Genomic DNA, 55903 nt, shown 5'->3' on the forward strand with positions numbered 1-55903 from the left:
CCGTCCTTCTTCTTCCCGTCTTTTTTCTTCTTCTCCGGCCCGGGGAAAGCGAAGGCAGGCAACCCGCCGAACTCCTTCATGTGGTCGCCGATGCTCATATGTCGCCCAGTCCCTTTCGGCCGTTCTCGTGATCTATCCCGTGGTTTCTACCAAGCCGCACCGACAACGGCAGCGCCGGGGATGGATCACGGCGCGGGTTGTCGGTGTGGCGCGCTACCGTCTCGGCACGGCTCGGATCTCGGGCCGCGACGGGAGGAAATCATGTATCGGCAGGGTGATGTTCTGATCATGCCGTTGAACGAGAGCGCGGTACCGGATTCGGCCGCCCACGCGCCCTCGGTGGCCAGGGACGCCAGGGGCAGGCTGGTGCTCGCGCTGGGGGAGGTCACCGGCCACGCGCACGCGGTTCAAGGGCCGGGCAGGTTGATTCGCGAAGCGGGGGCGACGGGGCCGATGCTGCTGCATCTGCCCGAGGGCGGCCGGGTCGTCCACGAGGAACACGCCGCCATCGGATTGCCGAAGGGCTGGTATCGGGTGGTGCGCCAGCGCGAGTACGTGCCCGGTTCGGTGCGCATCGTCGCGGACTGAGAACACACGAGAAAACGTCGAAAGATATTCGGGAAGTACGGAATTGAGCGAGTTCGTGACAAAGCGGGACGAGTGGCGGTCGGTGGCATCGGCGACCGGCCCCGGTGATCGAAAAGTGACCGAGGACGCGGTGCGCGCGGCCTACCGGCAGGCAGGGCTCGCCGAGCCCGAGCGCATCGCCTGGGCGCGGTCGCCGTTGGAAGCGGTGCGGATGTTGCGGACCGACGGCGCGCTGGGGGAGACGGGCGCCTGCGTGCGCGAGGCCGTGCGCAACGGTCCGTGGGCGGCCGAGCGCGCGCGGTCGCACGCCGAACTCGGCCCGATCGGATTCGGTGAGCACTGGCAGGCGACCGGTGCGGATCTCTGGGAGTTGACCAGTACCGTCGTCGACCGCATCCGGACCGGCGTCATCGAGGAGGTGGCGTCGAAACCCAAGAAGCGGAACAAGATTCGACTGCTGCTGCTCGACGCCGCGCTGGGGCAGTTCGACGCCGCGTGGCTGTCCGCGTTCGGCACCGAATCCGGACAACCGCTGGCCCCGCTCGCCGCCATCGCCCGCGAGGCCGGTCTGTGGTGGCCCTACGAGAAGGTCGCGCTGATCAGCGAACGCCCGACCGAACTGCACCGCGACGAAGCCGGACGCCTGGACCGCGGAGACGGGCCCGCCCTCGCCTACGCCGACGGATTCGGGCTGTACGCGTGGCGCGGTATGCCGGTGCCCGCCGAATTCCTCGACGGATTGAGCGGTTTGACCGCCGAGAAGATCCGCCAGGAGGAGAACGCCGAGCTGCGCCGGGTGATGCTGGAGTACTACGGCTACGACCGCTACCTGGACGAATCGGGCGCCAAGCCGATCCACAGGGACGAGACCGGCGTGCTGTGGCGTATCGAACTCGACGGTGACGAGGATGTCGCGATGGTCGAGGTCGTCAACTCCACCCCCGAACCCGACGGCACCAATCGCACCTACTGGCTGCGGGTTCCGCCGGACACGGAAACCGCGCGCGAGGGCGTCGCCTGGACCTTCGGCGTCAGCGCGCAGGACTACGAACCGCTGAAGCAGACCTGAGCGGTTCGGGGCACGGTGTCAGCCGAGGACGCCGCCGAACAGGCCGCCGCTCTGACCCGCCTGCTGACCGCCGCCGGTGCCGCCGATGAGACCGCCCGGCGGCAGTTCGGACGGCTGAACGATCACGAATCCGCGACCGGAGAACGACAGCGTGATGCCCTCGCCGGTGCTGCGGCCCATGAGACGGCCGAGGCCGAAGGAGTCGTTGCGTTTGATCCCGGTCTGCAAACTCGACGACCAGGCCACGGCCGCCTGCGGATCGGCGTAGGTCGGCTGGTCGACATTGAGCACCACCGGGGTGCCGTGGGTGGTGATGGCGATCCGGCCGCGTCCGGTGAACACACAGTTGAAAAGACCCGCGTTACTGGCGTATCCGGCCGCGCCCTGCACGCGCTTGACGTCGTAGCGCAGGCTCGAATCGAAGGCGAGGACGTTCGCGCCGTTGATGGTGAGCCCGTCGCTGCCGTCCAGATCGATGGTGTGCACGTCGGAGGCATTGCTGGCGACGAACAGGTCACCGCGTCCGGTGACCTTCATCAACGGCACGCCCTCGCCGGTGAGCCGCTGCTGGATCGCACGGCCGATACCGCCGGAGCCGAGCGCCTGGAAGTTGAGATCGCCCTGGTAGGCGACCATCGATCCGGCACGCGCCATGGTCTCGCCGTTGACGGCGACCTTGATCATCTTGCCGCCCTGCTTCTGGATGCCGACGCCGGTGGCCTCGGCGAAGCTCGGGTTGAACAGATCGCTCTGCATCGGCAGTGCTCCTTGCTGCGGTGCTGACATCGGGGGCGGCGCGGCGGGCGTCGGGTAGCCCGACGCCGGGGGGTAGGAACCGGCCGGAGGTGAATAAGGCGGTGCCGCTGGCGGATACGGTGGTTGCCTCGGTGGTTGTGAGTAGGCGGACTGCGGTGGCGCGGATGTGGGGGCGGGTGGTGCGGGTTCGGCATCGATATCCACGCCGAATGCTGTCGCGATACCGGCGAGCCCGTTGTCGTAGCCCTGCCCCACCGCGCGCACCTTCCACGCGCCCGCGCGACGATAGATCTCCACGCACACCACGGCGGTCTCGGTGCTCAGGCCCGTCATCGGGAAGGTCAGCGTGCCCGCGTCCGATCCGATGGTGGCGAGCAGGGAATTCGCGCCCGCGAAGGTGCGGGGACCGCTTCCGTCCAGACTCGCGGTGACCACGACGCGCTCCACATCGGCGGGCAGCGCGCTGGTCCGCACGTCGACGACATCCCCCGCGCCCTGCCCGTGCCGGTAGGTGACCCCGGGCCCGGTGGGTTGGTTGAAGAAGACGAAATCGGCGTCGGAGCGTACCTTCCCGTTCGACCCGAGCAGCAGCGCCGAGACATCGACGGGCGCCGAGCAGTTGACGGTGATCGTCAGCCGATCGGCGGGCGCGGGACGGTTCTCGCCCCGGGCCAGCGCGGTCATCGCGCGGCCCGCTTCACGATAGGTCCGAATGACACGCGGCTCACGGCCTCAAGTGTGTCCCGACTTCGGCGCGCGCGCCACTGTTCCCAGTGGTTCGGCGCGTGTGGCACGGCGACCCGTCCGTCCGGGCGGTGGCGTCGGGCGACCCGTCACATCCGCTCCGGCGCGTCGATGCCGAGTAGTCCGAGTCCCTGTTCGAGGGTGCGCGCGGTGAGAGAGCACAGCGCGAGCCGGTTACCGCGCACCGCTTCCGGCGAGGTGAGGACCGGGCACCGGTCGTAGAAGGCGGTGAAGGCGCGGGCGAGGTCGTAGAGGTACCCGCACAGCCGGTGCGGTTCGAGTGTCGCGCCGACCTCGGCCAGAACCGTGGCGTAGCCGTCCAGTTCGAGGGCGAGCGATCGTTCGGCGGGCTCCGGGCAGACGGTGGGATCGACCTCGTGCCGCTCGTTCGCCGCCTTGCGCAGGATGGAGCGGATGCGGGCATGGGCGTATTGCAGATAGACGGAGGTATTGCCGTTCAGCGCGACCATCCGCGCCGGGTCGAAGGTGTAGTCCTTGATCCGTGAGGTGGACAGGTCGGCGTATTTGACCGCGCCGATCCCGGCCTGTTCGGCGATCCGGCGCACCGTCGTCGCGGGCAGTTCGGGATTCTTGCCCGTGACGATCGCCTCGGCGTGCGCGACCGCGTCGTCGAGCAGGTCGAGCAGCCGGACGGTGCCGCCCGCGCGGGTTTTGAACGGCCGTCCGTCGGGTCCGAGTACGGTGCCGTAGGCGATATGTTCGGCCTCGATATCGTCGGTGAGCCAGCCCGCCCGGCGCGCGGCCTCGAAGATCAGCCGGAAGTGCAGCGCCTGCCGCGAATCGGTCACGTAGAGCAACCGCCGCGCGCCGAGTTCGTCGATCCGTTGCCGCAGCGCGGCGAGATCGGTGGTGTCGTAGCCGTATCCGCCGTCGCTCTTGCGGACCATGAGCGGTACCGGCCGATCGTCGGGGCCGCGGACCTCCTCGGACAGGATGACGAGCGCGCCCTCGCTGTCCACCGCGATACCGGCCGCGACCAGGGCTTCGACGGTGTCGGCGAGTACCGGGGCGTAACTGGATTCGCCGACCGAGTCCTGCGGGGTGAGCAGTACGCCGAGCCGTGCGTAGACCACGGCGAAGGCCCGTTCGGATTCGGCGACGATCTCCCGCCACCGCTCCCGCGTCCCGGCATCACCGGATTGCAGCGCGACGACCCGCGCGCGGGCGCGCTCGGCGAACGCGGCGTCGGCGTCGAATTCCGCCCGTGCCCGCTTGTAGAGGCCGTCCAACGCCGACACCGATTCGGTGTCGCCCGACACCTCGCCGTGGCGCCACCGCGCGTCGGGATGTTCGGTGAGGTACTGGATGAGCATCCCGAATTGGGTTCCCCAGTCCCCGAGGTGATTGCGCCGGATCACCGTCGCCCCGAGGAAGTCGAGCACCCGGACCAGACAGTCGCCGATGATCGTGGTCCGCAGATGGCCGACGTGCATCTCCTTGGCGATATTCGGCCCGGAATAGTCGACGACCGTGCGCCGCCGGTCTTCCGACGCGGCGACGCCGAGGCGCGGGTCGTCCAGTCGCGCGGTGATCTGGCCCCACACCGCACGGTCGGTGACCGAGAGATTCAGGAAACCCGGTCCCGATGCCGTCGCACCCGACAACAGTTCTGTCGCCTCGAGTTCGGCCGCCAGCGCGGCGGCGATATCGGGTGAACTCAGCCCCGTCCGCCGGGTCAGCGCCATCGCGGCGCCGGACTGGAAATCGGCGTGCGCGGAACGTCGCACCATCGCGTCGGCGTCGGACACATCGGGCCGCAGACGGCCGATCGCGGTGGTGACGGCGCTGCTCACCCGGTCGTTGAGCGAGCGCACCCCGGACTGGTCCACCATTGACTGGTCCACCACTGGTCCCTCCTCGGTCGGAGCGGCCAGTATTCCAGTCGGGTGCGAGCCGGAGCCGGCGAATTCCGGTCCGTCAGACCGGGGTGATCGGCAGGCGCAGAGCGGCGGGGGCCGCCACCGGCACCACCGGATTCTTCGGGGCGACGGGCGCGACGCGGCGATAGGGCGCGCCGAGTGTCGGGCGCGGATCCTCCTCACCCTTGTTGGGCCACAGCGACATCGCGCGCTCGGACTGGGCGGTGATGGTGAGTGACGGATTGACGCCGAGATTGGCCGAGATGGTCGAACCGTCCACGACGTGCAGCCCCTCGTATCCGTAGAGCCGCTGATAGGGATCGACCACACCGGTGACCGGTGAATCGCCGATCGGGCAGCCGCCGATGAAATGCCCGGTGATCGGAATGTTCACCATCTCGGTCCAGCTGCCCTGCGGGATACCGTCGATCTTCTCCGCGACCCGGCGGGTGACCTCGTTGCCGACCGGGATCCAGGCGGGCGGCGGCGTGCCGTTGCCGTGCCTGGTGGTCATGCGCCTGCCGAAGAGGCCGCGTTTGTTGTAGGTGACGATCGAATTGTCGATGTTCTGCATGACGAGCAGGCCGATCATCCGCTCGGACCAGTGCGAGGGATTGTGCAATGTCGTCAGATCGCGTCGCTGCCGCCACAATTCGCGCGCGCCGAGCACCCAGCGCCGTTTGCCCTCCTGCCCGTCGACCAGCACGGTGGTGAGCAGTCCCATGAAATTGCTGCCCTTGCCGTAGCGGACCGGTTCGACGTGGGTGTGCGGGTCGGGATGGATCGACGACGTGATCGCGACGCCCCTGGTGAAATCGGAATCCTTGCCGCGCGCCCGCGCCGCGAGTACGGCCTCGGAATTGGTGCGCGACAGTTCGCCGAGCCGATCGGAGATATTCGGCAGGTGCCCGCGATCCTTGAGATTGTGCAGCAGCTGCTGGGTGCCGAGCGCGGCGGCCGAGAACACCACCTGGTCGGCGGTGAAGGTGGTGCGCTGTTTGCGGATCCAGCGTCCGGTGCGGACGGTGTCGACGGCGTATCCGCCCTCCGGGCGCGGGCGCACGGTGACCGCGGTGGTCAGCGGATGGACGGTGGCGCCCGCCTGTTCGGCCAGGTAGAGATAATTCTTCACCAGCGTGTTCTTGGCACCGTGACGGCAACCGGTCATACATTCCCCGCAGTGGGTGCAGGTGGAACGCTGTGGTCCGGCGCCGCCGAAATAGGGGTCGGCGACCGATTCGCCCGGCCGCGCGTCCTTGTCGGCGAACAGAACGCCGACCGGGGTGCGCCGGTAGGTGTCGGCGATACCCATATCCTTCGCGACCTCGAGCAGCACCCGATCCGACGGGGTGGTCGCCGGATTGGTCGTGACGCCGAGCATGCGGGTGGCCTGGTCGTAATGCGAGGCCAGTTCGTCACGCCAGTCGGTGATGTGGGCCCACTGCTTGTCCTGGTAGAAGGTCTCCGGCGGTTCGTAGAGGGTATTGGCGTAGACAAGCGAGCCACCGCCGACGCCGGTGCCGCTCATGACGAAGGTGTCCTTGAGCAGGGTCAGCCGCTGGATGCCGAAACATCCGAGTCTGGGCGCCCAGAGATACTCGCGCAGGTGCCAGGAGTTCTTGGCGAATTCGTGGTCGGCGTAGCGACGGCCGGTTTCCAGCACGCCGACCCGGTAACCCTTCTCGGTGAGACGCAGCGCCGTGACGCTGCCGCCGAACCCGGAACCGATCACCAGCACGTCGTAGTGGTGGGACTTGCCGCTCATAACCGTCCTTTGCCGAAGTGTCGGGTGCCTACTGTTCCCGAGATCCGGTGACGCGCGGGAGAGATCCGGGGACATCCGATCCACATTTCCGGCCAGATCGGCGGCGGATCACCTACCCGGCACCAGGTAGAAATGCGGATGCCCGGCCGCGCGGGCGCTGTCACCATGGGGAGATGGGGAGCGTTCTGATGACAGGTGACCTGCACGGCAATACCGGCCACGCGCTGGCGCTGTTGCGCGTCGCGGCGCGCCAGGAATGCGATCGGCTCTTCGTGCTGGGGGATTTCGGGGCGTGGGAACACATCGCGGCGGGGCGTCGCTATTTCGACGTGGTGAACCGGGCCGCGCGCAAATGCCGCGTGCAGGTGTATTTCCTCGACGGCAATCACGACAAATCCTCGCTGCTGCACCGGATGTACGGCGCCGAACCGGACGACGAGGGCTTCCTGGTGTGCCGCAAGAACATCCGCTACGCGCCGCGCGGATTGCGCTGGACCTGGGAAGGCACCCGTTTCGCCGCGTTCGGCGGCGCCTACTCCGTCGACAAGCAGTGGCGGCTCGCGCACGAGGCCTCGCAGGAGCGCACGGCCCGACGCCGCAGGCAGTTCGGCTCCGCGCGTCATCCGGTGACCGCGGAGACACTGTGGTTCCCGGAGGAGGAGATGACCGACGACGAATGCGATGCCCTGCTCGCGGACGACAGCCCGGTCGATGTCCTGCTCACCCACGACAAGCCGCGCGGCTCCGATCCGGACTGGAACCGCAAGAACCTGCCGGAATGCCTGCCCAATCAGGATCGGATCCAGCGCGTGGTGCGCACGTTGCGCCCCGATCTGCTGCTGCACGGCCATCTGCACTACCGCTATACCGACAGCGTCGACCGCGGCGACGGCGCGACGACGCGGGTCGAAGGACTCGGCGCCGATCCCGAGGGATCGGCGTTACCCGACTACCGCAGCGCCGATTCCTGGCTGGTGCTGCCGCTGCCGTACGCGGCGGAGACGGCGGCTCACGACCTGGCGGTCTGATCCGGCGCCATCTCGGTTGTGCTGCCGCGCCTTGTTTCTCGCCGATCGGTTTGCGACGGCCGTGATGGGAAACCCGGCGCGTAGCAGCGTTCGGGCGTTCGGTCCGAACCGCACAGCCGAGGTCGTGACGCCATGAGAACCGAAGAGACGTGGGAGATCCCCCCGCTCGACGACGCACCCGATATCGCGCGCCCGAGGGTGACGGGAACCGGTGCGGCACTCGCCGATCCCCGCCACTGGCCCGGAATCGGCGTAGCCGTCACCGGACTCGCCTTCGCGGTGCTGGCCGCGGTGTTCCTCACGGCGGGTTACCCGGGCCTGGCGATCGTCGGCGCCGTCATCGCGGGAGCGGCGTTGATCGGCGGGACGGTCCTGCTGGTCCTGGAGCGCCGACGCCGCACCGATCAGGGGGAGGCCGGGATCGTGCCCCGGCTCGGCCTCGGCGGGACTCAGTAGGCGCGGCAGGTATCGCGCGCGACGTTCTTGGTGGCGTTGAACTTGTCGATGGCCACGTTGAGCGTCGCGATGTCCACCCGCTGTTCCAGGGTGCCCGCCAGTGCGTTGGTGTCGTCTCGGTAGGCCCGCAACTTCTCGGCGACGTCGGGCAGTACCTCCCGTGTCACCGAGCGATCGACATTCTGCGCGTTGCCGCGCAACGCGGTGACCGCGCTGGTGGCCTTGGCGTCGGTGTCGGGTGCGCTGCTGTTGCTGGCGTCGATGTAGGCGTTGAAACTACTGACCGAACTCTCGTTCGCGGAGAAGAAGGTGTCGCAGGCCGCCTCGGTCGCCGTCTGCGCGGCGGCGGCCCGGGAGGAGGAAGCGGAGATGGAGGAGGCCGTCATATCGGATCGGTAGGCGGCCAGATCGGTCTGGTTCACCTCGGCGGTTCCGGTCACCAACGTGGAACACGCACCCAGGAAGAAGATGCCGATAACGGTGGCGGCAGCTGCGGCGGCAAGGCCCGCTCGTTCCAGTTGTCGCATGTCGGTTTCGCCTCTCTCCCCTCGGGCGTCCGGTTCCGCGAGGGTTGCGTATCGTACCGGACCACTCGACGGTACTTGCTCCACCGGGTGCACGTCAGCCGTGCGTGCCCAGATCGAGACCATCGATTTTCCGGGGGCGGAGACCGATCAGGGCGGGGGTACCGCCCGTTTGTCGGAGAAGGACGAAAGCGACGATTCCGGCGTCGGCGCGCGCGGGGGCGGGCTATCGCGTGGCGATATCGATGACGAGCCGGGTCGGGTTGGCGAGTGTGCTGACCGAGAACCCGGGTCTGGCGGCGTTCACGCCGATGAACGACTGCGTGGTGCCCTCGAAGACGACGGTCCGGTACACCCCGGCGATACCGGGAGTGCCGGGGGCGGTCGCCGGATCCGGGCCCTCGTAGGGGGTCACGCCACTGTCGAACGGATAGGCCGAACCGGTGATCTGTACTTCCAGTATCGATCGGCCCGCGACGTCGATCTGGTTTCCGCTCCCGTCCTGCACGGCGCGATCGGTGTATTGCACGATCCATCCCGGACTGCCGGTGCCGCCGAGGTCGTAGACGACGCGATCGAATCCCGGCTGCGAGCCGATGCGGATACCGGTCACGGTGAGGCCGGCGCCGGAGGACGGTTCGCCGCGTTTGGGTTGCGCGTCGGCGGGTGCTGGCGCCGGTACGTCGGCGAAAGTGCCGGTCGTACCGGCGGTGCTGGACACATTCGACGGGGGGCGGGTGGTGTCGCCGTCGTCACAGCCCGTGAGCAGGGCCGCCGTCACCGCGATCGTCGACACAATCGTGTTACGCATGTGACTGATGTTACTGAGTGAATGCTGCGTGGCGGCGGAAACGGGCCGGACTGTGCCGCATGGATGTTCGCGCGCGGACTTCCGGCGGGATGTGGGCCGTGGACGACGACGCGAAAACCACTGCGGAAAAAGTTAGCTGAAATGATGCTGTATACCGGTATTCCCGCGTTTCCGGTGCCGGGAAGCGGTTGCGCCCGAGGCTGAGAACCCGTGTGGGGCGGGGGTGGAACGCGATCGGGTGCCGGGTCTCGCGCCGGATCGTCCGTCGCGAATTCGGTCCGTGCTCGCCGGGGTCGGTAATCCGTCTGCCGGTCAGTGCCTTTCGTGTGTCGAGGCCGCCGACCGCCTCGGTCGGAGCCCCGTCCTTGCAGCGGTACGCACACTCGTAAGGACAGCTGATTAGTCGGTGTGACCAGTACGTACGCGTACCGGACCCGGACTCGGGAGCCGAACGTGCCCGTGGCGCAGGTCGAGTCGCGGTCGATGAACGACCCGCGCGGTCGAGGTCGGAATGGATTCGGGCATTTCGGGACTCGCGGAGGCGATGTCGAGCCGGATCGCCACGCCGGACGTGGGCCGTGAAGTCGCGGCATGTCGGCACGAAATACACTGTGCTGGTGGAATTCACGGTCATCGTCTCGAATCGTGGGATGCGGGGGAGAAGAAATATCGGCCCAAACGCGACTATTCGGCAACGATCTAGCACACTTGACGGTGTGGGAGATCTCGAGGACGTGCTAGCCCGATTACGCCGCTATCCGGATGTGGAGGCGCAGAACCTCTATGCCGTCGATGCGGCGGATCGGCTGATCCTCGACGTCGCCGCCGAGGCCATCGGCTCTTCCGGTAGCGGGAAGGTAGCGATTATCGGGGACAGCTACGGCGCGCTCACGCTCGGGGTGGTCGTCGGACACGATCTGCGCGGTATTCGCGTCCACCAGGATCTACTGACCGGTGAACTCGCCCTGGCCAACAACGCCCGCGCCCTCGGTCTCGCCGATCGATACGCGGCCTATCCCCTCGGCGAGCAGTTGCTCGGCGGTGTCGAGGTGGTGCTGCTGCGCCTGCCGCGCGCGCTGGCTGGACTCGCCGAGATCGCCGACGCCATCGCGCGCTACGCCGATCCCTCGGTGACGGTGGTCGCCGGCGGTCGTGACAAGTACCTGACGAAGTCGATGAACGATATGCTGGCCCAGTCCTTTTCGGAGGTCAGAGCGAGCCGGGGGCGGCAGAAGTCGCGCACGCTGCTCGTCACGGGGCCGAAGCCGGTGGGGGAGCCGCGATTCCCGGTGCAGGACCGGCTGGAGGATTTCGACATCGACGTGGTCGCGCACGGTGCGGCCTTCTCCGGGCCGCGCCTGGATATCGGCACCCGATTCCTGCTCGAACACCTGAAGTGGATGAAGCCGGACGCCCGCGACGCCATCGACCTCGGCTGCGGTACCGGCATCATGGCGGTCGCGCTCGCCAAGGCACGCCCGGCCCTGCGGGTGGTCGGCACCGACCAGTCCGCGGCCGCGGTGGCCTCGGCCCGGGCGACCGTCGCCGCCAACGACATGGTCGACCGGGTGACCGTGGTCCGCGACGACGCGATGTCGTCGGCCGCGGACAACAGCGCCGATCTGGTCGTGTGCAATCCTCCTTTCCATGTCGGCGCCGCCGTGCACACCGGTTCGGCGATCAAGATGTTCACCGAGACCGGCCGCGTCCTGCGGCCCGGCGGCGAACTCTGGGCGGTGTACAACTCGCATCTGAACTACCGGGGTGTGGTGGAACGTATCGTCGGTTCCACCGACGTCGTCGGCCGGAATCGGAAGTTCACGGTGACGCGGTCGGTCCGTGGTCTCCACGATGTGCAACAGCGGTAGAGTCCGAATTGTCCGCCTCATCGATCGGCCGAGGAACTCGTTGGGGATGACAGACGTTGGAACAAGCAGTTGGATATCGAGTATTCGGCTCGACAGACAGCGGCAACGACTCCAGAAAGGCATCCGCGGTGCGCACCTCCAGCAATCCGGTTTTCCGTAATTTGCCCCGCCAAGAAGGCGTTGGCGGTGGGTACGCCAACTTCGGGTCCGGGGTGGCGGGTGCCGGCCAGATCGGCAACCAGTACGGCCAGCAGCCCTACCAGCAGCAGCCCTACCAGCAGGCCCCGGCCACCCGGTCGATGACGATCGATGATGTCGTCACCAAGACCGGCATCACCCTGGGTGTGCTGATCGTCTCGGCGATCGTCTCCTACGGGCTCACCAACGCGAACACCTCGCTCGCCCCGCTGTTCGTCATCGTCGGCGGCCTGGTCGGCCTGGTACTCGTGCTGATCGCCACGTTCGCGAACAAGATGGACAACCCCGCCCTCGTCCTGTCCTACGCGGTCGCCGAGGGCCTGTTCCTCGGTGCGCTGTCGTTCATGTTCACCGATGTCGAATTCGGCGGCGTCGGCGGTAGCGCGCTGATCGGCCAGGCCGTCCTCGGCACCTTCGGTGTCTTCGCGGGCATGCTCGTGGTCTACAAGACCGGCGCGATCCGGGTCACCCCGCGTTTCACCCGGATGATCGTCGGCGCGCTGATCGGCGTCGTCGTGCTCGCTCTCGGCAACCTGATCGCGAGCTTCTTCATCTCCGGCGGTCTCGGACTGCGTGACGGCGGCACGCTCGCCATCATCTTCAGCCTGGTCTGCATCGCCATCGCCGCGTTCAGCTTCCTGCTCGACTTCGACGCCGCCGACCAGCTGATCCGCGCGCAGGCGCCGGAGAAGGCGGCTTGGGGCGTCGCTCTCGGCCTGACCGTCACCCTGGTCTGGCTCTACGTCGAGATCCTGCGACTGCTGAGCTACTTCAACAACGACTAGTTCCGAGCGGCTCCGGCCGCACGGATACGAGAAGGGCGGTCGCCGACGCGGCCGCCCTTTCGCGTGTGCTGGATCAGGCGGCAATACCGAGCGCCGCGGCGACCGCGACCGGTACCAGGTACAGCAGCGGGAACGGGACGTGCCCGTAGGCCCGCGCCCGCACGATGGTGACGATCGCGCCGAGGAAGTAGGCGACGATGCCGATCGCGGCGGCAAGCCCGATCACCGGCACCCACAGCCCCACGATCAAGCCGAGCGCGCCCGCGCCCTTCACCAGCCCGAGCGGGGTCCACCACGATTCGGGAACGCCGTATTCGACCAGCGGGCCGACCACGAACTCGGCGCGCCGCAACAGCGACAACGCCGAGAAGCCGACCCAGGCGGCGGCGAGAACGGTGACGATGACGTAGGCGGCGTGCATGGCGGTCTCCCGGGTGCGTACGAATAGTTCGTTCGCTCGGTAGACGAGGCCCGACCGCGATATGTGACATCCGACGCCGCGCCCACACCGTGGCGAGGTGATCGGCCGGGTCGGTGGCAGGGTGCACAGGTCCGTCGGTCGACTGCCCCCACGGCCGGGCCGAGGTCGGCAAGCGTCATCGAGCCCGTCGCCGCGTGGTGGAGGGCATCGAGACGGTCGAGTTTCCGTCCCGTGCCTCAACGACGAACGGCTCCCTATCGCGGGGATAGGGAGCCGTCCGGACGGGTTCACCGTGACCGCCACCTGTGCGGTGGCGGCGCGGGTATCAGCTCAAGCGCTCGATGACCAGCGCCATGCCCTGGCCGCCGCCGACGCACATGGTCTCCACGCCGAACTGCTTGTCGTGGGTCTGGAGGTTGTTGATCAGGGTGGTGGCGATGCGCGCGCCGGTCATGCCGAACGGGTGGCCGAGGGCGATGGCGCCGCCGGAGACGTTCAGCTTGTCCTCGTCGATCTTCAGTTCGCGCGCGGAGCCGAGTACCTGCACCGCGAACGCCTCGTTGATCTCGAACAGGTCGATATCGTCGACCGTCTTGCCCGCCAGCGCGAGGGCGTTCTTGACGGCCTCGATCGGGCCGAGGCCCATGATCTCCGGCGACAGGCCGGAGACGCCGGTGGAGACGATGCGGGCCAGCGGGGTCAGACCGAGTTCGGCGGCCTTGGTGTCGCTTATGATGACCAGCGCCGCGGCGCCGTCGTTGAGCGGACAGCAGTTACCGGCGGTGACGGTGCCATCGGGACGGAACACCGGCTTCAGCTGGCTGACCGCCTCGTAGGTGACACCGGCGCGCGGGCCGTCGTCGGTGGACACCACGGTGCCGTCGGGCAGCGTGACCGGGGTGATCTCACGTTCGAAGAAGCCGGCCTTGATGGCCGCCTCGGCGCGGTTCTGCGAGCGAACGCCCCAGCGGTCCTGGTCCTCGCGGGTGATGCCGGTGAAGCTGGCGACGTTCTCCGCGGTCTGGCCCATGGCGATGTAGGGGTCGGGGAGCAGGCCGTCCTCGCGCGGGTCGTGCCAGATGCCCGCGCCGCCCTTGGCGGTTTCGGCGGTCCTGGCCTGAGCTTCGTCGAACACCGGGTTCTTGGTGTTCGGCCAGCCGTCGGCGGAGCCGTTCTTGTAGCGCGAGACAGTTTCCACACCCGCGGAGATGAAGATATGGCCCTCGCCCGCCTTGATCGCGTGGAACGCCATCCGGGTGGTCTGCAACGAGGACGCGCAGTAGCGCTGCACGGTGGTGCCGGGCACGGTGTCGTAGCCGAGCTGGACGGCGACGTTGCGGGCGATGCCGAAGCCCTGCTCGCCCGCGGGCGAGCCACAGCCGAGGATCAGGTCGTCGATCTGGGTCGGATCGAGCGCGGGCACCTTGTCCAAGGCCGCGCGAATGATCTGGGCGGTGAGATCATCGGGCCGGATGTCGACCAGCGAACCCTTCATGGCGCGGCCGATGGGGGAGCGAGCGGTCGAAACGATAACTGCCTCGGGCATGAGGGCTCCTTTGTGCTTCTGCTCAGTTTTGTACTGGCGACTCTATGTGTACCAAATTAGCCGAGCGGCGCACCCGCCACCCCGGAGATTCGACGAGTCCGCGCAGCCGCGCGGTGATGCCACGTCGTTCGGCCGAACGGGCCTGCGGTGACTCCGCCCGTCGCTGCGCGAGTGCCGTCACCAGGACCGGCAGAATATGCGCCGCCGCCAACGCGTAACCGTCGGCGGAGGGGTGGAAGCCGTCGGCGGCGAAGAGCCGGTCCGGCGAAGTGAGGAATTGCGGACCGAGGTCGCCCATCGGCACCGGGTGGGCCCCGGCGTCGGCGCTGACCCCGAATTGCGCCTTCGCCAGCCGCACGCTCCAGTTGTGCACGATGGTGCGCAGCGGCTGCGGTATCGCGGCGACGGTGCCCAGATCCGGGCAGGTGCCGACGACCACGACCGCGCCCGCGTCGTGCAACCTGCGCACCGCGGCGCCGAGCCGATGCGCCGAGGCGGAGATCGAATGCTTCTTGGTGACGTCGTTCGCGCCGACGAAGATCACCGCGGCGTCCGGCGGCGGACCCGCGACGAACATCGCGTCGACCTGACCGGACAGGCCCTTGGAGGTGGCGCCGCAGATCGCCTTGGTGCTGAGCCTGATACTCATCCCCGTGGCCTCGGCCAAACCGCGCGCGATCCGCACGCCGGGCACTTCCTCGCAGTTCGCGCATCCGAGCCCGGCCGCGGTGGAATCGCCGAAGATCATCAGGTGCACGTCGACCGGCTTACCCGGCCGCCAGGGCTCGGGTGACTCGCAGCCCGCGGTGTAGACACCGTCGGCCTCCGGCGGTTTGGAGGTGTCGCGTCCGATGATCCCGCGCGCCGCGCCCGCCTGTGCCATGAGAAGTCGATACGCGGCCCACGACGCGGTGCCCGCGCTGGATCCGGCCAGCACGGTGGCCATACCCGTCACCGCGGCGGTACGCCTGCTCATCCGAGGTGCCACGACTACGAATAGTAGTGGCTCCGCGCACGGCGACGTCGATCCCGCTTCCGCCGCCGGTCACCCGGGCGCGTACCGGATGGGTCGCCGCCGCCGGGCTCGCCCAGGTCGTCGGGGTGCACCGGCGACCGCGAACTCCCTGGCGATCTCAGCCGGGGACGGTGAAGGTGGCCTTGGCCGGAACGTTCGCGGAATCGGTGGTGATCGCGACCTCGACCCGGCCGGGGCCGGTGTCCTGGAACAGCGCGTACAGGATGCTGCCGTAGATACCGGTCACCACGTTGTTCTCGTATACGCCGATCGCGCCGGTGTCGAGATTGCGCCACGCCACGAAGGCGCGCACCTCGCACAGCGGGGCGAACGGGTAGAGGCCGGGGCCGACGCCGGAGACCGGGGTCGCCCGCATGTTGAGGATGGCCCGGCCCGGCCAGTCGGCGCTGGTATCGGCCCAGGTCTCGATACTCGTCCAGCACAGACCGCCGTGCGCGAGCGTCGGCACCTGGGGGAACGGGACTGTCGCCGCACTGGCCTGCGCGCCGGATCCGACGACCGCGGCCGTGGCCGCGCACACCAGAACGGTGGCGGCTCGGACGATGTTGGGCTGCCTCATATTTCCCGATCCTAGGCCCGAGGGCCGTGTCCGGGTGCGACTCGCCCCGCACCGATTTCGCCCCGCCGTGCCGGAATTCACAATGCGCCTCCCGAGCCCGCGCGCACTGGGCCGTCGCGACGTCGGGAACCCGCGTAGAGGGCCGTCGATGCGAGCACCGCGCGGCTTTCTGCAACGATGGAGCTATGCGCATCGCGGATCACGTCGTGGACCTCATCGGCAACACGCCCCTGGTCCGGTTGAACTCTGTCGTCGGACCGAACGCCGGGCTGGTGGCCGCCAAGATCGAATACCTCAATCCTGGCGGAAGTTCCAAGGACCGGATCGCGGTGAAGATGATCGAGGCGGCCGAGAAGTCGGGCGAACTCGGTCCCGGCGGCACGATCGTCGAACCGACCTCGGGCAATACCGGTGTCGGACTGGCCCTGGTCGCGCAGCAGCGCGGCTACAAATGTGTATTCGTCTGCCCGGACAAGGTCTCCGAGGACAAGCGCAATGTGCTGCGTGCCTACGGCGCCGAGGTCGTCGTCTGCCCGACCGCCGTGCCGCCGGATCACCCGGACAGCTACTACAGCGTTTCCGATCGGCTGGTCCGCGAGATCGACGGCGCCTGGAAGCCGGACCAGTACTCCAATCCCGGCGGCCCGGACAGCCACTACGAAACCACCGGCCCGGAGATCTGGCGCGACACCGAGGGAAAGATCACCCACTTCGTCGCCGGTGTCGGCACCGGCGGCACCATCACCGGCACCGGTCGATACCTCAAGGAGGTGTCGGGCGGCACGGTGAAGATCATCGGCGCGGATCCGGAGGGGTCGGTGTATTCCGGCGGCACCGGCAGGCCGTACCTGGTCGAAGGCGTCGGCGAGGATTTCTGGCCCTCGGCCTACGATCCGGCGATCCCCGACGAGATCATCGCGGTGTCGGACGCCGATTCGTTCGACATGACCCGGCGGCTGGCCCGCGAGGAGGGACTGCTCGTCGGCGGTTCCTGCGGTATGGCGGTCGTCGCCGCCATCGAGGTGGCCCGTCGTGATCCCGACGCCGTCGTGGTCGTGCTGCTGCCCGACGGCGGCCGCGGCTACCTGTCCAAGATCTTCAACGACGAGTGGATGAGTTCCTACGGCTTCCTGCGCACCCGGCTCGACGGCAGCATCGCCGAGCCGCTGGTCGGCGATGTCCTGCGCGGAAAGTCCGGCGCGCTGCCCGATCTGGTGCACACGCACCCGTCGGAAACCCTGCGCGACGCCATCGAGATCCTGCGCGAATACGGTGTCTCGCAGATGCCGGTGGTCGGCGCCGAACCGCCGGTGATGGCGGGCGAGGTCGCGGGCAGCGTCACCGAACGGGATCTGCTGTCGGCGGTATTCGAAGGCCGTGCGCACCTGACGGATTCGGTGGCCGAACACATGAGCCCCTCGTTCCCGTTGATCGGATCCGGCGAACCCATCTCCGCCGCCACCAAGGCACTGTCCGACACCGACGCGCTGATGGTGGTCGAGGACGGCAAACCGGTCGGCGTCATCACCCGCCACGACCTGCTCGGCTTCCTCAGCACCGGTTCCATCGGCCGCTGAAAGTCTCGACGCCCACCCCGTCCGGCTATCCGATCGCGGGCTGACGGAGTGCTGTCCGCGATAGGTGCGAAAACTGTTGTGCGTTCGTCGTCCCGGCTGAAATTCGCGGCCCTGGATGCGGCGCTGAACCAATATTCGCGACGCGCCAGCAAATAATTCGCAAACTCGCTGTTTCGGAGACGACCCGGGGTATAACCGGCTCGGGAACAGCCACGGCACCGGCCCTGGCGTATCGGGTAGCGAAGGGACGGGCCGTGTACACCTCCAGTTCGGCTATCGATTTCGAGCAGGGGCTGACGGACGCGTGGAGTTCGATCGCGACGTTCGTTCCCGCCGCGGCGGGTTTCCTGGCGATCCTGCTCGGGGGCTGGATCATCGCCAGGGTTGTCGCGGCGATCGTGAGCCGCGTGCTCGTCCGGGTCGGATTCGATCGGCTGGTCGAGCGCGGCGGTATCGGGGATATGTTGGCGCGCAGCCGGTACGACGCCTCGGATCTCTTGGCCAAGTTGGCCTATTTCGCGATTCTGCTGATCGCCCTGCAACTCGGTTTCGGGATATTCGGGACGAATCCGGTCAGCGCGACGATCGACCGCATCGTCGCGTGGTTGCCGCGCGCCGCCGTGGCGATCGTCATCATCGTGGTCGCCGGAGCCATCGCGCACGGGGTGCGCGATATGGTCGCCACCGTGCTCGGCGGCCTGTCGTACGGGCCGATGATCGGGCGGATCGCCGCGGTATTCGTCTGGGGTATCGGCATCGTCGCCGCACTGAACCAGATCGGTGTCGCCACCTCGGTGACGCTGCCGATACTCGTCACGGTGCTCGCCACCATCGGCGGCGTCATCGTGGTCGGTGTCGGCGGCGGACTGATCCGTCCCATGCAGCGTCGCTGGGAGGACTGGCTCAGCGGCCTCGAGGAGGAGATGCCCGTGGTCAAAGGGCATGCCCAGACCTATCGGCGCGGTCGCGACGACGCCGCCCGGGAACAGTTGTGGATGGACGACCGGGCCACCCGAGCCCAGCAGCAGTGGGCGCGGGAACCGATGCGCGGCGGCTACGGCCCGGGCGGGTACACCAAGGACGACGACTACTACTTCGACGACCCGGGGGAGATTCGTTGAGATTCCTTGGATCCGAGGGTCAGCGAAACGCGTCCGCGCCGGTCAGCGCTTTACCGAGAACCATTTGGTGCACTTCCGCCGTGCCTTCGTAGGTGAGCACCGATTCCAGATTGTTGGCGTGCCGCAAGACCGGATAGTCGAGGGTGATGCCGTTCGCGCCGAGAAGTGTGCGGCATTCGCGAGCGATTTTGATCGCTTCCCTCGTGCTGTTCAATTTCCCCGCGCTGATCTGCTCGGCCCCGACTTCGTGACGATCCTTGAGCCTGCCGATATGCAGCGCGAGCAATTGCCCTTTGCCGAGTTCCAACGCCATATCCGCGAGTTTGGCCTGCGTGAGCTGGTAGGAGGCGAGCGGTTTCTCGAAGACCTCGCGGGTGCGGGTGTATTCGATGGTGGCGTCGAGGCAGTCCCTGGCCGCGCCGAGCGCGCCGAAGATGATGCCGTACCGCGCCTCGCTCAGGCAGGCGAGCGGCGAACCCAGGCCCTTCGACGCGGGCAGGAGCGCGTCGGCGGGCAACCGGACGTCGTCGAGGTCGAGTTCGGCGGTGATCGAGGCGCGCAGTGACAATTTGCGACGCATCTCGCGGGCGGTGAAACCGGGAGTATCCGTCGGAACCAGGAATCCGCGGATCCGCTCGTCGGTCCGCGCCCAGATCACCGCGACATCGGCGACCGAGCCGTTGGTGATCCACATCTTCGATCCGTTGAGCACCCAGTCGTCGCCGTCGCGCTCGGCACGGGTGCGCATGCCGCCGGGATTGGAGCCGAAATCGGGTTCGGTCAGCCCGAAACAGCCGATCGTCTCGCCCGCCGCCATGCCGGGCAGCCAATGCTGTTTCTGTTCCTCCGACCCGAACATATGGATGGCCGTCATGGCCAGCGAACCCTGGACCGAGACCATGCTGCGCACCCCCGAATCCACCGCCTCCAGTTCCTGGCAGGCGAGGCCGTAGGCGGTCGCCGACATGCCCGCGCATCCGTATCCCTCGAGGTGCATGCCGAGCAGACCGAGTTTGCCGAGTTCCGGTGCGATCTCACGGGCGGGAAAAGTGCCCGCCTCGAACCAGTCCGCGATATGCGGGCGCAGTCGCCTGGCCGCGAACGCGGCGACGGTATCCCTGATCTCGCGCTCCTCCTCGGACAGCAGGGAGTCGGTTGCGAAGAGTTCGTCGACAGTCACCATGAACTCAGCCTAATCGGCCGCCCGCGCGGCGAGACGGCCGTCACAAACGGGTGCCGACGTGCATATTCGGACTCGGCCATACCACCGGGCGCGCGGTTGCCCGCGATTGCCTCCCTCTAGTCTGGGGGTATGACCGAGCTGGGATTCTCCACACGGGCAGTGCACGCCGGATTCGATCCTGATCCACAGACCGGTGCGGTGAACGTGCCCATTTACGCGAGTTCGACGTTCGCCCAGGACGGAGTGGGCGGATTGCGCGGCGGCTTCGAATACGGCCGAACCGGCAATCCGACGCGCACCGCTCTCGAGGCCAACCTCGCCGCCCTCGAGTCGGGCGCCTACGGGCGCGCGTTCGGCTCGGGCATGGCGGCCACCGACTGTGCGCTGCGCGCGATGCTGCGCCCCGGCGACCACATCGTCATCCCCGACGACGCCTACGGCGGCACCTTCCGGCTGATCGACAAGGTCTTCAGTCAGTGGGGGATCGAGCATTCGCCCGCCCACGTGTTCAATGTCGACGAGATGCGCGCCGCGATCCGCCCCAACACCAAACTGGTCTGGATCGAGACGCCGACCAACCCGCTGCTCAGCATCGGCGATATCCCGGCGCTGGCCGAGGTCGCCCATCTCGCGGGCGCGAAACTGGTGGTGGACAACACCTTCGCCACCCCGTATCTACAGCAGCCGCTGCTGCTCGGCGCGGATGTGGTCACCCACTCCACCACCAAATACCTCGGTGGGCATTCCGATGTGGTCGGCGGCGCGCTGATCACCAACGATCCCGAACTCGACGCCGCGTTCGGTTTCCTGCAGAACGGCGCGGGCGCTGTTCCCGGCCCCTTCGACGCCTACCTCACCATCCGCGGCACCAAAACTCTCGCGCTGCGGATGGAACGTCACTGCGACAACGCCGAGGCCCTGGCCGAATACCTCACCCGGCATCCGGCGATCTCCCAGGTCATCTACCCGGGCCTGCCGGAACATCCCGGCCATCTGGTCGCGGACAAGCAGATGCGCCGTTTCGGCGGCATGATCTCGGTGCGCCTGCACGGTGGCCGCGCGGCCGCGCACGATTTCTGCTCGCGCACCAAGATCTTCACCCTCGCCGAATCGCTCGGTGGCGTGGAATCGCTGATCGAGCATCCGGCCGCGATGACCCACGCCTCGACCGAGGGCTCGGATCTGGAAGTGCCCGCCGATCTGGTTCGACTGTCGGTCGGCATCGAGGACATCGGCGATCTGCTCACCGATGTGGAACGGGCGCTCGCGGGCTGAGCACAACAAGACCGAGCACAAACGGAAACGGCCGCTCCCGTGCTCGGGTGCGGCCGTTTCCGTTCGGGTTTCGTGACGCAGGGATCAGCTGTGGTAGGGCTCCGCGCTGATCAGCGTGACCTTCATCGTGTTGCCGTTGGGCAGCGTGTATTCCCGGGTCTCGCCGACCTTGGCATCGATGAGCGCGCCGCCGAGCGGGGAGTTCGGCGAGTACGTCTCCAGTTTGGAGTCGTTCACGCCCTCCTCGCGGGTCGCGATGAGGAATGTCTCGGTGTCGGACTCGTCGCCGTCGTAGTAGACCTTCACGACCGAGCCGGGGAGTGCGACGCCCGCCTTGGTCGGCGCGACGCCGACCTTCGCGTTGTTCAGCAGTTCCTGCAGCTGGCGGATACGCGCCTCCTGCTGGCCCTGCTCCTCACGCGCGGCGTGGTAGCCACCGTTCTCCTTGAGGTCGCCCTCTTCCCGGCGCTCGTTGATCTCGGCGGCGATGACGGGACGGTTGGCAATGAGCGCGTCGAGTTCGCCCTTGAGCCTGTCGTGCGACTCCGGGGTCAGCCAGGTCACTTGCGTCTCGGTCATCTCGATCACTCCCTAGTAGTTGTTCCCGGCGGACCGGGATTCCCTGATACCGGCGCTTTACCCACCCGGAGGAGGGCATGCACCAGCCGACGGCTAGAGCCAATCCTGGGAAGTTCGTCGAACCCCGACAGGTGAAGTTGCGGGCAAACCCGAAAACCCGGAACTCACAGCGCTGGCCGCCAATGCAGCAAACACGGCTCCGAGCCCCGGAACCGTGTATCACGCCATTTTAGCATGAATCACAAACATGCAGGTCGGAGTTCATTTTGCCGACAAACACGTTGTTAATTCGCGAGTCGGGAGATGTTTCAGCCTGCCCGCAGATACTCGGGCACCCGATCGCTACATCCGTATATGTTGCCCGCCGATGGCCGGGCCGAGGAACGGACGATCGTCGTCAATTCGACCGTTCCGCTGTCCGACGGTGTGATGAGCACCTCTCTACGGCCGACCTCGGCCCCGTCGCGATCCATCGCCCGGACGAAACAGACCGCGGGGCGCGACGGGTCGTCCCGGGTCACCTTCAGCCGGATCGACAGGGTCGAATCGTCGACGAGGGTGTAGCCGAGTTGTTCGGCGTCGATATCGTCCGGACCGTACTTCTGGAAGCCGAGAAAAGCGATTCCCAGGCCCGCGACCAGCACGATCGCGATCAACGTCGCGGGAATCCAACGCTGACGAATCCCGGGCGCGTCGCGTCGGTCACGGGTGCCGTAGCGGTCGGCGCGACGAGCCGCCGCCGCGCCATCGGCGGACACGTCGCCGGTGGTTTCGGGCTGGGGCTCGTTCATGGACTTCTCGCTCCCGGGGGGCACGTCGGAACAAAAGTAGGTCGAATGAAACTATAGGGAATGAAGACCCGACACCCGCGACCGAGAGCGACGGTGAACGAGACGTGAGTGGCCTTCGCCTCATGGCGGTGCATGCCCACCCAGACGACGAATCCAGCAAGGGTGCCGCAACCACCGCCCGTTACGCCGACGAGGGACACGAAGTCCTCATCGTGACGTTGACCGGCGGCGAACGTGGCAGCATCCTCAACCCGGCGATGGACACCCCGGGTGTGCTCGACCGGATCGTGGAGATCCGGCGAGAGGAGATGGCAGCCGCCGCGCGCGCGCTCGGCGTGCGCCAGACCTGGCTGGGTTTCGTCGACTCCGGATTACCCGAGGGCGATCCGCTGCCGCCGTTGCCCGACGGTTGTTTCGCGCTGGTCCCGCTCGAGGAGTCGACCGAGGCGCTCGTGCGCGTGATCCGCGAGTTCAGGCCGCATGTGATCACCACCTACGACGAGAACGGCGGCTACCCGCATCCGGATCACATCCGATGCCACGAGGTCTCGGTGGCGGCCTTCGAGGCGGCGGGCGATCCCGAACGGTTCCCCGACGCGGGCGCGCCGTGGACGCCGCTCAAGCTCTACTACGACCACGGTTTCAGCCTGAAGCGGATGGAGGTCTTCGCCGCGGAGTACGAGCGCATCGGCGAGCCGTTCCCGTTGCAGGAATGGCTGGACCGCGTGCGGCAGTACCAGGACGGGCGCGGCGACAAGATGGTCAGGGTCACCACCCAGATCGAATGCGGCAAATACTTCCACCAACGTGACGACGCGCTGCGCTCGCACGCCACCCAGATCGATCCGAACGGCGCGTTCTTCGCGATCCCGATCGAACTCCAGCAGCGGCTGTGGCCGACCGAGGAATTCGAATTGGCCAAGACCAGGGTCAGCACCGCGCTGCCCGAACACGATCTGTTCGCGGGGATCGAGGACGCGGACCGGTGATGCTCGCTCTTCTCGCCCAAACCCCCGGCACGCCGACGGGTCCGGAATTCGGCAAGGCCTCACCACTGGGCCTCGCGATCGTTCTCGTCCTGCTCGTCGGCACCGTCCTGCTCGTGCGTTCGATGAATCGGCACCTGAAGAATCTGCCGCCCACCTTCGAACCCGAACATCCGGAGCCGGATCAGGAGGCGGACGAGGGGACCGAACCGGGGATCATCAAGCGCCCCGAATCCGAATCCGGTGAGCCGGTGGAGGGTTCGGACAAGCGCGCGCAATCGAGCTGACGGGCCGGTCGACCGCCGGGTCGACCGAATCTCCTTGCGGTGCAATGCCGTCGACGTGGTTGCCGCGTCGGCGGCATGGCATTCTGGGTAGGTGGGGAATCGGGGATCGTCGCGCGGGTGCGAGGACGGTCGGTGGCGACTCGTCGCGCGGGTCGTGGCGGGCGTGCTCGGCCTCGCCGCTCTCGCGTTGTGGGCCAGGTGCGTCGGCCTGGTCGTCACCTACCGGATCGCCACCGACCCCGCCGTCGACCCGCACGGTTACGGCCTGATCTTCGGCACGATCTTCTCCGTTCCCACCGGCTTGCTCGCCGCCTCGCTCCTACCGCAGACGCTGCGTCCACCGCACCGGGCGCGCGTCAACGCGGTCGCGATGGCGACCTACGTCGTCGCGACGGTCCTGTTGTTCGCCGCGTTCCTCACCGCGTGACGGCGATCGCTCGGAGTCTCCCGTCACGTTTTCACCGTGGCCCGGGGCGGGTACTCCCCAGTAGCGTATGCCGATCGGATGTCACACCGCCGTGCTACCAATTCTGTGTTCGCTCTAGCTAAGGAAGTCCATGCAGACTGTGATCGGCCGGATCGACCGTGCCCTCGACATGACCGGCACGATCGTCGACGCGATCGACGACGGCCGATTGTCGGCGGCCACGCCGTGCGCGAAATGGGATGTGCGCGCGGTGCTCAACCACCTGGTGGGCGGTATGCGGCTGTTCGCGGCGGAGCTGGCGGGAACCGATCCGGTCGGGGCATACGACGATTGGCTGGGCGCGGACCCACAGGTGGCCTACGCGGCGGCGGCCGAGATCGACCGTGCCGCATGGGGCCGTCTGGACGTGCCGTCGTCGGAGGTGAATCTCCCGATCGGTACGGCGACGGCGCCGGAGGCCGCGCTGGTCCACCTCACCGAGGTGGTCGTGCACGGTCTCGATCTCGCGATCGCCATCGGTCGTCCCGATCTCGCCGACGACGATCTGAGTGCCGAACTGCTCGCCGCGATGGCCGAAGCCGGCGGCGTCGAGACCTTCCGCAAACCCGGCATGTTCGGCCCCGAGATCGCGATCTCCCCGGACGCACCGGCCCACCTTCGACTCATGGCCTACCTCGGCCGCACCGTCTAGGGACTTCGGACCTCCCCGGTTTCGGGGTGCGGCGAGGGGAGGACGCATCCGCGGGTGGAACAGGCGGGGGCGGCAGCGCGCATGAGCATCGGCTCGCCCGGCCTTCGACGGTCGGCGTCCGGTCTCAGCGGACATTCTCGGAAGAGATATGCGGGATCGCATCGTCTTCCGGGAGAATCGGCTGCCTGGACCGGGCCCGTACCGGGTGACGGAGGATCGTCCTGGTCCGGGTGGCGGATCTACGCGGGTCCGAGAGGTAGATCTCGTGATGGCGGCCGTTCATAGTCAGGCTGTTCTCGGTCATGAAGGTCTCCATGCGCGCGAGCGTCTCCGGTTCGGTCGCGTACGGGCCGATATGCATGACCTGGATCGCGTCGCCTTCGTGGAATCGTTCGTATTCCGCGCCGATGATCATCTCGGCGGTGACGAAATCGGGCAACCGGATCATCATCCGCCACCGCCATTCCTCGCGGGGCACCGACAGCGGCGGATCGTCGGAATCCACCCACCACTGGCCCTCCAGTTTCGGCACAACGAAATCCCGATTCGTCGCCTTGGCGAGTTTCTTCGCGCCGTACACCGAGCGGTAGAGGGCGCTGACGGCGTCGGTGTACTCCGACCCCAGTGGCGCGCCTTCGCCGGTCACCGTCGCGTAGCCGTAGGTATCGAAGGCGCGTAACACCGGATCGGTCGGCGCGGTGTAGTACTGCTTGTCGCTTTTCGCCAGGTCGAGCTTCATCGCGGGAACCTTTCTGCCTCGGGGGTGCCGTCGAGCCTGCACCCTCCCGCCGCGGGAGAGTCGAGCGCGCCGTTTCGTGGGAGCGCCGTGTCGCCCGGCCGCCGCGCGCCGGCCACGATTGTGAGACGGTGGAACGATGAACCGGCTCGGTAACGCCACCTCCCCCTACCTCCGTCAGCACGCCGACAATCCGGTGCACTGGCGGGAGTGGGATGCCGACGCGCTCGCGGAGGCCGCGGAGCGCGACGTGCCGATTCTGCTGTCGGTCGGGTACGCCTCGTGCCACTGGTGCCATGTCATGGCGCACGAGTCGTTCGAGGACGAGGCGACGGCCGCGTTGATGAACGACAACTTCGTCTGTATCAAGGTCGATCGCGAGGAACGTCCCGACCTGGATTCGGTCTATATGAACGCGACCGTCGCTATGACGGGGCAGGGCGGCTGGCCGATGACGTGTTTCCTCACCGCGGACGGCGCGCCTTTCTACTGCGGTACCTACTATCCGAAGGTGCCGCGCGGCGGGATGCCGTCGTTCGCCCAGTTGCTCACCGCGATCACCGACACCTGGCACAACCGCCGCGACGATGTCCGGCAGGCGTCCGAGCAGGTCAGCGAGGCGTTGCGGGCCCAGGCGGGCGGTCTGCCCGACGCCGAGTTCGCGGTGACCGACGAACTGCTCGATCATGCCGTTCGCGCCGTGCTGGCCGACGAGGACCCCGAGCACGCGGGTTTCGGCGGCGCGCCCAAATTCCCGCCGTCGGCGCTGCTGGAGGGGCTGCTGCGCAGTGCCGAGCGCACCGGTGACGCCGAGGTGTTCGCGGCGGTGGACCGCACCGCCGAAGCGATGGCGCGCGGCGGTATCTACGACCAGTTGCGCGGTGGTTTCGCCCGCTACTCGGTCGACGCGGCCTGGGTGGTGCCGCATTTCGAGAAGATGCTCTACGACAATGCCCAATTGCTACGCGTCTACGGACATCTGGCGCGCCGCGGCGGTTCGTCGCTGCCGCTGCGCATCACCCGGGAGACCGTGGGATTCCTGCTCGACGATCTCGGCACCGCCGAGGGCGGTTTCGCGTCCGCGCTCGATGCCGACACCTATCTCGAACCGGGCGGTCCCGGTGTCGAGGGCGCCACCTACGTGTGGACGCCCGCCGAGCTGGTCGGTGAGCTCGGTCCCCTCGACGGTGCATGGGCCGCAGAGGTTTTCGGGGTGAGCACGGCCGGTAATTTCGAACAGGGCACCTCGGTGCTCACCCGCTACGTCGACCCGGATGATCTCGACCGCCTCGAACAGGTCAGTGCCGTGTTGCGCAAAGCGCGCGACGGCAGGCCGCAGCCCGCGCGCGACGACAAGGTCGTCACCGCGTGGAACGGTATCGCGATCACCGCCCTGATCGAGGCCGGTGCCGCTCTGGGGCAACAGGATTGGGTCGACGCAGCGCTGCGGTGCGCGCGGTTCCTCGTCGCCGAGCACGTGGTGGACGGTCGAGTGCGCCGCGCCTCGCTCGGCGGCGCCGTCGGCGCGGCGCCCGGCATACTCGAGGATTACGCCTGGCTGGCCGTGGCCCTGCTGGCATCGCATCAGGCGACCGGCGAGATCGAGTGGCTGCATCGGGCGCAACGGCTCCTCGACACGGTGATCGAGCATTTCGCCGACCCGGACGTCCCTGGCAGCTGGTACGACACCGCGGACGACGCCGAAACCCTCGTCGCCCGCCCGCGCGACCCCATCGACGGCGCGACCCCGGCGGGCGCGTCCGTACTCGCCGAGGCATTGCTGACCGCCGCCGCGGCGAGCGGCCCCGCCGAATCGGTGCGTTACCGCGAACTCGCCGACGAGACCCTGCGGCGCGGGGCGGTCGTCCTCGCCCGCGCGCCCCGCTCGGCCGGGCAGTGGCTGACGGTCGCCGAAGCGGCGCTGCGCGGACCGCTCCAGGTCGCGATCGCCGTACCGGAATCGGCTGAAAATACTTCCACCGCTACCGATCTCGCGGCGGTGGCACGTATCGCCGCCCCCGGCGGGACGGTCGTCGTCGCCGCACCGGCCGACGCGGTTCCGCTGCTCGCCGACCGCCCCGCTGTCGGCGGCACCGCCGCCGCCTATGTCTGCCGTGGGACGGTCTGCGATCTCCCGGTCACCACGGCCGAGGAATTGCGCGCCTCGCTCGTGCGCTGACTGGAAGGTCGCGGTTTCCGGAACCTCGGTCCGGCAGGCGGTGACTTCGCGCCTTCGTCGTCCGCCTGGCAGTCGGGGGTCGGCGCACCGCAGGTGTGCGTGACGGGCACCTGGCAGCTGTGCTCGGCGATCGGCACATTCCTTGTCCGGCGAGCAGTCGGGGTAATCGGCGCACGGTGGTACGTGGGATCGGTGCTCGGCGATCGGCACGGTTCTCCGGCGAGCAATGGGGGAAGGTCGGCGCACGACGGCATGCGCTCCGGGTATCCGGACCTGTGCTCGGCGGTCAGCTCCGCCGATCGCGGCAATCAGCGGTCCGCGTGACTCGGATCGGGGACGGAGCGGTGGGCCTCCGCCGCGGGGCTCAGCGTCTCGGATTCGGGGACGGAGGTGACTTCCGGATCCACTGTCAGCGGCGCGGAATCGAGGCCGGAAGGCTCGAAATCGGTCCAGCACGCGGTCGGTTCGGGGCGGCCGCGTAACTGAATGTGGTCGTACAGCGTCCATTTGGCCCGTTCGTGCGCGGAGGTGGCCTCGATGATCGCGTTGCTCACCAGGATTCGCCTCGGCGTCGCCTTGGCTTCGGTGGTGAGCCTGGCCGCCTCGTTGACGGCGTCGCCGATCACGGTGAATTCCAGGCGGGTGTCGGTGCCGACGTCACCGGCGAAAACCCGTCCGCGCGCGACGCCGATACCGATATCGAGTTCACCGCTGGCGATCACCTCGTCCCTGATCCGGCGGGCGGCGCGCAAGGCCGGGGTCGCGTTGTCGCGCAGGGCGAGTGGCGCGCCGAAGACGCACAGCGCGGCGTCGCCCTCGAATTTGTTGACCAGGCCGTCGTTCTCCTCGGTGGCGGCGACCACGATGGCGAGCAGCCGATTGAGTTTCGCGACGAATTCCTGCGGCGACAATCCGGTGGACAGCGCCACCGAACCCGTGACGTCGACGAAGAGCGCCGACACCACCCTGACGTCGCCGGTGAGGTCCATTCCGCGCGTCAGGGCGCGTTCGGCGACCTCGTCACCCACGTGCCTGCCGAAGACGTCGCGCATCCGTTCGCGTTCGAGCAGATTCGCCGACAGTTCGTTGACCGAATGTTCGAGCCGCCCGATCTCACTGGTGCTGCCGACCGAGACCCGCACATTCGATTCGCCGTGGGTGATCCGGTCGAGTGCCAGCCGCAGCGCCCGCAACGGCGCGGCGACGGAGATGGCGAGGAATGTGGTGGCCAGCGCTCCGACACCGATGCCGACCGCGGCGAGGTAGATCGCGGTGCGGATGCGGTTCGGCGCGCCCGAGACCGGATCGGCGAGCACGACGATCAGCATGAGCAGCGGCATCGCGCCCGAGACCGCCCACGTGACGACCACCCGGATCAGCACCGACGAACTCCAGTGCATCGTCGCGCCGAGTACTCCCGCCACGACCGGAATGGTCGGCCGGATCAGCCGGTCGACGATGAGGAAGGTCACCGCCGCCGATTGCAGACCACCGAGCAGGAACAGCACGGCGGTGACACCCATGTCGTTGTTCTCGGTGAGATGCGTGAACATCGATGCCGCGATGATCACCCCGGGAATCCACAGGGCGAGTGCCCGCGCGGTGATGGCGATGGGCAGGCGAAGCAGACGGCGCGCCTCGTCGGGGGTGGGTTTGCGTCCGGCGTCCAGCCAGGCGAAATAGACGGTGCGATCGCGCACGGCGAGTCCGATGCCGACGAGGAATCCGATGGCTGGGTAGATGCCGACCAGGGCCATCGTGCGCGGCCAGTCCGCGCCGAGTCTGCCGAGGAAACCGCTGAGCCACAACTCGGTGACGATGACGGCCAGACCGCTGAGATTGGCCGCGATCACCACGACCGCCAGCCCCCAGCGGGCTTTGAGCGCCCAGAACGCGAATTTGGCGATCACGACGCGCGCTCATCCCGTCGCGGTGTCCTCCGGTCCGGTCCGGCGGCGTGAGTGAAGGCCGCGCGCGGCGGCGCGAACCGATGGCACCGCACCCGCGCGGCGGGACGAGGTGATCTCCCGATACTCCTTCGGTTGTCCAGCGTCACGATTCCGACTGTATTGGGGACCCGGCGCTCCCACGGCGGCACTCGCGTTTTCGACGCGCGTTTCGGGGCGAGCAGCATGCGGTCGCGAAGCATTCCGGTCACGGTGCGGCCCGGTTCAGCTCAGGACGACCAACCAGATCGCGATGTAGTGGCACAGTGCCGCCAGTACCGTCGCCGCGTGGAAGAACTCGTGATGTCCGAAGACCTCGGGCCAGGGATTCGGCCATTTGGTGGCGTAGAGGATCGCGCCCGCGCTGTAGACGAGTCCGCCGACGAGCAGCAGGATCAGCGGGGCGAGCCCGACCTGGTCGTGCAGGCGACCGGCCACCGGCACGACCGCCCAGCCCAGCAGCAGATACAGCGGTACCCCGACCCACGGCGGTGCGGTCGGCCAGAGCAGTTTGAGCGCGACACCGGCGAGCGCTCCCGCCCACACCACGGCCAGCAGGGTGCGTCCGGTGCTGCCGGGCAGTCCGAGCAGGGCGAACGGTGTGTAACTGCCCGCGATGAACAGGAAGATCATCGAGTGGTCGGCGCGTTTCATCCGGATGCGGGTGCCGGGGGTTTTCCAGGTCACCCGGTGGTAGATCGCGCTGATTCCGAACAGTCCGCAGACGGTGAGGCCGTAGATCAGCGTCGACCAGCCCGCGGTCGCCGAAATGGTGGCGGCCTTCGCGACGAGGGCGATGACGGCGACGGCGGCGATACCGACCGCCCAGGTGTGGATCCAGCCCCGCATCCGCGGTTTGACCAGCGCGTCGACCAGCCGTTCACTCGGATGCGCGCCGACCGGCGCCGCGTCGACGGCACCGACTGATTCGGACAAAGCTACCTCCTGGGTGACCCGTGAGTAACCTACGGTACCGTAAGTTAGGCTCGCTCGGCTACTGCGCCGGGGAAACGCGGTCGATGCTCGGCTCGGGGTCGTGGGGCGTACTGTTGGACGCCGTGGAGCTTCCGAGTCAGGTGCGTGGTCTGCCTTACCGCATCTACGAGGCGCGGCTGTCCAAGCAGCTGGCCGGCAAACAGCACCCCCGGCACGTCGCGGTGATGTGTGATGGCAATCGCCGCTGGGCTCGGGAGAACGGTTTCACCGATGTGAGCCACGGCCACCGGGTCGGCGCGCTGAAAATCGCCGAACTCGTCGGCTGGTGTGCCGACGAGGGCATCGAGATGGTCACCGTCTACCTGCTCTCGACCGAGAATCTGCAACGCGACCCCGAGGAACTGGAAACCCTCTTCGAGGTCATCACCGACGTGGTCGAGGAACTGTCGGCCCCGGAACAGAACTGGAGCGTGCGCATCGTCGGCACGCTCGACGGATTTCCCGAACTGATCGCCAAACGTCTGCGCACCGCGGCCGAACGCACCGACGGACGCGACGGTGTGCACGTGAATGTCGCCGTCGGCTACGGCGGTCGCCAGGAGATCACCGACGCGGTCCGCAAACTGATGCGCCTGGAGATGGCGGCGGGCGAGACCGGCGAGGATCTGGTGCAGTCGATCACCGTCAACGCGATCGGCCAGCATCTCTACACCTCGGGCCAGCCGGACCCGGACCTCGTCATCCGCACCTCCGGCGAGCAGCGGCTCTCCGGTTTCCTGCTGTGGCAGAGCGCCTATTCCGAGATCTGGTTCACCGAGGCCTACTGGCCGGAGTTCCGCCGCGTCGACTTCCTGCGTGCCCTGCGCGATTACGCCGCGCGGCACCGCCGATTCGGGGTGTGACACCGGCTTTCGGTGAATATGCGCGGCGGATACGGATCACGCTGTGCGCGTGGAGATCACAGTTTGCGCAGTCGCAGGCGATTGATGGAGTGATCGGCGTCCTTGCGCAGGACGAGAGTGGCGCGCGGGCGGGTGGGCAGGATGTTGTCCACGAGATTCGGACGGTTGGTGGAATGCCAGATCTCCTGAGCCGCCGCGGTCGCCTGCGCGTCGTCGAAGCCCGCGTAGTGGTGGAAGTGCGCGTTCGGGGCGGCGAAGGCGGTGGCGCGCAGCGCGAGAAACCTTTGCACATACCACTTCTCGATATCCTCGATGCGCGCGTCGACGTAGATCGAGAAGTCGAACAGATCCGAAACCATCAGGCGCGGGCCGGTTTGCAGCACATTGAGGCCTTCGACGATCAGGATGTCGGGCTGGCGTACGCAGTGCAACTTGCCCGGCACGATGTCGTAGGAGATATGTGAATACACCGGTGCGCACACTTCGGCGGCGCCGGATTTCACCTCGGTGACGAAACGCAGGAGTTTACGGCGGTCGTAGCTATCCGGGAAACCTTTGCGGTGCATTATCCCGCGTCGGGTCAGTTCCGCGGTGGAATAAAGGAATCCGTCGGTTGTGATCAAATCCACACGGGGATGATGATCCCATCGCGCCAGCAATGCCTGGAGAACACGGGCCGTGGTGGATTTTCCGACCGCGACACTGCCCGCGACGCCGATCACGAACGGCACCTGCTTGTCCGGATGCTTTTCCCCGAGGAAGGTCGCGGTCGCGGCGAACAGCCGCTGACGTGCCGCCACCTGCAGGTGGATGAGTCGAGCGAGGGGAAGGTAGACCTCGGCGACTTCTTCGAGATCTATCTGTTCGCCGAGACCGCGCAGGCCGATCAGTTCTTCCTCGGTGAGCACCAGCGGAGTCGATTTGCGCAGCGTTCGCCACTGCTTCCTGTCGAATTCCACATAGGGGCTCGGCTCGCTCATTCGTGCCACTTACCCGACGCTCCATTTCCGCAAACACCCACACAACGGGTATGGACGCTGTGAGATTCGGTCTAGCTCTCGCCGCATGGCCGAATTGTCCTCCGCATCAACAATGTGTGGCACACGGGGTCTTGCTACCCGTCGGTAACCGAGTCGATACCCGGCGTTCTCCCCACTAATGTGGCGACCATGGATGCGCATCCGCTGGTGATCGAGTACCTGCGTCTCGGCTTGGCCTTCGATCGCGTGGAAGAGGGTTTCGTCGACGCCTATACCGGTGATCCGGTGCTGCGCAGGGAGGTGGAGAACGCGCCGCCGCCACAGCCGAGCGAACTGGCGCGCCGGGCCGCGGACCTGCGCGCGGCACTGCCCGAGGCGGGACTTGCACCCGAGCGCACCGAATTCCTCGATGTCCATCTGCGGGCGCTGGAATGCTCGGGGCGCAAGTTCGCCGACGAACCGATCGGATTCGTCGACGAGGTACGCGCCTATTTCGATGTCGAGATCGCCCCCGGGGATGTCGACGACTACCGCGACGCGCACCGGCGGATGGACGAGGTGCTGGCGGGCGAGGGTCCGTTGCCCGAGCGGGTCGCCGCGCATCGCCGGGCCGACGAGATTCCGCCGGAACGGTTGCAGGCGTGCGTCGACGCGTTCTCCGGCGCGCTGCGCGAACTGGTGCGCGAGCGCTACCCGCTGCCCGACCACGAACACGTCACCTACGAGGTGGTCGGCGACAAGCCGTGGTCGGGATTCAACTACTACCTCGGCAATTACCATTCCAAGGTCGCGATCAACTCCGACCTCAAACTGCACATGGCGAATCTGCCGCACTTGATCGCCCACGAGGCCTACCCGGGCCATCACACCGAGCACTGCCGCAAAGAGGCCGGATTGGTGGCGGCGGGTCAGGCCGAGCAGACGTTGTTCCTCGTGAACACCCCGCAGTGCCTGATGGCAGAAGGGCTCGCCGATCTCGCGCTGCGCTCGATAGTCGGCCCGGGCTGGGGTCGGTGGGCGCAGGAGATCTACGCCGATCTGGGCCTGCGATTCGACGGTGAGCGCGCCGAACGGCTGTCGACCGCGTCGGCGGATCTGCTCGGTGTGCGCCAGGACGCCGCGCTGCTGCTGCACGATCAGCACCGCGACGAGACCGAGGTCGCCGAATTCCTGCAACGGTGGAACATGCTGACCCCGGATCGCGCGCGCCAGTCGTTGCGCTTCCTGTCCTCGCCGCTGTGGCGTGCCTACATCAGCACCTACGTGGAGGGCTATCGGCTGCTCGGCGGCTGGCTGGACCGGGCGGGGGACGCGGACGAGCGCGCCGATCGCTTCCGGCGCCTGCTCGACGAACCGCTCACTCCGGGTGCGGTCCGGGCCATGTAGACGAATCGGCCCCGTCGCGATGCGGCGGGGCCGGTAGGTGAAGTCTTCTCAGGTTGTAGCCGGGATTACCAGTTGGCGCACGCGGCTCCGCCGCCGGACAACGAACAGGTGGACTGGAGCAACGCCTTCAGCAGTGCTTCGATCGGCGAGGCAGCGATGAAATTGAGCAGCATGTTGTCTTCCTCGGATGTGTCAGGTGGACAGTGCCGTCCATCTGACTGGAGATAATGTCACATGCACCCGACCATCAGATGTCACAGTATGAGATCGGTTGTCATGACGGTGTGAAGGTGATGCGCACCGAAATCGGATCCGTTTCCAGCGCCTTGGTCGCCCACGCCGTCGCGGGTTTGCTGAATCTGCCGCCCGCGAAGGTGCGAGCCCGGGCGACGACGTCGTCGTCGGGGACGAAGGCCGCGGTGCCGGTGCGCCAGATATCGCCGTGGCGCAGTCTGACCCGTGGATCGGCGGCGATATTGCGTGCCCAGCCCGCGCGCGGCCCGTGCTGGCAGATCACCCACGCGCCCTCGTCGTCGATCGAGACGGTGACCGGGACGCGGCGGGGCGCGCCGGTTTTCGCGCCGGTGGTCTCCAGTTCCGCGAGCAGTGCCGAGCGCACGCCGATCCGGTCGAGCAGTCGGACGGCGGGGTTGGCGAGGTAGCGGCCGATGAATCGTTCGCGCTTGAATTTACGCAGAGTCGTGGTGTCGCTCATGGGTTTTCCGATCGTCGGATCAGCGGAAGACGACGCAGGTGGTGGTGCCGTGCGCGACCAGGCGACCCTGCTCGTCGACGACGCGCCCCTCGGCGGTCGCGGTGGTCCGCCCCACGTGGATGGTGGTTCCGGTGGCGGTGAGGCGGCGGCCGTCGACGGGGGCGGAGCGGATGTAGTTCACCTTCAGTTCCAGTGTCGTGTAGCCGACGCCCGCGTCGAGGGTGGTGTGCACCGCGCAGCCCATCACCGAATCCAGCAGGGTCGCGCAGATGCCGCCGTGGGTCGTGCCGAGGGGATTGGCGAAATCGGGGCGGGTCTGAAGCGCGAACACGGCGCGACCGTGTTCGAGTTCGTCGACTTCCATGCCGAGCAGGTCGCCGATGTAGGGCGGACGGTCTTCCATCGCCATGGCGGTTCGCAGCATGTCGAGGCCGGACAGTGCGGAGTAGTCGATTCCGGTGGTCGTCATCAATCCCGTCCTTTCGATGAACCGATCGGTCCATATCTGTCATAATTGCAACATGGACCGATCGGTTCATGCAAGCCGTCGGCGTGGCGGGACCGAGATGGACACGACTGTGGAGGCGATATGGCTGGGCCGCGTGACCGGCTGATCGAGGGCGCGATCGAACTCGTGCGCGAACAGGGTGTGCACGGCGCGGGCCTGTCCGCGCTGCTCGACCGCAGCAGGACCTCGCGCAATTCGCTGTATCAGCACTTCCCCTCGGGGAAGGGCGAACTGGTCGAGGCGGCGACGAAGGTCGCGGGAGAGCGTATGGCCACCGTCATCGACAAGGTCACCGCGACGGGAACGCCGCGCCAGTGGCTCGCGGCGCTCGTCGACTGGTGGAAACGGGCGCTGGAATCCAGCGGCTATTCCGCGGGCTGCCCGGTCGTCGGCGCTGCGCTCGCCGAATCCGAGCCGGATGTGCAGGCCGCGGCGGGCGCGGCATTCGCGGACTGGACCGCGCGACTGGCTGTCGCGCTGACCGGGGCGGGCGTGCCGGGGGAGCGCGCCGATTCGCTCGCCGGATTCGTGATCAGCGCCCTGGAAGGGGCGATCGTCCAGTCCCGAGCCATGAAATCCACCCGACCGCTCGATGACGTGCTGGTCAATATCGGGCCCATGCTCGAAGCGCCACGCGCGGCCCATACACTGAGGCCGTGACGCAGACGACCGCCTCTGTCAATACCCAGTCTCTCGGTGAGCTCGATCCGGAGCTCGCCGCCGCGATGGCGGGTGAACTCGCGCGCGAGCGTGACACCCTGGAAATGATCGCTTCGGAGAATTTCGTGCCGCGTGCGGTGCTCCAGGCCCAGGGCAGCGTCCTGACCAACAAGTACGCCGAGGGTTACCCCGGTCGGCGCTACTACGGCGGCTGCGAGCACGTCGACGTGGTGGAGACCCTGGCCCGCGATCGTGCCAAGGAGTTGTTCGGCGCCGATTTCGCCAACGTGCAGCCGCATTCGGGTGCCCAGGCCAACGCCGCGGTGCTGATGGCGTTGATGAACCCGGGTGAGAAGCTGCTCGGTCTGGACTTGGCGCACGGTGGTCACCTGACCCACGGCATGCGGTTGAACTTCTCCGGCAAGCTCTACGAGGTCCATTCCTACGGGGTGAGCAAGGAAGATCACCGCGTCGACATGGACGAGGTGCGCAAGATCGCCCTCGAAGCGCGTCCGAAGGTGATCGTGGCGGGGTGGTCGGCGTATCCGCGGCACCAGGATTTCGCGGCGTTCCGCGAGATCGCCGACGAGGTCGGCGCGTACCTGTGGGTCGACATGGCGCATTTCGCCGGGCTGGTCGCCGCGGGTCTGCATCCCTCGCCCGTCCCGTACGCCGACGTGGTGTCCTCGACGGTGCACAAGACCCTGGGCGGTCCGCGTTCGGGTCTGATCCTGGCCAAGCAGGAATTCGCCAAGAAGCTCAACAGCTCGGTGTTCCCGGGTCAGCAGGGCGGCCCGCTCATGCACGCGATCGCGGCCAAGGCCGTGGCGTTCAAGATCGCCGCGGGCGAGGAGTTCCGGGACCGTCAGGCACGCACGCTGTCCGGGGCGAAGATCCTGGCCGAGCGTCTGACCGGCGCGGATGTGGCGGGTAAGGGCATCAGTGTGCTCACCGGCGGCACCGACGTGCACCTGGTGTTGGTGGATCTGCGCAATTCCCAGCTCGATGGTCAGCAGGGCGAGGATCTGCTGCACGAGGTCGGGATCACGGTCAACCGCAACGCTGTTCCGTTCGACCCGCGCCCGCCGATGGTGACCTCCGGGCTTCGTATCGGCACCGCCGCGCTGGCCACCCGTGGTTTCGGTGACGCCGAATTCACCGAGGTCGCCGACATCATCGGTACCGCGTTGGCCGGTGGCTCCGATACCGAGACCCTGCGCGGGCGGGTATCGAAACTGGCGCAGTCGGTTCCGCTGTACCAGGGCCTCGAGGACTGGCGCCTGCTCGGCTGAGCGTGCGCCCCTCGCTTCCCGCTCGATGATCGCCCGCACGGAAACCCGTGCGGGCGTTGTCGTTTCCGTGCGTTACGACGTTCTCGCTCGTGCTCGGACGATCGTCTCGTTCAGGTAGCGGGTGATGTCGGCGCCGGTAGCGGGCCGGATCATCAACGCGCGGTTGGCGGGTATCTCGCAATAGCGACCGTCCTCGGTGTCGATCCATCGGATTCGGCCGATGCGCTGCGCGTCACCGTTGCGTGGGCCGCGCAGCACCGTCGCCGTACCCCGTGTGGTCGAGGGCTGATGCCAGAAGCGGCGATAGCGTTCCTGCACCGCGCGCGCCGGATCGTTGTCGAACGGGTCCGGGCGATCGGTGGCGAGATCATCGAGCAGGTAGGTCTTCTCCAACGCGGTGCCCGGTGGCGGATCGGGCAGCGCCCTGATCAATTCGGCGGCGAGCTGGTCACCGCGACATCGCCGCAGCCGTACCTTGCCACCGTCGGCCGCCGGATTCTGGAAGGCGATCACCCCAGCCCCGGTCCGGGTCGCGCCCGCGACGCCGCGCATCTCGGCACCGTCGCGCCGATCGTCGACGCCGAACAGTTCCACGCGCCACTCCGGATGACTCAGGACCCGTAACGCCCGATGCAGGGGAACGTGATCGTCGCGGGCCAGTTCGGAGCGGAATTGCTCCTGGTATTCCTGGTATTCGCGCATTCCGGGGAAGCGGCTGGTGAATCGGAACGGGAACGGCAACCGATCCAGCCCGGTGCCGAACCAGGCCGCCGCGAACTGTTCGGCGGACAGCGTCCATTGCGACATCACTGGGCTCCGATCGCGGGCGGGACGGTCCGTTCCACTTCGCCGAGGAGTTCGGTGGCGTGTTCCTCACTGCGCAGATACCGCGGTGACCGATGCTCACCGTCCTCCTCCGGCCTGACGCGCGGAGTCATCATGCCCGCGTATCCCGCGCCACCGGGAACGACCGGCCGAGCCGGGAGCGCGGCCGGGGCAGCGGGCTGCGCCGACTGCGCCGCCGGTTGGGCGGGAACCGAAACACCGGGTCGCGGTTGCGCGCCCGAATTCGGTGCCGCGTTCGGATTGTGCGAGGCGGAGGTATCCGATCGGCCGGGTGCACCAGGTGCGGTCTCGCTCGGTGCGTTCGCCGTGAACTGCGGAGTGCCGGGGTTGAACGGCGTGTAGGTCGGCACACCGGCGGTGGAGCCGACGCCGGGCACGCTGCTGGAGAACGGGGTGTGCGAGACCGGTTGGGGGGAGAGGGGCTGCGGGGAGTAGGTCGGCGCTGCCGGAGGCGGTGGTGCGTATGTCGGTGGCGCCGAGGTCGGTGGTGCGTATGTCGGCGGAGTCGAGGTCGGTGGTGCGGATGTCAGCGGTGTGGCGGAGGGCGCTGCGGCGCTCACCGGCGCGGCCGTCTGAGGCGCCGCCGCAATCGGCGCGGCGGACTGGGGTGCCTGCGGCACCGGTGCTGCCGTCTGCGGTGGTGCCGAGGTCTGCGGGGCTGCGGTGTGCGCAGCCGCCGGTGAACCAGACCCGGGAGCTGTGCCGGACGTACCCGATTGGGCGGCCGCGCCCCCGGTCGAGGTGCTCGCGGCCGGCTTCTCACCCGCCGCCGATGTCTCCGCCTCACCGCCCCCGAATGCCGCCGAGACGTTGGTGCCTCCCGCAGTACCGGTGCCTGCGTGGCCTCCGCCACCTGCCGTGCCGGTACCTCCCGTCGTCCCCGTGTCACCCGTCGTACCCGCGTGGCCTCCGCCACCGGCTGCGCCGGTGCCGCCTGCCGTGCCTGTGTCGCCCGTCGTACCCGCGTGGCCTCCGCCACCCGCTGCGCCGGTGCCGCCCGCCGCGCCGGTATTGCCGGAACCGCTCGGTGTCGCGGCGTTGCCGTTGCCTCCGGCACTTCCGTTGCCCGAGCCACCGCTCGCCTGCTCGGCGCCGTTCCCCGTAGTGCCGACGCCGCCCGGCGTACCGGTACCTCCGGGGTCCCCCGGCGTGCCCGCCGAGCCCGAGTGCCCCTGTGTACCGGCAGCACTGGATTCGCCTGGACCGCCCGTGGTGCTGGAGTTTCCCGGTGCGCCGGCCGCACCAGAGTTGCCCGATGTTCCGGAGTCGCCCGGTGTGCCTGTCAGGCCGGAGATCTCTGACGTGCCTGTGGTGCTGAAGTTCCCCGGTGCGTCGGCCGCACCGGAGTTGCCGGATGTTCCGGAGTCGCCCGGTGTACCGGCCAGGCCGGAGATCTCTGACGTGCCCGTGGTGCTGGAGTGGCCCGGTGCGCCTGCCAGGCCGGGGATTCCCGGCGTGCCGTTGGTTCCGGAGTTGCCCGAAGTGCCGGCAGGGCTGGAGTCGCCCGGTGCACCCATCAGGGCGGAGATTCCAGACGTGCTCGAGTTGCCCGAGGCGTTTGCTCCACTGGAGCCAACGGGGACACCTGCTTCGCCGGAGTCACCTGGTGTACCGGCAGCACCGGAACCGCTCTGCTGACCTGAGTCGCTCGACGTGCCAGTGGTACCGACACCGGTGGATGTGCCCGCCGTGCCACCGTTTTCCGTCGAACCGACCGCGCCCGTGCCTGTCGCACCGAGACCGCCGACGCCGCTGTTTGCGGACGTGCCCGAGTGCCCCGGTGAACCGGTACCGCCCGTCCCGGTGGAGTCGCCCGGCGCACCACCACTCGAATCGTTCGGTCCGCTACCGGATCCGAACGCTCCGTTCGCGGTCCCGATACCGCCGCCGATCGGATCGACCACCGCGGGGAGCGACGGAATTTCCTGAGCGGCGGCGCCGTAGGGCTGGATGTAGTAGGCGACCATGTCGTCGCGGGCCTGTTCCTCGCCGGCATTGCGCGCCTCGGGAGCGGTGGAACCACCCGAGCTGTCACCTACTGCGGGAATCGCGGCTTTGAACCGAGCCGCCGCGTTTCCCGCTGCCTCGAGCGGAATCGTCTGCTGCCGCAGCGCTTCGCCGAATTCGCCGAGCCGGGCGACGTACCGGCGCAGTCCGCCGACGGCCGCGTCGGCGGCCGCGCCCTCCCACCGCTGGTCCACCGCTTTTCCCGCGGCCGATTCGAACTGTTGTGCCGCCCTGGTCACCGTCGCGGCGATGGTCGTCCAGGCGTCCACCGCCCCGACCAGGCCGTCCGGGTCCATCCGGTCGGCGGCCTGTTTGATCTCGGCGTGGGAAAAGCTCTGTGCGTTCTCGGGATTCGTGATCGCCCGGCCGTCGATCGGTCTCATGGCGGTTGTCCCTTCCGTCGATGCGGTCTGACGATATAGACGCACCCGCACCCGACTCGGTTCCATCGAAACACTGTTGATCCGCCCGCGCGGCGGAATCGATGGCCGGGGTGGCGGACTAAGGCGCGACGAGCTGGGGGTAATCACGCAACTCGATATCGTTGCTCGCGTCGTCGGAGTACTTCGACATCAGCCGCCACAGCGGTGATTCGAGGAATCGGTTGCGCAGTGCGATCCCGTAGCCGGTCTTCGGCGCGAGGAACCTGCCCGCGTTGCTGCGCCCGGCGATCTTGGCGTAGCGGCGCATGATCGCGTCGTAGTTCGCGAAGGCGACGGTGTGATCGTCGTGCAGCGCGAGTTCGCCCGCGATCACATACGCGCCGACCACGGCGAGCCCGGTTCCGAAGCCGCCGAGCGTATTCCCGTATCCGGAGTCGCCGACCAGCGCGACCCGGCCCCTGGTGTAGCCGGATTTCGCCATGTCGACGCGGCTGAGCGAGTCGAGGTAGAAATCGTCGAACGCCGCCATCTCCTCCAGCATGCGGGGCACCTGCCAGCCCAGGCCGGCGTAGGCCTCGGTGACGATGCGGCGCTGGGATGCCACGTCGTCTCGCGCGTAGTCGAGTTCGGGCGCGGTGAAGAGATAGAGCTGCTGGGCTTTCGGCCCCCCGCTGACGGCCAGTCGTCCCGGCGTGTTGTAGCCGTGGGCGGTCGCCCGTTCGCGAGAACCCGCGGCGGTCGTGCTCCACGGACTCGCGCCCGCCACGCAGTAGTAGTGGCCGAGATGCCGGACGAACTCTCGTTCCGGGCCGAAGGCGAGGCGGCGCACCCTGGAGTGGATGCCGTCCGCGCCGAAGACGAGGTCGAAGGTGCGTGCCGCGCCGCGTTCGAATTCCACGCGCACGCCGCCCTCGGTGTCGGTGAGTGCGGTGACGGTGTCGCCGAAGACGTATTCGCAGCGCGCCGCTGTCCGCTCGTACATGATCCGCGACAGATCGCCGCGCAGGATCTCCACATCGCCGCCGGTGAAATCCCCGGACATGAAGGCCAGGCGCTGACCGTGTTCGTCGACGAAGACGGTGTCGGTGGTGCCGGTGCGGCGGGCGTGGATCTCCTCCCAGATGCCCATTCGCTCGAGCACGGTCCGGTGCGTGGCGCCCTTGAAGTCGACCGCCTGGCCGCCCGGCCGTGGTGCGGGGGCGCGTTCGACGACGGTCACCGCGTAGCCGTAACGGTCGAGCCAGTAGGCCAGGGCCGGTCCGGCGATGCCCGCGCCGCAGATGAGGACGTTCTCGGTGTGCATGGGGTGCCTCCAGGAGGATAGAAATCTGTGTCCGATGGAATCTGTTTCCAGTGGACGCGGATTAGAGTATGGTAGACACAGTTTCGGAGTCAAGACATCCACGGAAAGGATTCGGATGGCGCAACCGAGCACCGTCGAACTGCTGTGGGGTACGCGGCAACGGCCGAAACGCGGGCCCAAACCGGCGCTCACGCTCGAGGGCATCGTCGCGGAGGCCGTCGCCATCGCCGATGCCGACGGGCTGGCCGAACTGTCCATGCAGCGCCTCGCGCGAGGGCTCGGCTTCACGAAGATGTCGCTGTACCGCTACGTTCCCGGTAAAGCGGAGTTGACAGCGCTGATGCTCGACTCGGCTTTGGGCGCGCCCCCCGATATCGCCGCCGTCGACCGGAATCCGGCCGACGAGCCGTGGCGCGTCGGCCTGCGCCGATGGTGCGAATCGCTCTACGAGCGCTTCCGCGCGCACCCGTGGGCCCTGGAACTCGCCGTCGGCGCGCGGCCCGTCGGTCCCAACGAGATGGCGTGGATGGAGGTCGCGCTGCTCGACCTCGCCGATTCCGGCCTGACCACCTCCGAACGCCTCGACACCATCGCCATGCTGGCCGGCCACGCGCGCGGTCTGGCGCAGCAGGTGCTGGCCGCGGGTCCGCAGGACTTCCAGGACAGCATCGCGGCGCAACTGGCCGAGATGCGCGAGGCGGCGGCCCAGCGCTATCCGGTGGCGAGCGCGGCCTTCGCGGAAGCGGGGGCCGCGGCGGGCGGCGACGGCGCGTTGAGCTTCGGCATCGACCGCATCCTCGACGGATTGGGCGTCCATATCGCGCGCCGCCGCGACGCGCGGCGGCCTATCGTCGGTGCATGACCGAAGAACTCGAATTGCAGCAGGACTCGATCACCACCGTGCGCGAATTCTTCGCCGCCCTGGAGATCGGGGCCGTCGGCGAAGCGCTGGAACTGCTCGATCCCGAGATTGTGTGGAAGAACACCTCGCTGCCCGATGTGCGCGGTATCAAGCGGGTCGGCGGACTGTTGCGCGGGCTCGGCCGCGATCAGGTCGGGTTCGCCGCGGAGATCCATCACATCGCCGCCGACGGCGATATCGTCCTCACCGACCGCACCGACATCCTGATCTTCGGACCGGTGCGCATCGCGTTCTGGGTGACCGGCACGTTCGAACTGCGCGGCGGTCGAATCGTGCTCTGGCACGACCACTTCTCGTGGGAGAACTTCCTCCGAGGCACCGCTGTCGGGCTCTTCCGCGCGGTCCTCGGTCGCCGCTGATCGGTTGGCGCCGGGTCGGGTGGTGAGCCCGGCCCGCGCCGTTCAGGAACGCCCGGTGAGGTATTCCAGGTAGAACGGGCGCAGCATGTCGGCGATATCGCCGTCACCGGCGTGGAAGTAGTCGTCGATCATCGGGACGACCCATTTGATGTCGGCTTCGCTCTCGCCGACATTGCCCGCCGCCGCCTCCGCGGCCGGGATCGAGGTGAGCAGACGCCAGAGGAACTTCACATCCCCGTGGCGTACCGCCAGTTTCACCGCGCGGTCGTGCAATTCCTTGGACGACAGCTTCTCGAGTTCCTCGTGATCGGACATGACTTCGACTCTAACGGGCCATGCTGACCTGCGGCTACGACCGGCGTGCCGATGCCCGTTAACGGGATCTTCACCGACATGCCTACCGCTCCGGGAGCGGAGAACGGGTAGTCGGCGGTAGCGTCGATGATGCGGGCCGCGTCGTTGTGGTTCGTACGGGAGGTCCTGACCGTGACTGAGCTACTCAGTGCGAGGGGGCCGGCACCCGGCCCTCGTGGGTTCTGACGCAAGTCGACCCATCAGGACGGACCGGTCCAGCGAGATCGTCCGCGCGGGTGCCGCACGGACAAACAAGGAGCCCACCGTGACTGCTGCACGCTCCGTTTCCGCTCCCTCGGCGACCTCCCGTAAAACCGGGAAAGGCGCCGCTGTCACTTCTGATCCCAAGGGAGTAAGCCCCTCGCTCTCCACTTCGTCCGGTGCCAAGACGTTCGTCATCGACACCTCGGTCCTGCTCTCCGATCCCTGGGCCTACACCCGGTTCGGCGAGCACGACGTCGTGTTACCGCTGGTCGTCATCAGCGAACTCGAAGGCAAACGCCACCACCACGAACTGGGCTGGTTCGCGCGGGAAGCCCTGCGCAACCTGGACGATCTGCGTGTGCAGAACGGCAGGCTGGACCAGCAGGTGCCGATCGGCACCGAGGGCGGAACACTGCAGGTGGAACTCAATCACACCGACCCCGCGGTCCTTCCGGTCGGCTTCCGCACCGACACCAACGACTCTCGCATTCTGGCCTGTGCGCTCAATCTCGCGGCGGAGGGCCGCGAAGTCGTCATGGTGTCCAAAGATATCCCGTTGCGCGTCAAGGCCAGTGCCGTCGGTTTGCGGGCCGACGAGTACCACGCCCAGGACGTGATCACCTCCGGTTGGTCCGGAATGGTCGAAATCGACGTCGCCACCGCGCAGGTCGACCAGATCTATTCCGAATCGGTCATCGATCTGGACCAGGCGAGGGAACTGCCCTGCCACACCGGAATCCGGCTGCTCGGTTCCAGTTCCAGCGCGCTCGGCCGGGTGACCCCGGACAAACGCGTCCAATTGGTGCGCGAACGCGAGGCATTCGGCCTGCACGGCCGCTCCGCCGAACAGCGCATCGCCCTGGATCTGCTGCTGGACGAGAGCATCGGCATCGTCTCGCTCGGCGGCAAGGCCGGTACCGGCAAATCGGCGCTCGCGCTCACCGCGGGTCTGGAAGCGGTGCTCGAACGCCGTACCCAGCGCAAGGTGGTGGTCTTCCGCCCGCTCTACGCGGTCGGCGGCCAGGATCTGGGCTACCTGCCCGGCAGCGAGAGCGAGAAGATGGGCCCGTGGGCCCAGGCGGTCTTCGACACGCTGGACGGGCTGGCCTCCGCCGAGGTGATGGAGGAGGTGCTCAGCCGCGACATGCTCGAGGTGCTGCCGCTGACCCATATCCGCGGTCGGTCGCTGCACGATTCGTTCGTGATCGTGGACGAGGCGCAGTCGCTGGAACGCAATGTGCTGCTCACCGTGCTCAGCAGGTTGGGCACCGGGTCGCGGGTGGTGCTCACCCACGATGTCGCCCAGCGCGACAACCTGCGTGTCGGCAGGCACGACGGCGTCGCCGCGGTGATCGAGAAGCTGAAGGGACATCCCCTTTTCGCCCACATCACCCTCACCCGCAGTGAGCGGTCGCCGATCGCGGCGTTGGTCACCGAGATGCTGGAGGAATACGGTCCGAACGCCTGACGGGCAAACGCCCAGGGTGTGTTTCATCTCACAAATGAGTGGGTAGTCACCGCTCGATAGCTGTTCGGCAACGACCCGGCGCATCGGTAATGGTTCGCCGGGTCGTTGCCGTACTTCGTCCTAGGCTGCGCGGGGCGCACCGCGTGAGGAGCGCCCCGGCAAGCCACGGAAAGCCAATTCGAGAGGATGGACATGCACCACTTCGCTCGACGAACGGCTGGATACACCACGGCGCTCATGGCCGCGGCACTGCTGCTGACCACGGGATGCGGCGATGACGACGACGATTCCAATTCCGCGGCGAGCACCACGGCGCCCGCGGCCGCGACGACCACGACCGTGCGCGCCACCACTACGTCATCGGAGATCTCCGAGACCGCGCGCAGCGCCGAATCCGCGACCGCGACGACGGGGCCCGACTCCACCGGCGAGTCGACGGAGCAGACCAAGATCCCGACCCAGGGCGGGACCGAGGTCACCGTCTCCGGCGACATCTACGAGAAATATGTCGCCGCGGGCGGCCCGACCGGCCCGCTCGGCGCGCCGATGCAAGCGCAGGAGAACGGCCCCGACGACGGCGAATACCAGGATTTCGTGGGCGGCACGATCTACGAGGCGAACGAAGGCGACCCGCACATCGTCTGGGGCGAGATCCGCACGGCGTGGGAGGGCACCGGCGGCGCGAACGGCACGCTCGGCTATCCCACCAGCGACGAGACCGATATCCCCGGCGGCAAGCAGTCGACCTTCACCGGAGGCACCATCACCTGGGTGGACGGCCAGATCACCGTCACGCCGAAGTAGGCGGCCGGAATCCGCGGCTCGGTGATGCGATGGAGGCGGCGTCCGGCATCATGTGACATCATCTCCGTGGTTTCGGACGTCGTCCGGCAATGCCGTCGTATATCCCCGCGTCGCGGGCACAGCAGCTAGGTTGTGATGGTGCAAAATCTCTTGACCGATCGTGAGCTGCTCGATTCGCTCGCCCTCGAGGTGGAACTGAATCTGCGGCGCCACATCGAGGTGGCCGACGGATGGCAGCCGCACGACTACGTGCCGTTCAGCGAGGGCCAGAACTTCCGCTTCCTCGGCGGAACCGATTGGGAGCCGGGGCAATCCGAGCTCAGCGAGGTCGCCAAGCTGGCCTTGACGGTGAGCGTCCTGATAGCCGACAACCTGCCCTCCTACCATCGTGAGATCGGTAAGTACCTGCGCACCGGCGCGTGGTGGCGCTGGGTCGGCCGCTGGACGGCCGAGGAGAACCGGCACGAGATCATGATCCGCAACTACCTCATGGTCACCAGGTCGGTCGATCCGGTGCAGCTGGAGCGGTCGCGGATGGAACATATGACCAAGGGCTTCCGCAGGCCCTCTCTGCATCTGCTCGACGTGCTCGCCACCTGCGCGTTGGAGGAGACGGCGTCGGCGGTCCGGCATCGCAATATCGCCGCGCTCGGCGAGAACGAGATCGTCACCGCCATGGCGGACCGCATCGCGCTCGACGACGAATTGCAGGCGAGGTTCTTCGCCGATCTCGTCGCCGCGGGATTCGATATCGCCCCCGATCAGACCATGCGCGCCGTCGCCGACAGCGTGGCCGCGTTCAAGGTTCCGTCGGTGACCCTGCCCGACGGACGCAGCAGCGACGAACTGCTGGCCGAGGCCGGTGTCTACGATCCGGCGCAGGAACCGACGCTGGTCTTCGCGCCGCTGCTGGCGCGGTGGAATGTCTTCGAGCGCACCGATCTCGGCGCCGAGGGCGAGCAGGCCCGCACCGAAATCGCGCATCTGCGCGGCTGATTCACCCCGCCGGTCGGTGCGCTCGCCGAGCGCACCGACCGAAGCGGTCACTTCCCGTTCTGGACCTTCGCCATCGACAGCACGTCCAGACGCCGATCGAGTTCCTCCAGGGAGAGACCGTCGCCGATGAGACCGCGGTCGATCACGGTCTGGCGAATCGTCTTCTTCTGCTTCAGCGCCTCTTTCGCCACCGCCGCGGCCTCCTCGTAGCCGATCGCCGAATTCAGCGGCGTCACGATCGACGGTGAGGATTCGGCCAGGGTGCGCAGATGGTCCTCGTTCGCCACCAGACCCCTGACGCACTTGTCGGCGAAGAGCCGGGAGACATTGGCCAGCAGGCGAATCGATTCCAGCAGGTTGCGCGCCATCACCGGAATGTAGACGTTCAGCTCGAACGCGCCGCTCGCGCCGGAGAACGCGACGGTCGCGTCGTTGCCGATCACCTGCGCCGCCACCTGCGTGACCGCCTCGGGAAGAACGGGATTCACCTTGCCGGGCATGATCGAGCTGCCGGGCTGGAGATCGGGCAACTGGAGTTCACCCAGGCCGGTGAGCGGGCCCGAACCCATCCAGCGGATGTCGTTGGCGATCTTGGTCAGGCTCACCGCGATGGTGCGCAGCGCCCCCGACGCCTCGACCAGGCCGTCCCTGGCGGCTTGGGCCTCGAAATGATCCTCGGCTTCGGAGAACGCGTCGATACCGGTGGAATGCCGCAGTTCCGCGACCACCTTCGCGCCGAACCCCTCCGGGGCGTTGAGTCCGGTGCCGACCGCGGTGCCGCCGATGGGCAACTCACCGAGTCGGGGCAGCGTCGCCATCGCGCGGTCGATGCCGAGCGCGATCTGACGGGTGTAACCGCCGAATTCCTGGCCGAGGGTGACCGGCACCGCGTCCATCAGGTGCGTGCGGCCCGATTTCACGACGGTGCGCCATTCGGTGGCCTTGTCCAGCAGCGCGAGCCGCAGATGCTCCAGCGCGGGAACCAGATCCTTGATGATCGCTTCGGTCGCGGCGAGATGGGTCGCGGTCGGGAAGGTGTCGTTGGAGGACTGCGACATGTTGACGTCGTCGTTGGGATGCACATCCACGCCGTTGGCCTTGGCGATCGATGCGATGACCTCGTTGGCGTTCATATTCGAGCTGGTGCCCGAACCGGTCTGGAAGACATCGATCGGGAACTGATCGTCGTGCGTGCCCTCGGCGATCTCGGTCGCGGCGGCGATGATGGCCTCGGCCTTGCCGGGATCGAGTAACCCCAGATCCCGGTTCACCTTCGCGCACGCGCCTTTCAGCAGTCCGAGCGCCCTGATCTGCGCCCGTTCCAGTCCGCGCCCGCTGATCGGGAAATTCTCTACGGCCCGCTGCGTCTGCGCCCGCCACAGGGCATGCACCGGAACCCGTACCTCGCCCATGGTGTCGTGTTCGATGCGGTACTGCGTCTCCTCGGTCATATTTCCGACCCTATGCCGACCGCGCGCCGTGTGGGGCTGCCACGCCTGAGGCGATGCGCACAGCGCGGAACGGGCGGCGGAGGCCCCGAATCCGAGGCCCCGAAACGCCTACCCGAACACCACGAAAAAGACGCGCAGCCAACGGCATACGCGTCTTCGTCGGACCTCGTGGATCAGGGCAGCGGCGGATCCGCGTCCTCGTCGCCGATGAAGTCCACGGCGGAGTACTCGCGGAGTTTGGTGAGACGGTGGTAGGCGTCGATCATGCGGACGGTGCCCGATTTGGAGCGCATGACGATCGACTGGGTGGAGGCGCCGCCACCGTAGTAGCGGACTCCGCGCAGCAGGTCACCGTCGGTGACGCCGGTCGCGCAGAAGAAGACGTTCTCACCCGCGACGAGATCCTCGGTGGTGAGCACACGGTCCAGATCGTGACCGGCGTCGATCGCCTTCCGGCGTTCCTCGTCGTCGGTCGGCGCTAGTTTGGCCTGTAGCGCTCCGCCCATACAGCGGATGGCGGCCGCGGCGATGATGCCCTCCGGGGTGCCGCCGATGCCGACCAGGATGTCGGTGCCCGAATCGGGCCGCGCGGCCGCGATCGCGCCCGCGACGTCACCGTCGGAGATCAGCCGGATCCGCGCGCCCGCGTCGCGGACCTCCTGGATCAGCTGCGCGTGGCGCGGACGATCGAGGATGCAGACGGTCAGATCCGATTTCAGCAGACTCTTCGCCTTGGCGACGCGCGCGATGTTCTCGGCGATCGGGGCGGAGATATCGATCACGTCGGCGGCATCGGGCCCGACCGCGATCTTGTGCATGTAGAACACCGCGGACGGGTCGAACATCGCACCGCGCTCGGCGACCGCGAGCACGGAGATCGCGCCGGGCGAACCCTTGGACATCAGCGTGGTGCCGTCGATCGGGTCGACCGCGAAATCCACCTCGGGGCCGGTGCCGTCGCCGACGATCTCGCCGTTGTACAGCATGGGCGCTTCGTCCTTCTCGCCCTCGCCGATCACGACGGTGCCGCGCATCGAGACCGAGTTGACCAGCTCGCGCATGGCGTCGACGGCGGCGCCGTCGCCGCCCTCCTTGTCGCCACGCCCGACCCAGCGGCCTGCCGCCATGGCGCCCGCCTCGGTCACCCGGACCAATTCGAGCGCGAGATTGCGATCAGGGGCCTCACGGCGGCTGGGTGCTGGCTTTGATGCCGTCATGGCGGGGTGCCTCCCTCGGTTGGTTTGTTCCGCACGATTGTCTCATTTCGCCCGGGCCCGACTTCGCACCAGATGGCAGGACGCGGGGGTGCGGGCGGGAGCGGCCCGCCGCCGAGTGGATAGACGCCGAGTGGATACTTGGACCGTGTCCTACCAAAAGCCACGCATCCTCCACGACTACAAGGATCTGTTCTTCTCGCTGATCCCGTTGGTGCTGATCGCCGTGGTCTTCGCCGGTCTGGCCAGTCAGTGCAGCTTCTCGGCGACCGGCCCGACCGAGGGGAAGATCCCGCATTTCGATGTGCAGGCCGCGCTGAATTCCGACGCGCGCACGCTGCCGTTCCCGATCAGGAACCCGGCCGTGCCCGCGGACTGGACGCCGAATTCGGGCAGTCGCGACACCATCACCGGCCCGGACGGCGGTCCGGTGAGCACCGTGGGATATATCACTCCGTCGGGGACGTATATGCAGCTCACCCAGAGCAGCGCCTCCGACGAGGTGCTCGCCCGCTCGATCCTCGGCTCCCGGTTCGCCAACGGCACCCAGCAGATCGGCAACCAGAAATGGACGGTGTTCGCCGAGCCGACCGAGGAGACGGCCTGGATCGCCGATTTCGGCCAGTCCAGGGTGTTGATCAAGGGCGCCGGTGACACCAGCGCGTTCACGACGTTGGCTCAGGCCGTCACGGCCGCCCCGCAACTGTCGCGCTGACGTTCTCCCACTCTCGCGTGCTCCGAGCCTCGATCAGCGATGGCCGACGACGTTGACGACCGTTCCGTCGGGATCACGCACGAAGAATCGCCGCACGCCCCAGGGTTCGTCGCGCAGCGCGTAGACGATATCCGCGCCCTTCGCGCTCGCCGCGGCGTGCACGGCGTCGACATCGTCGACCTCGACGCTGATATCGGGCTGGAACCGCTCGGCGCCCGGCCCGAGCAGCAGTATCTGGGCGGTCGGGTTGGTGGGCGAGGCCATGGTCACCGCCCAGCCCAGATCCATGGCCTCCTCGAAGCCGAGCAGGCGATAGAAATCGCGGCTGCGCGCCATGTCGTCGGTGCGGATATCGGGTGTCGCGCGACGAATGCCCATGTCTGCTCCTACGTCCGGTTCATACCTGTTCTTCGGCCTCGGAACGGGATATCGCGTCCTCGACGCGTTTGCGTGCGCCCGCCAGATGCTCCTCGCACCGGGTGGCGAGCGCTTCGCCGCGCTCCCACAGCGCCAGCGAATCGTCGAGGTCCATTCCGCCCTGTTCGAGCATCTTCACGACGTTGACCAATTCGTCGCGGGCGCGTTCGTAGCCGAAGCCGCGAATCTCGGCCAGCTCCGTCGGCTCGGCCTCGGCGTTGCCGGAATCGGTCACCGTCGTTCCTCCCTGTCGTCGTCGCGCTCGCGCGGACCCGCGCCGCTCGCCGCGCTCTTACCGAGTGCCTGTGACCCCAACGCCGCCGCGGTGACGGCGCCGTCGGCCACCCGCACACGCAACTGACTGCCCGCGGGCGCGTCATCGATACTGCGCACCACATGCCGTTCGCGGCCGGAAACCCGCTGCACCACAGCGTAGCCACGCGCCAGCGTCGCGGCCGGGCCGACCGCGGTGAGGTTCTCCCGCAGGTGCCGTGTCGTCGTGGACTCGGCGCCGATCAGATGGTCGACACAGCGCCGGGCGGCGATTCTGAGCCGTTCGACCTCCTCGGTGCGCCGGTCGATATCGCGGAGCGGATCGGCGAGCACCGGCCGCGACCGCAACTGCGCGAGCGCCGCGGTCTCGCGGTCGACCCAGCCGCGCAGCGCCGCCGTCGCGCGATCGCGCATATCGCGCACCCCGGCGAGTTCGGCCGCGGCGTCGGGCACGATCCGCTTCGCGGCGTCGGTGGGTGTGGCCGCGCGCATATCGGCGACCAGATCGCAGAGCGGATTATCCGGTTCGTGACCGATCGCGCTGACGATGGGCGTCGTCGCCGCCACGATCGCCCGGCACAGCGCCTCGTCGGAGAAGGGCAGCAGATCCTCCACGCTGCCGCCGCCACGGGCGAGCACGATGACGTCGACCGCGGGATCGCGATCGAGCGCGGCCAGCGCCTCCAGGATCTGCGGTACCGCGGTCGGACCCTGCACCGCGGTATTACGGATATCGAAAAGCACCGCGGGCCAACGATTCCTGGCCACCGTCAGCACATCGCGCTCGGCGGCGCTCGCCCTGCCGGTGATCAGCCCGACGGTGCCGGGCAGGAAGGGGACGGGCCGTTTCAGACGCGGATCGAACAACCCCTCGGCGGCCAGCAGTGCCTTGAGCCGCTCGATACGGGCGAGTAGTTCGCCGACGCCGACCGGACGTATCTCGATCACGCGCAGCGAGATCGTGCCGCGCCCGACGAAGAACGACAGTTTGCCGAAGACGACGACCCGGCTGCCCTCCTGGAGGGGCACCGGCGATCTACGGATCAGTTCCGGATCGCAGGTCACCGACAGCGACATGTCGGCGGAAGGATCGCGCAGGACGAGAAACGCGGTGCGGGTGCCCGGCCGCAGATTCATCTGGGTGATCTGACCCTCCACCCAGATACTGCCGAGCCGGTCGATCCACTGCGCGACCTTGAGCGCGACCGTGCGCACCGGCCACGGTTGTTCGGCGGAATTGGCTGGCGTCGCGGCGCCGGTCCGCGCCGCCGTGCCGTCCTGAGTCATGCCGCCAGATATACGCGTCGGGTCGGACACGAACGCAACGGGTCGGGCGATTCGGCCCGGCGGCCCCGCGGCGAGCGCTCGAAACCGACGCGCGGAGGTCGGCCGCGCGCGCTTCGTCGCTGTCGCGAGACCGGGGTCACTGGGCGCGGACGGTGGCGATCCGATTGGTCAGCATCGTGACGAACGGCGCCCTGTCCAGGGTGAGCTGTTCGTAGTCGAGCAACTCGGCGAGTTCCTCGACCGAGAGCATGCGCAGCCGGGCGCGCAATTGCGCCAGGGTCATATTCGCGTAGTCGTAGCGGGTCGCGACCTCGGGTGCGACGACCTCCGACGTTTCCGGATCGGCCTGTTCCCCGGCGTTGTCGACCGCCGTGTCGGTTGCCGTGGTGTCTGTCACCGTGGCGTCCGTCACCGGTGTATCCGTGACCGCGGAGTCGTCGCGCTCGTCGATGGTCGGGAGCGCGACCGGATGCCCGTTCGTCTCGCTCGCCACGGCGGGTTCGTCGGCGGTGTACAGATCGAAACGGCTGGTTCGCGCCGGATTGGCGAACGTCGGTTCCGAGGAAGGATCGGAGTCGAGATCCTCGTCGAAGGTTGCCCACTCCGGCTGTTCCTGCTCACCGCCGCCCAGACGGTCGAAAACCGCGTCGCCCTTGAGTGCGAGGCTGGTCACGAACTGCTGGATATGCATGGAGGTCTGGAGCAGCTGGCTGATGGCGGTGATCGGAAAGTTCACGGCCGCCGTGGGCAGCCTGCGAGTCTCTTCCAGGGCGTACACGGCGGCACCGGCGGCGACCCGGGCCAGGAACGGAGGTCGGAACATGGTTCTAGCCTGCCCGATACGCCCGACGATGCAAAGGGTGGGTGTCACAGACAGATTGTCGCGTGTCCCTCCACCCGGCTCGCAACCGCCCGACGCAAGTAAGCTGTCGTCATGTCTTCGGCCATCCCCTTGAACGTCGGAATCGCCCGCTCGGCCGGTACCGGAACCGCGCTCGCCGACGGCGAGAAACGAGTCCTACTCGCGGAGCCACGCGGCTACTGCGCGGGTGTCGACCGTGCGGTGGAGACGGTGGAGAAGGCCCTGGAGAAACACGGCGCCCCCATCTACGTGCGCAAGGAGATCGTGCACAACCGCCACGTGGTGGAGACCCTGCGTGAACGCGGTGTGATCTTCGTCGACGAGACCGACCAGGTGCCCGACGGGCAGGTCGTGGTCTTCTCGGCGCACGGGGTGTCGCCCGCGGTGCACGATTCGGCCGCGGCCAGGAATCTGCACACCATCGACGCGACATGTCCGCTGGTCACCAAGGTGCACCAGGAAGCCAAACGATTCGCCCGCGACGATTTCGACATCCTGCTGATCGGCCACGAGGGCCACGAGGAGGTCGAGGGCACCGCGGGGGAGGCTCCCGATCACGTCCAGCTCGTCGACGGCCCCGATGCCGTCGACAAGGTCACCGTGCGTGACGAGAACAAGGTGATCTGGCTGTCGCAGACCACCCTCAGCGTGGACGAGACCATGCAGACCGTGCAGCGGCTGCGCGAGCGGTTCCCGCTGTTGCAGGATCCGCCGAGCGACGACATCTGCTACGCGACGCAGAACCGTCAGGTCGCGGTGAAGGCGATGGCGCCCGAATGCGATCTGGTGATCGTCGTCGGTTCGCGCAACTCCTCCAATTCGGTGCGGCTGGTCGAGGTCGCGCTCGGCGCGGGCGCGAAGGCCTCGTACCTGGTCGACTACGCCCGCGAAGTGGATCCGGCCTGGCTGGCCGGGGTGCGGACGGTCGGCATCACCTCGGGCGCCTCGGTGCCGGAGATCCTCGTCCGCGGTGTGCTCGACATGCTGGAGGAGCACGGTTTCGCCGACGTGCAGTCGGTCACGACGGCCAACGAGACCCTGGTCTTCGCCCTGCCGCGAGAACTGCGCACCGCCCGCCACTGACGGACGGGCACGCGCTCAGAGGTTCTCCGGCTTCCGGCGTTCGTTGCGCTGCGACTCCCGGTCGCGATACCGGACATTGGGCTGCGGGTGCGGTGGCACCTCGCCTCGGGCGCGTCCGCCGCGCGGCGCCTCGCTCTCGGCGCGCGCGGGCATCGCGGCCGCGGGGCGGGCCGTCCGCCCCGTCACGGGCCGACCAGCCTCCCTCGGACGGCCTTTGGTCGCGACCCGGGGCGGAGTTTCCGCCACCTCCGCGCTCGGACGCCTGCCGCCGGGGCGTGGCGGTTCGTACTTGTCGGTCTTCTGATCGCTGATATCGACGATGGGCTCGGGATCGGGCCGTTTGGGACGTCGTTTGGCGGCCTCGGGCGGCGTCGCCTTCGTGGCCTTCGCGGGCCGCGCGTTCTTGGCTGAGGCTTTCGATTTGGCGGATTTGGCCGGGCTCGTGGATTTCGCCGGGCGGGCGCGGTCGGCCGAGCCGCTGCGTCCCCAACTCGACCCGCGCCGCGGCTCGTCGCCGCGTTCCTCGGCTTCGGCGCGCCGATGCAGGTAGATGCGCAGGCCACCGATCGCCAGGCTCAGCGCGGTGGCGAGGAACATCGTCGGGAACCGTTCCACCAACGGGATCGCGAGGTTGAGCAGGATGTCCTTGATACCGCTCGAGTTACTGCCGGTCAGCTGTTGGTACGACAGCGGAACCGCCAGGAACAGCAGCAACGGCGGCAACACCATCGCGGTGAACAGGCCGCGATAGCGCACCGCGAGAACCGCGGCGACGCAGCCCGCGACATACAGCGCCGCGAAGGTGCCGGTCAGTTCCCCGGTGTTGCCGTTTGCATCGATCAGGAACCCCAGAAACGTGCACGCCACCGCAATCAGGATCGCCGCACCGGCCGGGATACCCGGCACCGACGGCAAGATCGAACGTTGCGGCGCGGGCACCCGGGATCGCACACGTTGGGAAGCAGCCACGCTGAGAACACTAACCGCCGTGGCGCGTGTCGGCGTTACGGCACGGCCAGCGGCACCGTCGTCGATCGATCGGCGCGATGGTCGTCGCCGGTCGACGGACGCGGGAGGCGGGTGGTCGAGCGGTGCGCGCACCACTATTCCTCCGCGTCGGCGAAGGCCGCCGCCCTCGGCATCGATTCCAGTTTGCCGATCTCGGGAATCGGCTGCTCAGCGATTTCCAGGTCGTGCAATTTCCTGGCCGTCACCATGACACGAGATTCTACCGACGCGACGGTGTAGTTGAACGCCTCGACCGCCTTGCCGAGTTGCGATCCGAGCCGATCCAGGTGTTTACCGGTCATTCCGAGCCTGGTGTAAAGCTCTCTTCCCAATTGCTGGATGGTCGCGGCATCGCGCGACAGCGCTTCCTGCCGCCAGCTGAAGGCCACCGTGCGCAACAGCGCGATCAGGGTGGTCGGGGTCGCGAGGATCACGTTGCGACCGAAGGCGTGCTCGAGCAATCCGAAGTCGGCGGTGAGCGCGGCATCGAGGAACGGATCACCCGGGATGAAGAGCACGACGAATTCCGGGGCCGGATCGAAGGCGGCCCAGTAGGCCTTGGCCGCCAGTTTGTCGACGTGCACCCGCAGGTGTTTCGCGTGCCGGGCCAGCAGGTCGGCGCGCAGGTCAGGATCATCGGCCGCGCACGCGTCGAGATATGCCTCGAACGGCACCTTGGCATCGACCACGATGCTGCGACCTCCCGCCAGATGGACCACGAGATCGGGGCGCACCGTCGCGGTCCGGTCGCTGTCA

The 55903-nt window shown here is 67.8% G+C and carries 56 protein-coding genes (2 of these 56 cut by a window edge); 25 read left to right on the plus strand and 31 right to left on the minus strand.

What is annotated here, in order from left to right; genetic code table 11:
• On the minus strand, nt 1-98 hold the start of the coding sequence (locus DAT37_RS27975) for an STM4015 family protein (RefSeq protein WP_109527865.1). Its footprint begins 916 nt before the window's first position; only the first 98 of its 1014 coding nucleotides appear in the window; its start codon is at nt 96-98; its stop codon lies beyond the left edge, outside the window.
• A gap of 163 nt (nt 99-261) precedes the next feature.
• Between DAT37_RS27975 and DAT37_RS27980 the strand changes: the two genes are divergently transcribed.
• Nucleotides 262-588 (plus strand): hypothetical protein, encoded by a 327-nt coding sequence (locus DAT37_RS27980; RefSeq protein ID WP_109527866.1) that lies wholly within the window; start codon nt 262-264, stop codon nt 586-588.
• Nucleotides 589-643: 55 nt separating this feature from the next.
• Nucleotides 644-1657, plus strand: coding sequence for a DUF6745 domain-containing protein (locus DAT37_RS27985; RefSeq protein WP_109527959.1), 1014 nt, complete (start codon nt 644-646; stop codon nt 1655-1657).
• Between the two features lie 18 nt (nt 1658-1675).
• Here the strand turns inward: DAT37_RS27985 and DAT37_RS27990 are convergent, their stop codons facing one another.
• The 3 genes from DAT37_RS27990 to DAT37_RS28000 all read right to left on the minus strand — a co-directional run bounded on the left by DAT37_RS27990 (nt 1676) and on the right by DAT37_RS28000 (nt 6802).
• Nucleotides 1676-3097 carry an AIM24 family protein gene (locus DAT37_RS27990; RefSeq protein WP_109527867.1) on the minus strand — a complete coding sequence of 474 codons (1422 nt, stop codon included), beginning with the start codon at nt 3095-3097 and terminating at the stop codon, nt 1676-1678.
• A gap of 149 nt (nt 3098-3246) precedes the next feature.
• A complete protein-coding gene (argS, locus tag DAT37_RS27995) occupies nt 3247-5025 on the minus strand; it encodes an arginine--tRNA ligase (RefSeq protein ID WP_232840048.1) in 1779 nt (592 codons plus the stop codon).
• Between the two features lie 70 nt (nt 5026-5095).
• Nucleotides 5096-6802, minus strand: a complete 1707-nt coding sequence (locus tag DAT37_RS28000; protein ID WP_109527869.1) for a GMC family oxidoreductase N-terminal domain-containing protein — start codon at nt 6800-6802, stop codon at nt 5096-5098.
• A gap of 173 nt (nt 6803-6975) precedes the next feature.
• On the opposite strand from DAT37_RS28000, the gene DAT37_RS28005 reads away from it, so the two are divergent.
• A complete protein-coding gene (locus tag DAT37_RS28005) occupies nt 6976-7830 on the plus strand; it encodes a metallophosphoesterase family protein (RefSeq protein ID WP_109527870.1) in 855 nt (284 codons plus the stop codon).
• Between the two features lie 132 nt (nt 7831-7962).
• Nucleotides 7963-8286, plus strand: coding sequence for a hypothetical protein (locus DAT37_RS28010; RefSeq protein ID WP_109527871.1), 324 nt, complete (start codon nt 7963-7965; stop codon nt 8284-8286).
• Here the strand turns inward: DAT37_RS28010 and DAT37_RS28015 are convergent.
• Nucleotides 8280-8813 carry a hypothetical protein gene (locus DAT37_RS28015; RefSeq protein WP_109527960.1) on the minus strand — a complete coding sequence of 178 codons (534 nt, stop codon included), beginning with the start codon at nt 8811-8813 and terminating at the stop codon, nt 8280-8282. The genes DAT37_RS28010 and DAT37_RS28015 overlap by 7 nt on opposite strands.
• 223 nt (nt 8814-9036) lie before the next feature.
• Entirely contained in the window at nt 9037-9621 is a 585-nt protein-coding gene (locus DAT37_RS28020; protein WP_109527872.1) for an AMIN-like domain-containing (lipo)protein, read from the minus strand.
• Nucleotides 9622-10337: 716 nt separating this feature from the next.
• Between DAT37_RS28020 and DAT37_RS28025 the strand changes: the two genes are divergently transcribed.
• Together DAT37_RS28025 and DAT37_RS28030 are read left to right on the plus strand one after the other, a co-directional pair.
• On the plus strand, nt 10338-11489 hold the full coding sequence (locus DAT37_RS28025; RefSeq protein ID WP_232840049.1) for a class I SAM-dependent methyltransferase: 1152 nt from the start codon (nt 10338-10340) through the stop codon (nt 11487-11489).
• A 128-nt stretch (nt 11490-11617) separates the two neighbouring features.
• Nucleotides 11618-12472, plus strand: a complete 855-nt coding sequence (locus DAT37_RS28030) for a Bax inhibitor-1/YccA family protein (RefSeq protein WP_109527873.1) — start codon at nt 11618-11620, stop codon at nt 12470-12472.
• A gap of 73 nt (nt 12473-12545) precedes the next feature.
• Here the strand turns inward: DAT37_RS28030 and DAT37_RS28035 are convergent, their stop codons facing one another.
• The 4 genes from DAT37_RS28035 to DAT37_RS28050 all read right to left on the minus strand — a co-directional run bounded on the left by DAT37_RS28035 (nt 12546) and on the right by DAT37_RS28050 (nt 16034).
• Nucleotides 12546-12893: a DoxX family protein gene (locus DAT37_RS28035; protein WP_109527874.1), complete on the minus strand. Its 348-nt coding sequence runs from the start codon at nt 12891-12893 to the stop codon at nt 12546-12548.
• Between the two features lie 325 nt (nt 12894-13218).
• A complete protein-coding gene (locus DAT37_RS28040; protein WP_109527875.1) occupies nt 13219-14439 on the minus strand; it encodes an acetyl-CoA C-acetyltransferase in 1221 nt (406 codons plus the stop codon).
• Between the two features lie 22 nt (nt 14440-14461).
• Nucleotides 14462-15415 carry an SGNH/GDSL hydrolase family protein gene (locus DAT37_RS28045; protein WP_109527876.1) on the minus strand — a complete coding sequence of 318 codons (954 nt, stop codon included), beginning with the start codon at nt 15413-15415 and terminating at the stop codon, nt 14462-14464.
• A gap of 157 nt (nt 15416-15572) precedes the next feature.
• Complete coding sequence (locus tag DAT37_RS28050) at nt 15573-16034, minus strand: hypothetical protein (protein WP_109527877.1); 462 nt, start codon at nt 16032-16034, stop codon at nt 15573-15575.
• 185 nt (nt 16035-16219) lie between these two features.
• Between DAT37_RS28050 and DAT37_RS28055 the strand changes: the two genes are divergently transcribed.
• Nucleotides 16220-17611, plus strand: a complete 1392-nt coding sequence (locus tag DAT37_RS28055) for a cystathionine beta-synthase (RefSeq protein WP_109527878.1) — start codon at nt 16220-16222, stop codon at nt 17609-17611.
• A gap of 254 nt (nt 17612-17865) precedes the next feature.
• A complete protein-coding gene (locus tag DAT37_RS28060) occupies nt 17866-18732 on the plus strand; it encodes a mechanosensitive ion channel family protein (protein ID WP_109527879.1) in 867 nt (288 codons plus the stop codon).
• A gap of 19 nt (nt 18733-18751) precedes the next feature.
• Here DAT37_RS28060 and DAT37_RS28065 read toward each other — a convergent pair whose 3' ends face one another.
• Nucleotides 18752-19915 carry an acyl-CoA dehydrogenase family protein gene (locus DAT37_RS28065; protein ID WP_109527880.1) on the minus strand — a complete coding sequence of 388 codons (1164 nt, stop codon included), beginning with the start codon at nt 19913-19915 and terminating at the stop codon, nt 18752-18754.
• A gap of 129 nt (nt 19916-20044) precedes the next feature.
• On the opposite strand from DAT37_RS28065, the gene DAT37_RS28070 reads away from it, so the two are divergent.
• Nucleotides 20045-21190, plus strand: a complete 1146-nt coding sequence (locus tag DAT37_RS28070; RefSeq protein WP_109527881.1) for a cystathionine gamma-synthase — start codon at nt 20045-20047, stop codon at nt 21188-21190.
• Nucleotides 21191-21274: 84 nt separating this feature from the next.
• Here the strand turns inward: DAT37_RS28070 and greA are convergent, their stop codons facing one another.
• Together greA and DAT37_RS28080 are read right to left on the minus strand one after the other, a co-directional pair.
• Nucleotides 21275-21769 (minus strand): transcription elongation factor GreA, encoded by a 495-nt coding sequence (gene greA / locus DAT37_RS28075; RefSeq protein WP_109527882.1) that lies wholly within the window; start codon nt 21767-21769, stop codon nt 21275-21277.
• 308 nt (nt 21770-22077) lie between these two features.
• Nucleotides 22078-22560 carry a DUF4307 domain-containing protein gene (locus tag DAT37_RS28080; protein WP_109527883.1) on the minus strand — a complete coding sequence of 161 codons (483 nt, stop codon included), beginning with the start codon at nt 22558-22560 and terminating at the stop codon, nt 22078-22080.
• Nucleotides 22561-22682: 122 nt separating this feature from the next.
• Here DAT37_RS28080 and mca point away from each other — a divergent pair, with 122 nt between their 5' ends.
• The 4 genes from mca to DAT37_RS28100 all read left to right on the plus strand — a co-directional run bounded on the left by mca (nt 22683) and on the right by DAT37_RS28100 (nt 24951).
• Nucleotides 22683-23549, plus strand: coding sequence for a mycothiol conjugate amidase Mca (gene mca, locus DAT37_RS28085; protein ID WP_109527884.1), 867 nt, complete (start codon nt 22683-22685; stop codon nt 23547-23549).
• Nucleotides 23549-23833, plus strand: coding sequence for a hypothetical protein (locus DAT37_RS28090; protein WP_109527885.1), 285 nt, complete (start codon nt 23549-23551; stop codon nt 23831-23833). Before mca ends, DAT37_RS28090 begins: the two co-directional genes overlap by 1 nt.
• A 91-nt stretch (nt 23834-23924) precedes the next feature.
• The gene (locus DAT37_RS28095) at nt 23925-24260 is read left to right on the plus strand and encodes a hypothetical protein (protein WP_109527886.1); all 336 of its coding nucleotides are present in this window, start codon (nt 23925-23927) and stop codon (nt 24258-24260) included.
• A 130-nt stretch (nt 24261-24390) separates the two neighbouring features.
• Complete coding sequence (locus DAT37_RS28100) at nt 24391-24951, plus strand: TIGR03086 family metal-binding protein (RefSeq protein ID WP_109527887.1); 561 nt, start codon at nt 24391-24393, stop codon at nt 24949-24951.
• A 124-nt stretch (nt 24952-25075) separates the two neighbouring features.
• On the opposite strand, the gene DAT37_RS28105 is transcribed toward DAT37_RS28100, so the two are convergent.
• On the minus strand, nt 25076-25690 hold the full coding sequence (locus tag DAT37_RS28105; protein WP_109527888.1) for a GyrI-like domain-containing protein: 615 nt from the start codon (nt 25688-25690) through the stop codon (nt 25076-25078).
• A gap of 136 nt (nt 25691-25826) precedes the next feature.
• Between DAT37_RS28105 and DAT37_RS28110 the strand changes: the two genes are divergently transcribed.
• A complete protein-coding gene (locus tag DAT37_RS28110) occupies nt 25827-27866 on the plus strand; it encodes a thioredoxin domain-containing protein (RefSeq protein ID WP_109527889.1) in 2040 nt (679 codons plus the stop codon).
• A 308-nt stretch (nt 27867-28174) separates the two neighbouring features.
• Here the strand turns inward: DAT37_RS28110 and DAT37_RS28115 are convergent, their stop codons facing one another.
• Together DAT37_RS28115 and trhA are read right to left on the minus strand one after the other, a co-directional pair.
• On the minus strand, nt 28175-29776 hold the full coding sequence (locus DAT37_RS28115; protein ID WP_109527890.1) for an adenylate/guanylate cyclase domain-containing protein: 1602 nt from the start codon (nt 29774-29776) through the stop codon (nt 28175-28177).
• 261 nt (nt 29777-30037) lie between these two features.
• Nucleotides 30038-30661 carry a PAQR family membrane homeostasis protein TrhA gene (gene trhA, locus DAT37_RS28120; RefSeq protein ID WP_109527962.1) on the minus strand — a complete coding sequence of 208 codons (624 nt, stop codon included), beginning with the start codon at nt 30659-30661 and terminating at the stop codon, nt 30038-30040.
• Between the two features lie 170 nt (nt 30662-30831).
• Here trhA and DAT37_RS28125 point away from each other — a divergent pair, with 170 nt between their 5' ends.
• Entirely contained in the window at nt 30832-31650 is an 819-nt protein-coding gene (locus DAT37_RS28125; RefSeq protein WP_109527891.1) for an isoprenyl transferase, read from the plus strand.
• Nucleotides 31651-31706: 56 nt separating this feature from the next.
• On the opposite strand, the gene coaA is transcribed toward DAT37_RS28125, so the two are convergent.
• Complete coding sequence (coaA, locus tag DAT37_RS28130; RefSeq protein WP_109527892.1) at nt 31707-32639, minus strand: type I pantothenate kinase; 933 nt, start codon at nt 32637-32639, stop codon at nt 31707-31709.
• A gap of 180 nt (nt 32640-32819) precedes the next feature.
• Between coaA and DAT37_RS28135 the strand changes: the two genes are divergently transcribed.
• The gene (locus tag DAT37_RS28135; protein ID WP_109527893.1) at nt 32820-34016 is read left to right on the plus strand and encodes a DUF885 domain-containing protein; all 1197 of its coding nucleotides are present in this window, start codon (nt 32820-32822) and stop codon (nt 34014-34016) included.
• Between the two features lie 274 nt (nt 34017-34290).
• On the opposite strand, the gene DAT37_RS28140 is transcribed toward DAT37_RS28135, so the two are convergent.
• Together DAT37_RS28140 and DAT37_RS28145 are read right to left on the minus strand one after the other, a co-directional pair.
• Nucleotides 34291-34731: a nitroreductase family deazaflavin-dependent oxidoreductase gene (locus tag DAT37_RS28140; protein ID WP_109527894.1), complete on the minus strand. Its 441-nt coding sequence runs from the start codon at nt 34729-34731 to the stop codon at nt 34291-34293.
• 19 nt (nt 34732-34750) lie between these two features.
• Nucleotides 34751-35200: a PaaI family thioesterase gene (locus DAT37_RS28145; RefSeq protein WP_109527895.1), complete on the minus strand. Its 450-nt coding sequence runs from the start codon at nt 35198-35200 to the stop codon at nt 34751-34753.
• Nucleotides 35201-35320: 120 nt separating this feature from the next.
• Between DAT37_RS28145 and DAT37_RS28150 the strand changes: the two genes are divergently transcribed.
• Both DAT37_RS28150 and glyA read left to right on the plus strand, forming a co-directional pair.
• Nucleotides 35321-35899: a TetR/AcrR family transcriptional regulator gene (locus DAT37_RS28150; RefSeq protein WP_109527896.1), complete on the plus strand. Its 579-nt coding sequence runs from the start codon at nt 35321-35323 to the stop codon at nt 35897-35899.
• Nucleotides 35896-37191 carry a serine hydroxymethyltransferase gene (glyA, locus tag DAT37_RS28155; protein ID WP_109527897.1) on the plus strand — a complete coding sequence of 432 codons (1296 nt, stop codon included), beginning with the start codon at nt 35896-35898 and terminating at the stop codon, nt 37189-37191. The genes DAT37_RS28150 and glyA overlap by 4 nt, the downstream gene beginning before the upstream one ends.
• Nucleotides 37192-37263: 72 nt before the next feature.
• On the opposite strand, the gene DAT37_RS28160 is transcribed toward glyA, so the two are convergent.
• The 3 genes from DAT37_RS28160 to DAT37_RS28170 form a co-directional block, all read right to left on the minus strand.
• Nucleotides 37264-37998, minus strand: a complete 735-nt coding sequence (locus tag DAT37_RS28160; RefSeq protein ID WP_109527898.1) for an ESX secretion-associated protein EspG — start codon at nt 37996-37998, stop codon at nt 37264-37266.
• On the minus strand, nt 37998-40427 hold the full coding sequence (locus DAT37_RS28165) for a PPE domain-containing protein (protein ID WP_157978742.1): 2430 nt from the start codon (nt 40425-40427) through the stop codon (nt 37998-38000). The genes DAT37_RS28160 and DAT37_RS28165 overlap by 1 nt, the downstream gene beginning before the upstream one ends.
• Before the next feature lie 118 nt (nt 40428-40545).
• Nucleotides 40546-41730 carry an FAD-dependent monooxygenase gene (locus DAT37_RS28170; RefSeq protein ID WP_109527900.1) on the minus strand — a complete coding sequence of 395 codons (1185 nt, stop codon included), beginning with the start codon at nt 41728-41730 and terminating at the stop codon, nt 40546-40548.
• A 115-nt stretch (nt 41731-41845) separates the two neighbouring features.
• Here DAT37_RS28170 and DAT37_RS28175 point away from each other — a divergent pair, with 115 nt between their 5' ends.
• Entirely contained in the window at nt 41846-42592 is a 747-nt protein-coding gene (locus tag DAT37_RS28175; RefSeq protein ID WP_109527901.1) for a TetR/AcrR family transcriptional regulator, read from the plus strand.
• A complete protein-coding gene (locus tag DAT37_RS28180) occupies nt 42589-43011 on the plus strand; it encodes a limonene-1,2-epoxide hydrolase family protein (protein ID WP_109527902.1) in 423 nt (140 codons plus the stop codon). The genes DAT37_RS28175 and DAT37_RS28180 overlap by 4 nt, the downstream gene beginning before the upstream one ends.
• Before the next feature lie 42 nt (nt 43012-43053).
• Here the strand turns inward: DAT37_RS28180 and DAT37_RS28185 are convergent, their stop codons facing one another.
• On the minus strand, nt 43054-43326 hold the full coding sequence (locus DAT37_RS28185; protein ID WP_109527903.1) for a hypothetical protein: 273 nt from the start codon (nt 43324-43326) through the stop codon (nt 43054-43056).
• 304 nt (nt 43327-43630) lie between these two features.
• Between DAT37_RS28185 and DAT37_RS28190 the strand changes: the two genes are divergently transcribed.
• The 3 genes from DAT37_RS28190 (at nt 43631) to DAT37_RS28200 (ending at nt 46837) form a co-directional block, all read left to right on the plus strand.
• Nucleotides 43631-45037 carry a PhoH family protein gene (locus DAT37_RS28190; RefSeq protein WP_109527904.1) on the plus strand — a complete coding sequence of 469 codons (1407 nt, stop codon included), beginning with the start codon at nt 43631-43633 and terminating at the stop codon, nt 45035-45037.
• Between the two features lie 192 nt (nt 45038-45229).
• A complete protein-coding gene (locus tag DAT37_RS28195) occupies nt 45230-45841 on the plus strand; it encodes an LGFP repeat-containing protein (protein ID WP_109527963.1) in 612 nt (203 codons plus the stop codon).
• 135 nt (nt 45842-45976) lie between these two features.
• Nucleotides 45977-46837, plus strand: coding sequence for an acyl-ACP desaturase (locus DAT37_RS28200; RefSeq protein WP_109527964.1), 861 nt, complete (start codon nt 45977-45979; stop codon nt 46835-46837).
• A 47-nt stretch (nt 46838-46884) separates the two neighbouring features.
• Here DAT37_RS28200 and DAT37_RS28205 read toward each other — a convergent pair whose 3' ends face one another.
• Together DAT37_RS28205 and glpX are read right to left on the minus strand one after the other, a co-directional pair.
• Nucleotides 46885-48288 carry a class II fumarate hydratase gene (locus DAT37_RS28205; RefSeq protein WP_109527905.1) on the minus strand — a complete coding sequence of 468 codons (1404 nt, stop codon included), beginning with the start codon at nt 48286-48288 and terminating at the stop codon, nt 46885-46887.
• Between the two features lie 173 nt (nt 48289-48461).
• Nucleotides 48462-49505 carry a class II fructose-bisphosphatase gene (gene glpX / locus DAT37_RS28210; RefSeq protein WP_109527906.1) on the minus strand — a complete coding sequence of 348 codons (1044 nt, stop codon included), beginning with the start codon at nt 49503-49505 and terminating at the stop codon, nt 48462-48464.
• 145 nt (nt 49506-49650) lie between these two features.
• Here glpX and DAT37_RS28215 point away from each other — a divergent pair, with 145 nt between their 5' ends.
• The gene (locus DAT37_RS28215) at nt 49651-50217 is read left to right on the plus strand and encodes a DUF4245 domain-containing protein (RefSeq protein WP_109527907.1); all 567 of its coding nucleotides are present in this window, start codon (nt 49651-49653) and stop codon (nt 50215-50217) included.
• Nucleotides 50218-50250: 33 nt separating this feature from the next.
• On the opposite strand, the gene DAT37_RS28220 is transcribed toward DAT37_RS28215, so the two are convergent.
• The 4 genes from DAT37_RS28220 to DAT37_RS28235 all read right to left on the minus strand — a co-directional run bounded on the left by DAT37_RS28220 (nt 50251) and on the right by DAT37_RS28235 (nt 53017).
• On the minus strand, nt 50251-50595 hold the full coding sequence (locus tag DAT37_RS28220) for a VOC family protein (RefSeq protein ID WP_109527908.1): 345 nt from the start codon (nt 50593-50595) through the stop codon (nt 50251-50253).
• Nucleotides 50596-50614: 19 nt separating this feature from the next.
• Nucleotides 50615-50869 (minus strand): exodeoxyribonuclease VII small subunit, encoded by a 255-nt coding sequence (locus DAT37_RS28225; protein WP_109527909.1) that lies wholly within the window; start codon nt 50867-50869, stop codon nt 50615-50617.
• Nucleotides 50866-52194, minus strand: a complete 1329-nt coding sequence (xseA, locus tag DAT37_RS28230) for an exodeoxyribonuclease VII large subunit (RefSeq protein ID WP_109527910.1) — start codon at nt 52192-52194, stop codon at nt 50866-50868. The genes DAT37_RS28225 and xseA overlap by 4 nt, the downstream gene beginning before the upstream one ends.
• A 136-nt stretch (nt 52195-52330) precedes the next feature.
• Nucleotides 52331-53017, minus strand: a complete 687-nt coding sequence (locus DAT37_RS28235) for a lipid droplet-associated protein (protein WP_109527911.1) — start codon at nt 53015-53017, stop codon at nt 52331-52333.
• Between the two features lie 111 nt (nt 53018-53128).
• On the opposite strand from DAT37_RS28235, the gene DAT37_RS28240 reads away from it, so the two are divergent.
• Nucleotides 53129-54139: a 4-hydroxy-3-methylbut-2-enyl diphosphate reductase gene (locus DAT37_RS28240; protein ID WP_109527912.1), complete on the plus strand. Its 1011-nt coding sequence runs from the start codon at nt 53129-53131 to the stop codon at nt 54137-54139.
• Between the two features lie 15 nt (nt 54140-54154).
• Here DAT37_RS28240 and DAT37_RS28245 read toward each other — a convergent pair whose 3' ends face one another.
• Nucleotides 54155-55108 carry a DUF6542 domain-containing protein gene (locus DAT37_RS28245; protein ID WP_198654469.1) on the minus strand — a complete coding sequence of 318 codons (954 nt, stop codon included), beginning with the start codon at nt 55106-55108 and terminating at the stop codon, nt 54155-54157.
• 134 nt (nt 55109-55242) lie between these two features.
• Nucleotides 55243-55903, minus strand: the 3' portion of a protein-coding gene (locus DAT37_RS28250; RefSeq protein WP_109527914.1) for a DNA recombination protein RmuC. It continues 497 nt past the right edge of the window; the window shows 661 of its 1158 coding nt (coding positions 498-1158); its start codon lies beyond the right edge, outside the window; it ends in the stop codon at nt 55243-55245.

This window comes from Nocardia aurea (assembly GCF_003123685.1).
Classification (GTDB): domain Bacteria; phylum Actinomycetota; class Actinomycetes; order Mycobacteriales; family Mycobacteriaceae; genus Nocardia; species Nocardia aurea.

Bases quoted from the DNA above. Each gene is read 5' to 3' on its own strand.
- DAT37_RS28205 (WP_109527905.1), bottom strand. From the start codon at position 48,288: ATGACCGAGGAGACGCAGTACCGCATCGAACACGACACCATGGGCGAG.
- DAT37_RS28080 (WP_109527883.1), bottom strand. From the start codon at position 22,560: ATGAACGAGCCCCAGCCCGAAACCACCGGCGACGTGTCCGCCGATGGC.
- DAT37_RS28125 (WP_109527891.1), top strand. From the start codon at position 30,832: ATGCTCGGCTCGGGGTCGTGGGGCGTACTGTTGGACGCCGTGGAGCTT.
- DAT37_RS28105 (WP_109527888.1), bottom strand. From the start codon at position 25,690: ATGAAGCTCGACCTGGCGAAAAGCGACAAGCAGTACTACACCGCGCCG.
- DAT37_RS28010 (WP_109527871.1), top strand. From the start codon at position 7,963: ATGAGAACCGAAGAGACGTGGGAGATCCCCCCGCTCGACGACGCACCC.
- DAT37_RS28110 (WP_109527889.1), top strand. From the start codon at position 25,827: ATGAACCGGCTCGGTAACGCCACCTCCCCCTACCTCCGTCAGCACGCC.
- DAT37_RS28145 (WP_109527895.1), bottom strand. From the start codon at position 35,200: ATGACGACCACCGGAATCGACTACTCCGCACTGTCCGGCCTCGACATG.
- DAT37_RS28180 (WP_109527902.1), top strand. From the start codon at position 42,589: ATGACCGAAGAACTCGAATTGCAGCAGGACTCGATCACCACCGTGCGC.
- DAT37_RS28175 (WP_109527901.1), top strand. From the start codon at position 41,846: ATGGCGCAACCGAGCACCGTCGAACTGCTGTGGGGTACGCGGCAACGG.
- DAT37_RS27990 (WP_109527867.1), bottom strand. From the start codon at position 3,097: ATGACCGCGCTGGCCCGGGGCGAGAACCGTCCCGCGCCCGCCGATCGG.
- DAT37_RS28070 (WP_109527881.1), top strand. From the start codon at position 20,045: ATGACCGAGCTGGGATTCTCCACACGGGCAGTGCACGCCGGATTCGAT.
- DAT37_RS28015 (WP_109527960.1), bottom strand. From the start codon at position 8,813: ATGCGACAACTGGAACGAGCGGGCCTTGCCGCCGCAGCTGCCGCCACC.
- xseA (WP_109527910.1), bottom strand. From the start codon at position 52,194: ATGACTCAGGACGGCACGGCGGCGCGGACCGGCGCCGCGACGCCAGCC.
- DAT37_RS28240 (WP_109527912.1), top strand. From the start codon at position 53,129: ATGTCTTCGGCCATCCCCTTGAACGTCGGAATCGCCCGCTCGGCCGGT.
- DAT37_RS28220 (WP_109527908.1), bottom strand. From the start codon at position 50,595: ATGGGCATTCGTCGCGCGACACCCGATATCCGCACCGACGACATGGCG.
- DAT37_RS28100 (WP_109527887.1), top strand. From the start codon at position 24,391: ATGCAGACTGTGATCGGCCGGATCGACCGTGCCCTCGACATGACCGGC.
- DAT37_RS28165 (WP_157978742.1), bottom strand. From the start codon at position 40,427: ATGAGACCGATCGACGGCCGGGCGATCACGAATCCCGAGAACGCACAG.
- DAT37_RS28055 (WP_109527878.1), top strand. From the start codon at position 16,220: ATGCGCATCGCGGATCACGTCGTGGACCTCATCGGCAACACGCCCCTG.
- DAT37_RS28200 (WP_109527964.1), top strand. From the start codon at position 45,977: ATGGTGCAAAATCTCTTGACCGATCGTGAGCTGCTCGATTCGCTCGCC.
- DAT37_RS28040 (WP_109527875.1), bottom strand. From the start codon at position 14,439: ATGCCCGAGGCAGTTATCGTTTCGACCGCTCGCTCCCCCATCGGCCGC.
- DAT37_RS27980 (WP_109527866.1), top strand. From the start codon at position 262: ATGTATCGGCAGGGTGATGTTCTGATCATGCCGTTGAACGAGAGCGCG.
- DAT37_RS28160 (WP_109527898.1), bottom strand. From the start codon at position 37,998: ATGTCGCAATGGACGCTGTCCGCCGAACAGTTCGCGGCGGCCTGGTTC.
- DAT37_RS28195 (WP_109527963.1), top strand. From the start codon at position 45,230: ATGCACCACTTCGCTCGACGAACGGCTGGATACACCACGGCGCTCATG.
- trhA (WP_109527962.1), bottom strand. From the start codon at position 30,661: ATGCGGGGCTGGATCCACACCTGGGCGGTCGGTATCGCCGCCGTCGCC.
- DAT37_RS28185 (WP_109527903.1), bottom strand. From the start codon at position 43,326: ATGTCCGATCACGAGGAACTCGAGAAGCTGTCGTCCAAGGAATTGCAC.
- DAT37_RS28065 (WP_109527880.1), bottom strand. From the start codon at position 19,915: ATGGTGACTGTCGACGAACTCTTCGCAACCGACTCCCTGCTGTCCGAG.
- DAT37_RS28020 (WP_109527872.1), bottom strand. From the start codon at position 9,621: ATGCGTAACACGATTGTGTCGACGATCGCGGTGACGGCGGCCCTGCTC.
- DAT37_RS28045 (WP_109527876.1), bottom strand. From the start codon at position 15,415: ATGAGCAGGCGTACCGCCGCGGTGACGGGTATGGCCACCGTGCTGGCC.
- DAT37_RS28050 (WP_109527877.1), bottom strand. From the start codon at position 16,034: ATGAGGCAGCCCAACATCGTCCGAGCCGCCACCGTTCTGGTGTGCGCG.
- DAT37_RS28170 (WP_109527900.1), bottom strand. From the start codon at position 41,730: ATGCACACCGAGAACGTCCTCATCTGCGGCGCGGGCATCGCCGGACCG.
- DAT37_RS28000 (WP_109527869.1), bottom strand. From the start codon at position 6,802: ATGAGCGGCAAGTCCCACCACTACGACGTGCTGGTGATCGGTTCCGGG.
- DAT37_RS28135 (WP_109527893.1), top strand. From the start codon at position 32,820: ATGGATGCGCATCCGCTGGTGATCGAGTACCTGCGTCTCGGCTTGGCC.
- DAT37_RS28150 (WP_109527896.1), top strand. From the start codon at position 35,321: ATGGCTGGGCCGCGTGACCGGCTGATCGAGGGCGCGATCGAACTCGTG.
- glpX (WP_109527906.1), bottom strand. From the start codon at position 49,505: ATGACGGCATCAAAGCCAGCACCCAGCCGCCGTGAGGCCCCTGATCGC.
- greA (WP_109527882.1), bottom strand. From the start codon at position 21,769: ATGACCGAGACGCAAGTGACCTGGCTGACCCCGGAGTCGCACGACAGG.
- DAT37_RS28090 (WP_109527885.1), top strand. From the start codon at position 23,549: ATGCTCGCTCTTCTCGCCCAAACCCCCGGCACGCCGACGGGTCCGGAA.
- DAT37_RS28140 (WP_109527894.1), bottom strand. From the start codon at position 34,731: ATGAGCGACACCACGACTCTGCGTAAATTCAAGCGCGAACGATTCATC.
- mca (WP_109527884.1), top strand. From the start codon at position 22,683: ATGGCGGTGCATGCCCACCCAGACGACGAATCCAGCAAGGGTGCCGCA.
- DAT37_RS28035 (WP_109527874.1), bottom strand. From the start codon at position 12,893: ATGCACGCCGCCTACGTCATCGTCACCGTTCTCGCCGCCGCCTGGGTC.
- DAT37_RS28235 (WP_109527911.1), bottom strand. From the start codon at position 53,017: ATGTTCCGACCTCCGTTCCTGGCCCGGGTCGCCGCCGGTGCCGCCGTG.
- DAT37_RS28005 (WP_109527870.1), top strand. From the start codon at position 6,976: ATGGGGAGCGTTCTGATGACAGGTGACCTGCACGGCAATACCGGCCAC.